This window comes from Pseudomonas sp. 18058, from assembly GCF_902706155.1.
Classification (GTDB): Bacteria; Pseudomonadota; Gammaproteobacteria; order Pseudomonadales; family Pseudomonadaceae; genus Aquipseudomonas; species Aquipseudomonas rustica.
The window spans coordinates 1-42,770 of record NZ_CACSJY010000050.1 but is presented as its reverse complement, the minus strand read 5'-3'; the positions used below and the strand labels follow the sequence as shown (position 1 = coordinate 42,770).

Sequence of the window (42,770 nt, the reverse complement as noted above, 5' to 3'; positions counted from 1 at the left end):
GGGTTATTCGGTGAAGGGAATGCTTTCGACGACTTCCAGGTCATACCCGGTTAGGCCGGCGTACTTAAGCGGCGGCCCAAGATGCCGCAGCTTACCCACCCCAAGATTCTGCAAAATCTGCGCCCCAGTCCCCACCTCGGAATAAATCCGCGACTGCGAGCGACTGAACTGCCGCGGCGGCTGGGTCAATTGCGGCACGCGCTCCAGCAGCGCCTGCGACGACTCGTGATTGGCCAACACCACCACAACCCCATGCCCCTCAGCCGCGACCCGTTGCAACGCCGCCCACAACGTCCAGTTCGCCGGCCCGCTGTATTCCGCGCCAACCAGATCCCGCAGCGGATCAATCACGTGCACACGCACCAGCGTCGGCTCTTCGCGGCGCAGATCGCCCATGACCATCGCCATGTGCACGCCGCCCTCGATGCGATCCTCAAAGGTGATCAAACGGAACGTGCCATGCACCGTCGGCAGCTCACGTTCGCCAATCCGCTCGATGGTGTGTTCGGTGCTCAGGCGATAGTGGATGAGGTCGGCGATGGTGCCGATCTTGATCCCGTGCTTGCGCGCAAACACTTCCAGATCCGGACGTCGCGCCATGGTGCCGTCGTCATTCATCACCTCGACGATCACCGATGCCGGCGTAAACCCGGCGAGGCGTGCCAAATCACACCCCGCTTCGGTATGCCCGGCGCGGGTCAGCACGCCACCTTCCTTGGCGCGCAGCGGGAAGATATGGCCCGGCTGCACCAAGTCTTCGGCGCGGGCATTCGGCGCGACAGCGGCGGCAACGGTGCAGGCGCGATCCGCTGCCGAGATACCGGTGGTCACGCCAACTGCCGCTTCAATCGACACGGTAAACGCGGTGCTGAACACGCTGCCGTTGGCCGGCACCATTTGCTCCAGTCCCAGACGCTGGCAATGCTCGTCGGTCAGCGTCAGGCAAATCAGCCCGCGTGCTTCACGGGCCATAAAGCTGATCGCTTCTGGCGTGCAACGGTCGGCGGCCAGCAACAGGTCGCCTTCGTTTTCGCGGTCTTCGTCATCGACCAGCAAAACCGTTTTGCCGAGACGATAATCTTCGATGATTTCTTCGATGCTATTGAAGGCCATGCTGGACTCTCAGGGTTCGTTGGAAATATATTGGTATACCATAATACAAAATCAACAAAGAGGTCACTATGAAGGCGTACTGGATTGCTCATGTGGACATCGCCGATGCCGATCACTACAGCCAATACACCCAGCGCGCCCCGGCGGCTTTCGCAGCGTTCGGCGCGAAATTTCTGGCGAGGGGCGGGCGCAGCGAAGCGATGGAAGGGCGCAAGACGCCACAGCGCAGCGTGGTGATTGAGTTTGAGAGCTACGAAAAAGCCGTGGCGTGCTACCACTCGGCGGCGTATCAGGAGGCGAAGAGTTATCGCGAAGAATGGGCGAAGGCGGAGATCATCATCGTCGAAGGCATCGCCCCAATTTAAGACTCACCGTGAACCCCTGTAGGAGCTGCCGAAGGCTGCGATCTTTTGATTGATCGTTCCCACGCTCCGCGTCCCTTTTAGAGCCGAACGCGGAGCGTCCGAGGAGGCGTTCCCACGCGGAGCATGGGAACAATCAATGTGATCAGCGGATAAAGTGAATCTTGCCGCTATCGTCATTGCCCATGTAAATCCCATACACCCCAGCCAGGCGCTCTTCGATATAGCGCTCAAGAATCTGCCGGATCGCCGGGTAGTAAATCTGCTCCCACGGAATGTCTTCCGGCGCGAAGAACTTGTAATCCATGGTCTCCGGTCCGAACTGCCCGGTAATCTCCAGGGCGATCGCGCGGAAGATGATGTACACCTCGCTGATCTTCGGCACGCTGAAAATCGAATACGGCGAAACGATTTCCGCGCGCACGCCGCTTTCTTCCCAGACTTCACGAATGGCCGCTTGCTCAGTGGTCTCGCCGCTTTCCATAAAACCGGCGGGCAGCGTCCAGGTGCCCGGGCGCGGCGGGATCGCCCGTTGGCACAGCAGATATTTGCCGTCCTGCTCGATGATGCAGCCGGCAATGATCTTCGGATTGACGTAGTGGATGTAGCCGCAGCCGCGACACATCAGGCGCTCGTGCGTATCGCCCGCCGGTATCTGCTGACCGAGGTCAGGGCCACCGCATTTCGGGCAATAGCTCGGGCTGAACATATCAGTGACCTATACGGGGTTCTTTCAGCGCGATAGGCAGGGTCATCGCCGGCGTGCCTTTAACGACAGAGCCGGTCTCTTCCTGTTTGCGCTTGAGATAGTCGAGCGCTACCGCAGCAGCAGCGCGAACGTGATCAACACAGGCCTGATGCGCCACCAGCGGATCGCCGCTCTTGATCGCCTCGACCATTTTTTCCATTTCCTGATTACTCGCGCCGCGCCGGTTTTCCTGCGACACCGAAGTCGCACGCAGGTAGCTGATGCGTGCCTGCAACTGCCGCAACTGAGTCGCCGCAACATGGTTGCCCGAGCCTTCGAGCAGCACGTCGTAGAAACCTTGCACCGAGTCGATCACCTGCTGCAACTCGCCGTCCTTGAGCGCCTTGCGGTTCTCGTCGAGGGCTTTTTCCAAGGCTTTGATGTCTTTGGCCTTGGCGCGCAAGGTGAACAGCTGAACGATCAAACCTTCCAGCACGCAACGCAATTCGTAGATATCGACGGCATCGGCGAGGGTGATGATCGCTACGCGCGGGCCTTTGGCATCGGCGAACTCGACCAGACCTTCGGATTCCAGGTGACGCAAGGCCTCGCGTACGGAGGTGCGGCTGACGCCAAGGCGATCGCACAGATCGCGCTCGACCAGACGATCACCGGGCATGAGCTGGAAATTCATGATCGCGCTACGCAGTTTATCCAGCACGATTTCGCGCAGGGTAACGGGGTTGCGATTGACCTTGAAGCTGTCGTCGAGTGGCTGGCGTTTCATGGGATCCGCTCTTTCGGTTGGCTGTCCATGCCAGACGGGCATCTAAACAGCCGAGGGGTTAACTGGGGCTTCGGCGTCGGCTTCGGCGAAGGCTTCACGGGCCAGCCGGAAACTGTCCACGGCTGCCGGAACGCCGCAATAAATGCCGACCTGAAGCAGAATTTCGCGTATTTGCTCACGACTCAGGCCGTTACGCAAGGCGCCACGCACATGCAGCTTGAGTTCGTGCGGACGGTTGAGCGCCGAGATCATCGCCAGGTTGATCATGCTGCGCTCCTTGAGCGACAAACCTTCACGACCCCAGACATGGCCCCAGCAGTATTCGGTGACCATTTCCTGCAGCGGGCGGGTGAAGTCGTCGGCGTTGTCTATCGAACGCTGCACGTAGGCTTCGCCCAGCACCTGAGTGCGGATCTTCAGGCCTTTTTCATACTTCTCGTTACTCATCATTCCTCCCATCACCCAATTTCCCTGTAGGAGCTGCCGAAGGCTGCGATCTTTTGATCTTGCTCTTGAAAATCAAAGTCAAAAGATCGCAGCCTTCGGCAGCTCCTACAGGGAATCGTGTGTGGCAATCAGGCCAGTGTCGGCAACGGGCCGAGCTTGCCTTTGTGGTAGATCATCGGTGTCACCGGTTGCGCGGGCAGGATCAGATTCTTCACTGCGCCAACGATGATCGCGTGATCGCCGCCGTCATATTCGCGCCACAACTCGCACTCGATGATCGCGGTGGCTTTGGCGAGAATCGGGTTACCGAGTTCGCTCAAATGCCACTCGATACCGGCCGCCTTGTCCTTGCCTTTACCGGCAAAGGCATAGGCCTCAGCCGTCTGGTCAGCCGACAGCAAATGAATCGCAAACTTCTTGCTGTCACGCAGAATCGGATAGGTGTCGGAGGCGTAGTTAGGGCAGAACAGCACCAGCGCCGGGTCAATCGACAGCGCACTAAAAGCGCTGGCGGTGATGCCGACAATGCCGCCCTCCGGGTCAACAGTGGTAACCACCGTGACGCCGGACGGAAACGAACTCATGACGTCTTTGTAAATGCCGGGTTCGATCATTTCGCAGGACTCCTAGCGCATCACAAACGGATCAGGCATTGGCGCCTGAGACAAGTTGATCCACACCGTTTTCAGTTCGGTGTAGGCCAGCACCGAATCGATGCCGCTTTCGCGTCCATAGCCACTGTTCTTGAAGCCGCCGATCGGCGCCATCGCCGACACCGCGCGGTAAGTGTTGACCCAGATAATCCCCGAGCGCACATCGCGAGCGAGGCGATGCGCCCGGCCCAAATCACGCGTCCAGATGCCGGCGGCAAGGCCGAACTGCGAGTCGTTGGCGATGGCCAGCGCCTCGGCTTCATCTTTAAAGCGAATGACCGAAGCCACCGGGCCAAAGACTTCTTCCTGCATGATCTTCATCGAATTGCGGTCGCATTCGAACAGCGTTGGCTCGTAGAACCAGCCGTCACCGAGATCGGTCGGCCGCTTGCCGCCAGTGCGCAACCGCGCGCCCTCAGCGATGGCATCAGCGACCAGACCTTCGACCACCGCCAGTTGCTGCGCGGTGGCCATCGGCCCCATTTCACTGGCGTCTTCCTGCGGGTTGCCGATGCGAATGCGCTGGGCGCGTTCGACCAGGCGATTGACGAATTCGTCGTAGATTTCATCCTGCACCAACAGCCGCGAGCCAGACACGCAACTCTGCCCGGACGCCGCATAAATCCCGGCAATCGCGCCGTTGATCGCGCTGTCGAGATCGGCGTCGGCGAAGATGATGTTCGGCGACTTGCCGCCCAGTTCCAGCGACAGCTTGGCGAAGTTCTCGGCGCTGCTACGCACCACATGCCGTGCCGTCGCTGCGCCGCCGGTGAAGGCGATTTTGCGGATCAGCGGATGGCGGGTGAGGGCGGCGCCGGTGCTCGGGCCGTAACCGGTGACGACGTTGACCACACCCGGCGGAATCCCGGCTTCGAGGGCCAGACGCGCCAGTTCCAGAATCGTCGCCGAGGCGTGCTCGGATGGTTTGATCACAATCGTGTTGCCAGCGGCGAGGGCCGGGGCGAGTTTGATCGCGGTCAGATACAGCGGGCTGTTCCACGGAATGATCGCCGCGACCACACCCATCGCTTCGTGCACGGTGTAGGCGAACAGATCGGGCTTATCCAGCGGCAGCGTGCCGCCTTCGAGCTTGTCGGCAAGACCGGCGGTGTAGTGGAAAAATTCGGGCAGATAGCTGACCTGTCCACGGGTTTCGCGGATCAGTTTGCCGTTGTCGCGGCTTTCCAGCTGCGCCAGTTGTTCTTTATTTTCGGCGATCAAGTCACCGAGACGGCGCAGCAACTTGCCCCGTGCGGTGGCGGTCAGGCCGCGCCATGCCGGGCTGTCGAAAGCAGTCTGTGCCGCTTGCACGGCGCGTTCGACGTCCGCTTCATCAGCGTCAGGCAATTCTGCCCAGGCTTGCGCGGAGGCCGGGTTGAGGCTTTCGAAAGTCTTGCCGGAGAGGGCGTCGACCCATTCCCCGCCGATGCACATCTGGAAGCGTGCGAGTGTCATGCAACGATCCCCTGTATAGGGTTTTGTCGGGAGTGTGCGAATTCGAGAAATTCCAGCAGCGTCTGATTGACCAGACGCGGCGACTCTACGGGCATCATATGCCGTTGCTCGGCCAGCACGGCAACCTTCGCACCGGGGATGCGTCGGGCCAGTTGCTCGGCCATTTCCGGGGTTGAACCCGGGTCGAGTTCGCCGGTGGCGATCAGCGTCGGCGCTTGAATACTGCCCAAGTCGTCAACGCGGTACATGTCTTGGGTGGCGAACAATTCATAAGTGGTCAGGTAGCCTTGCGGATCATTACCGGCGAGGGTCTGACGGATCGCCGCGATCTGCGCCGGGTTGGCTGCCTGATACTCGCGGCTGAACCAGCGTGACAGCGCCGCTTCGGCATTGGCGTCGGGGCCGTGCTCGGCTGCTTGCGCGGTGCGAGCAATGACGCCGGCTCGCTGTTCTTCGCTGCGGTTGAACACACTGTTCAACACCACCAGGCTTTGCAGGCGCTCCGGGTAATGCAGGGCAAAGGCCCGCGCGACCAGACCGCCCATGGAGAAGCCGATCACCGCTGCCTGCGGCAAATTCAAGTGATCGAGCAACTCCAGCAACTGGTCGGCGTAACCGAGCAGGTTGGTGCCACTGGCCGGTCGCGGGCTGGCGCCATGGCCGAGCATGTCGTAGGCGATCACCCGGTATTGGCTGGACAGGCCGACAATCTGGCCGCCCCACATTTCTTTGTTCAGGCCCACGCCGTGGATCAAAACCACGGGCTGGCCTTGGCCGGTCGCCAGGTAACTGGTGCCAGCCGGGGTGAGTTCAGCGGTGAGCCGAATCATGGAGCGCTCCTGCAATGCCTTTTTATTGTGATTACTGGGCTTTTTCGGCGGCCAGTTCTTCCAGATCGATGTAGCGGTTGCCGATGCGCGGGTGCAGGCGACCACCGTCGGCGCAACCCAGCACGACAACGATTTCGTCGGCACGCGGCGCGTCTTCGATCTGCATTTCCAGGGTGATGTAGTGCGAACGCTGACCTTCGTCGTCCTTGTGCATCATCGGGATCTGAATCGAAGTGCCCGGGCCGCCGCGCTTGTTGGTGAAGCTCAGGTAGCTTTTGGCGTTGACGGCTTCGCGGTAGTGGTTGCCGAAGCGCAGGGTGTGGATCACGGCGGAGGCGTGTTCGATCTCGCCATCAGCACCGACCACGGCGGCTTTGCCGTAGGCCTCGATTTTTTCCGCACCGCCGATGATGCCGACCAGACGCTCAACCATCAGCGCACCGAGGTCGGAGCAGTTGGCGCGGATCTGCGGTTTGAGGTCTTCGACGAAACCGTTGCCCACCCAAGGGTTTTTCATCACCACGGCGAGGCCGACCATGGTCACTGGCTTGTCAGTGGCTTTGCCGCCTTCGATGAAGGTTTCTTCGACATAGCTGACGATCTTGCGAATTTCGAAACTCATGAGCTGCTCCGTAGGAGGATTGAAAGTGTCTGTGCGTCTGATGGTATACCATAATACCGATCGTGCAAGTCCCACTCGCAAGATTCCCCTCATCCATCCGACGAATCCTCGGTCATCACAACGCGAAATCCCTGTAGGAGCTGCGGCACGCTGCGATCTTTTGATCTTTAAAGGCCAGGATCAAAAGATCGCAGCCTCGTTTCACTCGTCAGCTCCTACAGGGTTATGCGTTTATCCCGCGCGGTTAACAAAAGATAACGTGGCGCCGATTGTCAGACGTTTCTAAAGCCCGATAGGATGAGCCAGCTTCCGAAGTGGCTCTGGATTGCGGGTTTCAGGACTATGCTTCTGATCTGCCATCAGCGGAGCACACTTGCGGCGCCCTTGAAGGCCAAATGGCCTAACAATAATAAATAGGGGAAGGTCTATGAGTCGTTGCCGCCCGCCGGCGTTACGCAACACCGCGTTGCTGGCCACAGCACTCTCTCTGCTGGGCTTTGCCACGTTGTCGGCACCCGTGATTGCCGCTGAGGCCCCGGCCGACGTGGTCTATGCCACCGAATCCAGCAAAGCCGCAAAAAGCCTGATTCTTGATGTCGTCCACGCCGGTGCGCGTCTGGTCGCGGTCGGGGATCGCGGGCACATCGTCTATTCCGATGACCAGGGCAAAACCTGGAAGCAGGCCAAAGTGCCGAGCCGGCAACTGCTGACCTCAGTGTATTTTGCCGACGACAAACACGGCTGGGCGGTCGGCCACGACGCGCAAATCCTCGCCAGCGAAGACGGCGGTCTGACCTGGACCAAGCAATTCGAAGACCTCAAACGTGAATCGCCGCTGCTCGACGTCTGGTTCAAGGACGTCAACAGCGGCTTTGCCGTGGGCGCTTACGGTTCGCTGATGGAAACCACCGACGGTGGCAAACACTGGGAAGACGTCAGCGACCGCCTCGACAACGAAGACCAGTTCCACCTCAACGCCATCGCGGCGGTGAAAGACGCCGGACTGTTCATCGTCGGCGAGTCGGGCAGCATGTTCCGCTCCGCCGACTGGGGCCAGACCTGGGAAAAACTCGAAGGCCCGTACGAAGGTTCGCTGTTCGGCGTGATCGGCACGGCCCAGGCGCAAACCCTGCTGGCTTACGGCTTGCGCGGCAACCTCTACCGCTCCAGCGATTTCGGCAGCACCTGGGAACAGGTCGAACTGAAGGCCGCGCGCGGTGCGCTGGAGTTCGGTCTGTCCGGCGCGACCTTGCTGCCGGATGGCTCGATCGTCATCGTCGGTAACGGCGGCTCGGTGGTCAGCAGCAGCGACAACGGCGAAACGTTCAGCGTGTTCAACCGTCCGGATCGCATCTCGCTTTCTTCCGTCACCGCGGCCGGCGACGGCAACCTGATTCTGACCGGGCAGGGTGGCGTTCACACCACTCAGCCAAACGGCGCCGAAGTTAATAATAAGAAGGCGGGGCTATGACTTCCTTGATCACTCCTCAGCAGGAAAAGGCGACGTTCCTTGAACGCCTGATCTTCAACAACCGCCCGGCAGTGATTCTGATCTGTCTGGTGGTGAGCATTTTCCTGTTCTGGCAGGCGACGCTGATCCGGCCGTCGACCAGTTTCGAAAAAATGATCCCGCTCAAGCATCCGTTCATCGAGAAGATGATGGAGCACCGCAACGACCTGGCGAACCTCGGCAACACCGTGCGCATTTCGGTCGAAGCGACTGACGGCGACATCTTCTCCAAGGAATACATGGAGACCCTGCGCCAGATCAACGACGAGGTGTTCTACATTTCCGGCGTTGACCGTTCCGGTCTGAAGTCGCTGTGGAGCCCGAGCGTACGCTGGACCGAAGTGACCGAAGAGGGTTTTGCCGGCGGTGAAGTGATCCCGCAGAGCTACAACGGCTCGCAGGACAGCCTCGATCTGCTGCGCAACAACGTGCTCAAGTCCGGCCAGGTCGGGCGTCTGGTGTCCAACGACTTCAAGTCGAGCATCGTTGATATCCCGCTGCTCGAGTCGTACCCGGATCCGCAGGATCAGGGCAAGCTGCTCGCGCTGGACTACCGCCAGTTCTCCCATGAACTGGAAGACAAGATCCGCACCAAGTTCGAAGCACAGAACCCCAACATCAAAATCCACATCGTCGGTTTCGCCAAGAAAGTCGGTGACCTGATCGACGGTCTGGTGATGGTGGTGCTGTTCTTCGGCATCGCGTTTGTCATCACCCTGATCCTGCTGCTGTGGTTCACCAACTGCGTGCGCAGCACCATCGCGGTACTGAGTACGACGCTGGTGGCGGTGGTCTGGCAGCTTGGTTTGATGCACTTCTTTGGCTTCGGACTCGATCCGTATTCGATGCTGGTGCCGTTCCTGATCTTCGCCATCGGTATCTCCCACGGCGTGCAGAAGATCAACGGTATCGCCCTGCAATCCAGTGAGGCGGATAACGCCCTGACCGCAGCGCGGCGCACCTTCCGGCAACTGTTCCTGCCGGGAATGATCGCGATTCTCGCGGATGCGGTGGGCTTCATCACGCTGCTGATTATCGACATCGGTGTGATCCGTGAACTGGCGATCGGCGCGTCCATCGGCGTCGCGGTAATCGTGTTCACCAACCTGATCCTGCTGCCGGTCGCCATTTCCTATGTCGGCATCAGCAAGCGCGCGATTGCCAAGAGCAAGAAAGACGCGAACCGCGAACATCCGTTCTGGCGTCTGCTGTCGAACTTCGCCAACCCGAAAGTCGCACGCATCTCGGTGGTGCTGGCGCTGATCGCTTTCGGTGGCGGCCTCTGGTACAGCCAGAACCTGAAAATCGGTGACCTCGACCAGGGCGCACCGGAACTGCGTCCGGACTCGCGCTACAACAAGGACAACAATTTCATCATCAACAACTACTCGACCAGTTCCGACGTGCTGGTGGTGATGGTCAAGACCAAGGCTGAAGGCTGCTCGCGCTACGAAGCCATGGCGCCGATCGACGAACTGATGTGGAAGATGCAGAACACCGAGGGCGTGCAGTCGGCGATCTCCCTGGTGACCGTGTCCAAGCAGATGATCAAGGGCATGAACGAGGGCAACCTGAAATGGGAAACCCTGTCGCGTAACCCCGACGTGCTGAACAACTCGATTGCCCGCGCAGACGGCCTGTACAACAACAGCTGCTCGCTGGCACCGGTGCTGATCTTCCTCAACGATCACAAGGCTGAGACCCTCGATCGTGCGGTGGCTGCCGTGCAGGAATTCGCCAAGGACAACAACAAGGACGGCCTGGAATTCATCCTCGCGGCCGGTAACGCCGGGATCGAAGCAGCCACCAACGAAGTCATCAAACAGGCTGAACTGACCATCCTGATTCTGGTGTACATCTGCGTGGCGGTGATGTGCATGATCACCTTCCGTTCGTGGGCAGCGACCTTGTGCATCGTCCTGCCGCTGGTGCTGACCTCGGTACTCGGCAACGCGCTGATGGCGTTCATGGGCATCGGCGTGAAAGTCGCGACGCTGCCGGTGGTGGCGCTGGGTGTGGGGATTGGCGTCGACTACGGCATCTACATTTACAGCCGACTGGAGAGTTTCCTGCGTGCTGGCCTGCCGTTGCAGGAAGCCTATTACCAGACGCTGAAATCCACCGGTAAAGCGGTGCTGTTCACCGGTTTGTGCCTGGCGATTGGTGTGTGCACGTGGATCTTCTCGGCGATCAAGTTCCAGGCCGACATGGGCCTGATGCTGACCTTCATGCTGCTGTGGAACATGTTCGGTGCGCTGTGGCTGCTGCCGGCACTGGCGAAGTTCCTGATCAAGCCGGAGAAACTGGCGGGGCAGAAGGGTAACTCGCTGTTTGCGCATTGATCTGAAGGGCTGAAACGACAAAGCCGCAACCTTAGGGTTGCGGCTTTTTTGTTGTTTGAGATCAAGAGCCCCTCACCCTAACCCTCTCCCAGAGGGAGAGGGGACTGATTGGGGGAGATTGGAGATTTACGCCGACTTGAACGGTTTGCTGTGAATCCATAATCGACTCGGTTTTTCAGGTCGATGTATGACGAAGCACAACTCGGTCAGTCCCCTCTACCTCTGGGAGAGGGCTAGGGTGAGGGCAGAGGATCTCAAGCGTTAAGTGAGTTCAGCGCCAAGCACAACACTCAAAGCACTACGCGCATCATCCAGCTGCACCAACGTCGCATGCCGAGCCCCCAGCGCATCGCGGTTCTCAATGGCAGTCAAAATCGCCTTATGCCGCGGCAACGCCAACTCATGCAGATTCGGCCGCTGATTCGAATGCTTCAACGCCTCGGCAATCGCCACCGACAGCATATTGCACAGGTTCGCCAGCAAATCATTGTGCGTCGCATCGGCAATCCGGCTATGGAAATCCAGATCCGGCTGCAACAGCGCTTCCGGCGTCGGCGCCGCTTCCATGCGCTGATACGCTTCACCAATCGAAGCAATATCCGCCTCGGTCGCATGCTGAGCGGCGAGGGCGGCTGCCGCCGGCTCAATAATGCTGCGCACACTGGTCAGCACATTGAAGAACTCATTCTGTGGGCTGCTTTGCATCAGCCAGTGCAGCACGTCCGGGTCGAGCATGTGCCATTCGCGGCGTGCCTTGACCACCGTGCCCACACGCGGCCTGGAATACACCAGACCCTTGGCCACCAGCACTCGCGTGGCTTCACGCAACACCGGACGGCTGACCGCGTACTCTTCGCAGAGCAAGGCTTCGGCGGGCAGTTTGTCGTCGGGCTTGAAGCGTCCGGAGACGATCTGCATGCCCAGTTCCTGGACGATGCGCGAGTGCATGCTTTTGCGGTCGGAGGGTTTGCGGTAATCCATGGGGAACGGCGCGATCCTGAGCGATGGAGATGCCGCGCATCATAGCAGGCACGGCACTGTATTGAGGCAGACACAGTCGCCAAATGTGGGAGCGGGCTTGCTCGCGAAAGCGGAGTGTCAGCCCAGAATATGGCACTGACACTCCCTCTTCGCGAGCAAGCCCGCTCCCACACTGGGAATGCATTCCAAGGTAGGAGCTGCCGCAGGCTGCGATCTTTTGCTCTTAGTGGGAATGGCGCGGCACTTCAGCCCCACGGCAACCCACCAAAAAGTCAAAGTCACACCCCTGATCCGCCTGCAGCACATGGTCGATGTACAACTGGCGATAGCCGCCCACAAGCAATTGCTGCGGTGGCTGCAGATCCGCCATGCGCGCTGCCAGTTCGGTATCCGGAATATCCAGGTGCAAACGCCCGGTGGCGCAATCCAGCTCGATCCAGTCGCCTTCCTTCACCGTCGCCAAAGGCCCGCCAGCCGCCGCTTCCGGCGCCACGTGCAAAACCACCGTGCCGTACGCCGTGCCGCTCATTCGCGCATCGGAAATGCGCACCATGTCCGTCACACCCTGCGCCAACAGCTTGGCCGGCAAGCCCATGTTGCCCACTTCGGCCATGCCCGGATAACCCTTCGGCCCGCAGTTCTTCATCACCAGAATCGAATCTTTATCGACATCCAGCTCCGGATCGTTGATCCGCGCCTTGTACATATCAAAGTTCTCGAACACCACCGCACGGCCGCGATGCTGCATCAATTCCGGGGTCGCGGCAGATGGCTTGAGCACCGCACCCAGTGGCGCCAGATTGCCGCGCAAAACGCAAATCCCGCCGTCGGCGCGAATCGGGTTGTCGAGCTTGCGGATCACTTCGTCTTCGCCATAGATCGGCGCGTCCTTAGTGTTCTCGCCAATGGATTTGCCGTTGACGGTCAACGCATTCGGATGAGGAATCAGATTGGCTTCTCCGAGGCGACGCAATACCGCCGGTAAACCGCCAGCGTAATAGAACTCTTCCATCAGGAAACGCCCGGACGGTTGCAGGTCAACGATGGTCGGCATGCCGCGCCCCATGCGCGTCCAGTCATCCAGATCCAGATCGACGCCGATGCGCCCGGCGATGGCTTTCAAGTGAATCACCGCGTTGGTCGAACCGCCGATGGCCGCGTTCACCCGGATAGCGTTTTCAAAGGCTTCTTTGGTCAGAATTTTCGACAGCTTCAAATCTTCGCGAACCATCTCCACCGCGCGCATGCCGGACATGTGCGCCAACACATAACGTCGCGCATCCACCGCCGGAATCGCCGCGTTGTGCGGCAGCGAAGTGCCGAGTGCTTCTGCCATGCAGGCCATGGTCGACGCGGTGCCCATGGTGTTGCAGGTGCCCGCCGAACGCGACATGCCGCCCTCGGCCGCAAGGAAATCGTCGATGGTAATGGTGCCAGCCTTGACCTGTTCGCTGAGCTGCCAGACCACCGTGCCCGAGCCGATGTCCTTGCCCTTGTGCTTGCCGTTCAACATCGGCCCACCGGTGACGACGATGGCTGGCACGTCGCAACTGGCCGCGCCCATCAGCAGCGCTGGAGTAGTTTTGTCGCATCCGGTCAGCAGCACCACGCCGTCAATCGGGTTGCCGCGAATCGCTTCTTCAACGTCCATGCTCGCCAGGTTGCGGGTGAGCATGGCGGTGGGGCGCAGGTTCGATTCGCCGTTGGAGAACACCGGGAATTCCACCGGAAAACCACCGGCCTCGATCACCCCGCGCTTGACGTGTTCCGCGATCTGGCGGAAGTGCGCGTTGCACGGGGTCAGTTCCGACCAGGTGTTGCAGATGCCGATGATCGGCTTGCCGTGGAACTGGTGGTCGGCGATGCCCTGATTCTTCATCCAGCTGCGGTACATGAAGCCGTTCTTGTCGGCCGTGCCAAACCATTGGGCGGAGCGCAGGGTGGGTTTCTTATCAGACATGATCGATTCTCTTATTGTATGACTATAGTGTTCCAGCTACGGCCTAATCTAAGCGCAAAATCCTAGGTTTGGAAGTGTTGTTGGTGAATTAGTATTACTATATAGTCGTTTTCGACGGAGGGATGGCCCTGGCGGTTTTCCGCGAGAGGCGTCCCCCGAGGTTCTATAAAAACAACAATCGGAGACCGATCTCATGAGCCAGGAACTGCGGCTAATCCGGCGCATAACGCTGAAACTGATTCCCTTCCTGATCCTGCTGTACCTGATCGCCTATGTGGATCGCTCCGCCGTCGGCTTCGCCAAGCTGCACATGGGCGCCGACATTGGCATCGGCGATGCGGCTTACGGCCTCGGCGCCGGGCTGTTCTTCATCGGCTACTTCCTTCTCGAAATCCCCAGCAACCTGATGCTTGAACGCTTCGGCGCACGCCGCTGGTTCGCGCGAATCATGATCACCTGGGGCGCGATCACCATCGGCATGGCCTTCGTCCAGGGCCCACACAGTTTCTACGTGATGCGCTTTCTGCTCGGCGCGGCCGAGGCGGGCTTCTTCCCGGGCGTTCTCTACTACATCACCCAATGGTTCCCTGTGCGCCATCGCGGCAAGATCCTCGGGCTGTTCATCCTTTCGCAACCGATTGCAATGATGATCACCGGCCCGGTGTCCGGCGGTTTGCTCGGCATGGACGGCGTGTTGGGCCTGCACGGCTGGCAGTGGCTGTTCATCGTCATCGGCACGCCGGCGATCCTGCTGACCTGGCCGGTGTTGCGCTGGTTGCCGGACGGCCCGCAACAAGTGAAGTGGATGGATCAGGCAGAAAAAGACTGGCTGACCGGTGAACTGAAAAAGGATCTGCAGGCATACGGCCAGACCCGCCACGGCAATCCGCTGCATGCACTGAAAGACAAACGCGTGTTGCTGCTGGCGCTGTTTTACCTGCCGGTAACGCTGAGCATTTATGGCTTGGGTCTGTGGTTGCCGACGTTGATCAAACAGTTTGGCGGCAGCGATCTGGTGACTGGGTTTGTGTCGTCGGTGCCGTACATCTTCGGGATCATCGGCTTGCTGATCGTGCCGCGCAGTTCTGACCGTTTGAATGATCGCTACGGGCATCTCGCCGTGCTTTATGTGCTGGGTGCGATTGGCCTGTTCCTCAGCGCGTGGCTGACCTTGCCGGTGGCGCAACTGGCGGCGCTGTGTCTGGTGGCGTTTGCGCTGTTTTCCTGCACGGCGGTGTTCTGGACATTGCCGGGGCGATTCTTTGCCGGCGCGAGTGCGGCGGCGGGGATTGCGTTGATCAATTCGGTGGGGAATCTCGGCGGGTACATCGGGCCGTTTGTGATTGGGGCGTTGAAGGAATACACCGGCAACCTCGGTTCCGGCCTGTATTTCCTCTCGGGGGTGATGGTGTTCGGCCTGATCCTGACGGGCGTTGTCTATCGCGTACTGGAACGCAAACACGTGCTGCCGGTTGACCAGTTCGCCGCCAGCGCACGGGGCGCTACCCGCACCTGATTTTTGGGAACTACGTAAATCCCTTGTGGGAGCGAGCTTGCTCGCGAAGAGGCCATCACATTCAACATTGTGGGTGACTGACACACCGCTTTCGCGAGCAAGCTCGCTCCCACAGGGGAACGGCGATGTTTTTGAGGGAATAGGAGAAATTTCATGCATCTGGTTCAATTCGAATTAAGCAACCGCGAACGCCGTGTCGGCGTGGTCGACAACGGTGTGGTGCGCGAAGTACAGGACGCCCGCAGCGTGCGCGATCTGGCGCTCGCCGCCATCGAGGCCGGCAACACCCTCGAGCAGCAAGTGCAAACCCTCGGCCTCGGCAGCAGCCACGACTACAGCGAACTGCTGTCGCAACTGCGCATCCTGCCGCCACTTGATCACCCGGATCCAGCGCACATGTTGATCAGCGGCACCGGCCTGACCCACCTCGGCAGCGCCTCGGCCCGCGACAAAATGCACCAGCAGGCTGGCGACGAAGCGACGATGACAGACACCATGCGCATCTTCAAATGGGGCGTGGAGGGCGGCAAACCGGCGGTGGGGCAGGCCGGTGTGCAACCGGAATGGTTCTACAAAGGCGACGGCAGCATCGTCGTGCGCCCGGGCCAACCGTTCCCGGTACCGCCATTTGCCGAAGACGCCGGCGAAGAACCTGAGATGGCCGGGCTGTACATCATCAGCAACGACGGCAAGCCTTATCGCCTCGGTTTCGCGGTCGGTAACGAGTTCTCCGACCACGTCATGGAACGCAAGAATTACCTGTATCTGGCGCACTCGAAACTGCGCAGTTGCAGCTATGGCCCGGAACTTCGTACCGGTGAATTGCCTCAACATCTGGCAGGCACCAGCCGCATCCTGCGCGACGGCGAAGTGCTCTGGCAGAACGAGTTTCTCAGCGGCGAGGCGAACATGTGCCACAGCCTCGCCAACCTCGAATACCACCACTTCAAGTACAGCCAGTTCCTGCGTCCCGGCGACGTGCACATTCATTTCTTCGGCACCGCGACCCTGTCGTTTGCCGATGGGATTCGCACCCAACCGGGTGACGTCTTCGAAATCAGCCAGGCCGAATTCGGCGCGCCGTTGGTCAACGGCATCGTTCCGGTTCCAGCGGCTTTTGAACCGGACAGCATCGGCACCCTTTAAGGAGATCCCATGACTCAGATTATCGGTCACAACTACATCGGCGGTCAGCGCAGTGCCGCTGGCGACGTAAAACTGCAATCGGTCGACGCCACCACGGGCGAACAACTGCCCCACGATTTCATTCAGGCCACGCTGGAAGAAGTCGGCGCTGCGGCCAAGGCTGCCGCTGCCGCCTACCCGGCGTATCGCAGCCTTAGCGCTGAGCGCCGCGCGCAGTTTCTCGATGCGATTGCTGATGAACTGGATGCCCTCGGCGATGATTTCGTCGCCGTGGTCTGCCGCGAAACCGCATTGCCGGCCGGGCGTATTCAGGGTGAGCGCGGACGCACCAGCGGACAGATGCGTCTGTTCGCCAAAGTGCTGCGCCGTGGCGATTTCTATGGCGCACGGATTGATTTGCCGCTGCCGGATCGTCAGCCATTGCCACGCCCGGATTTGCGTCAGTACCGCATCGGTCTCGGCCCTGTAGCGGTGTTCGGTGCGAGCAATTTCCCGCTGGCATTTTCTACTGCCGGCGGCGACACGGCTTCAGCGCTCGCCGCCGGTTGCCCGGTGGTGTTCAAGGCCCACAGCGGCCACATGGCGACAGCAGAACTGGTTGCTGATGCGCTGATTCGCGCCGCAGAAAAAACTGCGATGCCGGCCGGTGTGTTCAACATGATCTACGGCGGTGGCGTCGGTGAATGGCTGGTCAAGCATCCGGCGATTCAAGCAGTTGGTTTCACTGGCTCGCTGAAGGGCGGTCGTGCGCTTTGCGACATGGCGGCGGCGCGCCCGCAACCGATCCCGGTGTTCGCCGAGATGTCGAGCATCAATCCGGTGATCGTTTTGCCGCAGGCATTGGCCGAGCGATCCGAAACCATCGCCCGCGATTTGACCGCTTCGGTGGTGCAAGGCTGCGGCCAGTTCTGCACCAATCCTGGCTTGGTGATCGGCATTCGTTCGCCAGAGTTCAGTGCGTTTGTGCAGCAGGTTGCGGGTTTGATCGGTGATCAGCCAGCACAAACCATGCTAAACGCGGGCACCCTCGGCAGCTACGGCAAAGGCTTGCAGAAGCTGCTGGCGCATCCCGGCATCGAACATCTGGCCGGCAATCCGCAGCAGGGCAATCAGGCGCAGCCGCAGCTGTTCAAGGCTGACGTCAGCCTGTTGATCGAGGGCGATGAAGTCCTGCAGGAAGAAGTGTTCGGCCCGACCACGGTAATTGTTGAAGTGGCGGACAAGGCGCAACTCAGCGCGGCGTTGCAGGGTCTGCACGGTCAACTGACGGCGACGATTATTGGTGAACTGGCGGACTACGAGCGCTTCGCTGAACTGACGCCGCTGCTGGAGCAGAAGGTCGGGCGGATCTTGCTTAACGGCTATCCAACTGGCGTTGAGGTGTGCGATTCGATGGTGCACGGCGGGCCGTATCCGGCCACCTCCGATGCACGCGGCACTTCGGTCGGCACGCTGGCGATCGACCGCTTCCTGCGCCCGGTGTGCTTCCAGAACTACCCGGACAGCTTGCTGCCCGAGCCACTGAAAAACGCCAACCCGCTGCGCATCCAGCGCCTGGTTGACGGCAAACCAAGCCGCGAAGCCCTCTGACACACCACCCCTGTAGGAGCTGCCGAAGGCTGCGATCTTTTGATCTTGATTTCAAAAAACAACATCAAAAGATCGCAGCCTTCGGCAGCTCCTACAGGGGGAGTGTGCTTCTTGAGCTATCATTGCCGGTTTCCCCCTGAAAGACTTGATTGCCATGACTGCCCAAACCCTTCTCAACGCCCTCGAACACTGCGGTATGGTCGAAATCGACGGCCTGCATGCCTTCGAATTCGCCCTCGACGAAGACGACAATCTGCACATCGAATGCATCGATGGCCGAGCGGCCAAGCATTGGGAATTTACCCCGGCTCAAGTTGCAGCGGCGACTTTTGATGACTCGCTGCAGAGCTGGCTGATCGTCGGCTATTTCAATGAAACCAAAGCGATCGGCGAACACCGCCTGGTGTGCCATGGCGATGTTGTCAGCAGCAGCGATGATGAGGATGACACTGATGAAAATGCGTAAATTCTGGCCGCTGCTGATGGCCGGCAGCGTAGGTGCCATGGGCCTGTCCACGGCATCGGCAGAAAGCTTTCAATTGCTGGTCGGTTCTTACACCGCCGGCACCAGCCAGGGCATCTATCGAATGAATTTCGACAGCGCCACTGGCCAGATCGACGCCAAGCCGCTGCAAGTGGTGAAGAGCGAAAACCCATCATGGCTGACCCTGTCCAAAGACCAGTATCGCCTGTTCGTGGTCAATGAAAACGGCCCGGGCCAGAAAGACCCGGTCGGCCGCGTCAGCAGCTATTCGATCGATCCGAAAACTCACGCCCTGACCCTGATCAATCAAGTACAGAGCCTGGGCAACGAGCCGACCCATTCGAGCCTCAGCGGCGACGCCAGCCACCTGTTCGTCAGCAACTATTCGGTGGTGGAAGATCCGGGCGGAACCTTGGCGGTGTTGCCCGTCGGTGCTGACGGCAAGCTGAAACCGGTAGTGCAAATGAGCGCGCACCCGGCGAGCCGGGTCAACCCTGAGCGTCAGGCGTCGAACCACGTGCACTCGACGATTTCCTCGCCGGACGGTCGCTACGTGTTCTCCAATGACTTGGGCGCCGACAAGGTCTTCATCTACCAATTCGACCCGAAAGCCAACCCTGATCTGCCGCTGACCCCGGCGAAAACCGCGTTCGTCGCCATGCCAGCCGGCAGTGGCCCACGTCATTTGCTGTTCAGCGCTGACGGCAAACATGCCTGGCTGACCATGGAAATGAGTGCGCAGGTCGCGGTGTTCGATTACAACGATGGCGTGCTGAAGCAAACCCAACTGGTCGATCTGGCCGCCGGTCAACCGACCTCGGACAAGGCCGGCGCGGCGCTGCACACCTCGGCGGACGGCAAGTTCCTCTATGTCAGCAACCGTGGCACCGCGAATCAGATGGTGGTGTTCAGCATCGATCCGGCGACCGCTCAGCTCAAAGAGCTGCAAAAGCGTTCGGTTGAAGGTGATCATCCGCGCGAATTCAGCCTCGATCCGAGCGGCAAGTTCCTGCTGATCGCCAACCAGAAAAGCAACCAGATTGTTGTCGTTGAACGCGACAGCAAGACCGGTCTGCTCGGCAAAACCGTGCAGAAACTGCCAATGGACGCCCCGAGCGACCTGAAGTTTATGGTGCGACAATAAGCCACAGGCCCCGGTTTACGGGGCCTGTCTCTTTGTATCAATCGCGCTGATATTCGGTAATGCTACAAAGCATTTCAAGCGAGTAACCGTCGAGCGTTAAGTTTGCTTCACAGCCCAACCGGGCAATCAAGCCAACCGAACACGAGGGTTACCGCCATGAACTTCAATCTCTTCTCTGTTATCGCCGCTTCCGCCATCTCCGCCACCGTTGTGCTGCCAGCCAGCGCCAACGTTGAAATCAACAGCAAAAAATCCCACACCCAGAGCTACACCCAAAAATACCTGCAACAGAGCGCCAACTTCTACGCTGCTCTGGATCACAAAGCCCAACACTGAAAGTCCCATTCTGCCTCCGCACCATTCGGGGGATTCACACGATCTCCTGTAGGAGCTGCCGAAGGCTGCGATCTTTTGATCTTAAACGTCAAAAGATCGCAGCCTTCGGCAGCTCCTACATGTTTGTGCGCGTGTGGTTTGATCGTTCCCACGCTCTGCGTGGGAATGCCTCTAGGGACGCTCTGCGTCCAGTGACGCGGAGCGTCACGGGCTGCATTCCCACGCAGAGCGTGGGAACGATCCGTAAAGACCGTCGCCCCCGTGTGCGTGAAGCACGGTCATAGGTTTTCTCAAACGCGCAAATAGACCGGCTAAATAATCAACGCAGCTGATGTTCACTATGGAAAACCCTGAGTGGTTGCCCGTGCTGTTTTGATCGATTCTGTGGCCATCGAAACATGCCCACGGGAGAACACCATGGCCAGCGCAATCATCACTTCAGCCAAACGCGGCGCCTACCTGGCCATCGGTCTTTACCTGGCCGTTGTACTGGTCGTCAGCATCGCCTCGCAGATGGAACACAGCTTCGACGCACCGATCGACGTCGCCCATCCCGGCATCCAGTTCGAAGTCCGCTCGCAGAGCGTGATGGTCGACCGGGCTGAACTCGCAGGAGTCGGCGGCGCATGAAAGGCTACAGACTTTGGGTCATCGCCAGTCTGGCGGTCATGACTAACGGCGCTTCGCTACTGGGTGTCGGCCAAGGCTCGGTGGGCGGGCTGGCGCGGGCCATAGAGGCCAATCACAGCATTGCGCACAACATTGAACGGGCGAATACCCTGGGGCTGATGGCGGGGAATCCGCCGGTGAAGGTTTCGGCGGATTTCCTTGGGCCTTTCGAAGTGGATTGCATGGCGCTTGGGATGTGCAATGCGCTTGCCTAGACACCACAATAAATCCCCTCACCACAGGGTTGATCGTTCCCACGCTCTGCGTGGGAATGCAGCCCCGGACGCTCTGCGTCCAATTGGAACGCGGAGCGTCCCTCGAGGCATTCCCACGCGGAGCGTGGGAATGATCAATCAGGCAGGAAGTTGAGGGTTACTTCTTCATGATCGAGGTGAAGAGGTCGGACTCGAGGAAGTTGTGCAACCAAGCCTGCAGACGCGGATAAGGCGTCTGCGCAAACCACTCGCGATCGACATGCGCGAACTGCCGAACAAACGGCAGCAGGGCGATATCCGCCAGGCTCGGATGATCAGCCAGCAAATAATCGCGATCCTGCAACAACCCCTCCAACCGCTGCAAAAACACCGCGCCCTGAGCCCGATAAACCTCCATTGGCTGTTCCGGATACCGCTCGGCGTACTTGTAGCGATTCAAATCCACCTTGAACCCCTGATCGTTCGCCTCGATCAACTCGGCAATCCGCGAATCGCCATCAAGCAACCAGTTCAGCGGATCATTCTGCGCCAGCGCCCAGCGCATGATTTCCAGGCTCTCATCAATCACCCGACCATCCGCATCCAGCACCGGCACCGTGCCCTTCGGCGAGATCGCCAGCATCTCCGCCGGTTTGGCTTTAAGGCTGACCTCGACAATCTCCACCGGCACGCTCGAATAACGCAACGCCATCCGCGCCCGCATCGCGTACGGACAGCGGCGGAACGAGTACAGCGTATTCATTTCACCTCCAGGGTGCTCAAACCATTGCCCTGACGCTGCACCTGAATCTGCACCGGAATCCGTTCGTGCATTTCCTGCACATGGGAAATCACCGCGACCTTACGGCCCTGCGCCTGCAAACCATCCAGCGCATCCATCGCCAGTTGCAGCGACTCCGGATCGAGGCTGCCAAAACCTTCGTCGATAAACAGCGATTCGATTTTCAGCGTACTCGACGCCATCGAGGCCAGCCCCAGCGCCAACGCCAGCGATACCAGGAACGTCTCGCCGCCAGACAACGAATGCACCGAGCGCAGTTCATCGCCCATTTCGGTGTCCATCACCAACAAGCCAAGCATGCTGCCGCCGCGTTTCAGGCGATAGCGTTTGACCAATTGGCGCAGCTGCACGTTGGCGTGATGCACCAGCAAATCGAGGTTGTAGGCCTGGGCGATCTTGCGGAACGTATCGCCGGTGGCCGAGCCAATCAGCGCACTGAGCCGCGCCCAACGCTGATACTCGGCGTAGGCATCAGCAATCTGCTGCGCCAAGGCCTGATTAGCATTCTGCCGGCGCTGATCTTCGACCTGTTCTGCACGCAGTTCAGCGCATTGCTGCTCGCTGACGTTGAACTGGTTCTGCAAATCAGTCAGGGCCGTGGCGAGTTGCTCGGCATCAAGATTGCCGTTGTGCTGGGCTTGATGCGCGGCTAAGCGCTCGTCACGTTCCTGCAACAGCACTTTGGCTTGCTCGATGGCTTTTTCGTTTTGCTGCAAGCGTTGGCGCAGTTCAGCGAGTTGCGCGTCGTCAACCCGCAACAGATCTTCGAGGCCACCGTCATCCAGCTCCGGATGACGAGCGCGCCAGTCGGCAATCTTGCTGGCCAGATTCTTGTCTTCGCTTTCCAGAGCCTGCAAACGTTGTTGCTGCGCTTTAAGTTCGGCGGCGATTTGCACAAGCTGCGTGCGCACACTTTGCAGTTCTTGCGCGGTACTGGTTTCGGCGGCGCGCGCCTGTTCCACAGCGTTTTCCAGTTGCTGCTGCCACTGTTCGGCGCTGCTGTGTTCGCCGAGCAATTGCGCCCGTTTCTGCTGGCACAGTTGCTGTTGCTCGGCCAGCGCATTGAACTGCTGTTCAGCGGTTTGTGCCTGCTGTGCACGGGTCTGCTGACGATCCTGTTCTTTATCCAGCATCTGCTGCCGTTGCTGCTGTTCGCTCAGTTCTTCCTTTTGCTGATCGAGTTGCGTCAGACGCTCGGCGATCTGCCGGTCAAGCTGCATAAACGTCGCTGCCGGCTCCAGGCGCAGGGCTTCAAGGGTCTCGGCCGGCAGCAGAGGGCCGAACGCCGTCAGCTCTTCGTCAAGACGCTGACGGTCGCTGCTCAGTTCGCGCTGTTGATTGCTCAGGTGCTGCGCGGCTTGCTGATGCGCGGTTTCGGCCTGACGCAATTGTTGAGTCAACCGCGCCGCATCCTGTTGCAGGGTGAGCAGGGCGCTCTGGCGCTGTTCGTCCTGAGTGATGCTCTGGTTCAACTGCTCGTTCTGGCGGATGAGCCAGGCGTCGCGTTTGTCGGCGTCCTGATTGAGCAACTGAGCAGACAGCGGGTGCGCATCGAGGCTCGGCGCGAGGGCCTGTTGCTGATTCGCCAGTTGCTCCTGTTGTTGCAGCAGTTCTTTCTGCTGAGCAATGACAGCGCCGACGTCGGCGCGCAGTTCACTGAGTTTTTCCTTGAGCTGATCGACGACTAGCTGAGCGTTGGCCTGTTCGCTTTCATCGTGGCGACCGAGGCTTTGCAGCAGCGCTTCCGGCTGGTGATACGGGTGCTCATTGCTGCCACACACCGGGCACGGTTGATCGTCCTGCAACTGCGCGCGCAACTCTTCGACACTGGCACTGCGCGCCAGACGCTGGCGTTCAAGCAGTTCGCGGGTGATGTTGAGGGTCTGCTCGGCGACGGTCAGTTCGGCTTTGGTTTTGACGCCGTCCTGGGTCAGGCGCTCACGCTCCTGCTGCGCATTGAGCTGGCGTTGTTGCAACTCGGCGCCGCGCTTGTCCAGATCCTGTTGAGTGGCCCACAGCCGCGACAGGTCTTCGAAAGCGCGCAGTTGTTTGCGGTTGTCCTGCAACAGCGTACCGAGAATGCCGATTTGCTCGGCGACGGCATCCGGTTCGGCGCCGGCCTCTTTGAACAGTACTTCGAGTTGTTGCTTCTGGCTGGCGAGCTCTTCAGCGCTGCGCGTGGCGTTTTGTTCGAGGTTGGCCAGTTCGGCCTGACCTTTGTTCAGGCGATTGCCGATCAGCATCAACTGCTGGAGACGATCGCGATAGGCATTCCACGCATCGCTCAATGGCGCCAGATGAGCGCTTTGTTCCAGCTCAGCGGCGATGCGTTGCAAGCGTTCGGCGACCTGGCCCTGCTTTTCCTGCAAGGCTTGAATGGCGCTCTGGCCGTCGGTGCAGGCCTGTTGCGCAGTGGCTTTGGCCTCAGCGCTCGCGGCCACATCTTTGGCCAGACGGGCGAGGGTGCTTTGCTCTTCGAAGGCCTGACGCAACAGCGGCGCATTTTCAGATTGGCGTTGCTGCGCCTCGGTCAGTGCGACTTTGGCTGTCTCAAGATTCTGCTCGAGTTGCGTCTGACGTTCAGTCAGTTCGGCGTGCTGGCGGGCGTGCTCGGCAATCTGCGCGGCCAACGGCGTCAACAACGCATCGAGTTCGGTTTTGCGGGCGAACTGGTGCCGTTGCGGGCCGAGTTGTTCCAGTCGCGTCAACTTGATGCGTTCGCCGGCCAGACCTTCCGATTGCTGCTGGGCGTTGTGCAGTTGCTCGGCGGCGGCTTGCTGCGCCTCCTGCAACAGACGCAAATCCTTGAGCCAACTGTGTTGCTGCTCTAGTTGCTTCAATTGCGCCTGCTGCAACTTGAGTTGCTGCTGTGCAGCGTTGAAACGCTCATCCAGTTCGGCGCGCGCTTCGGGGGCGAGGGGAGTGACGCCAGTGGCCTGATCCTGCAACAGCTTGTGCGCTTCGCGGGCCTCTTTGGTCTTGTCGAATGCACGACGGCCGAGGCGGGTGTACAGCGCGGTGTCGGTGAGTTTTTCCAGCAGTTCGCTGCGGTCGTTGTCGTCCGCTTTGAGGAACGCGCTGAACTCGCTCTGCGCCAGCAGCACGGCGCGGGTGAACTGTTCGAAGTTCAGGCCCAGTGCGGCTTCCAGTTGGGTTTTGTATTCACCTTTCTGGCTGGCGAGCAGTTGATCCTGATCGATGTCGCGCAAGCTCTGACGACTGGCCTGCAACTTGCCGCCAGCCTTCTCGCGGGCGCGGTTGGCTTCCCAGCGCGCCCGATAGCGACGGCCATCAACTCCGACGAAATCCACCTCGGCATAGCCTTCGCCGGTGCCGCGACGCAGCAAAGTGCGCGGGTCACCCGTGGCGATCTCGCCATCAGCATCGGGCACTTTGGCGTCGCGGCCGGTGTTGTTCAGGCGCGGAACAGCGCCGAACAGCGCCAGGCACAAGGCGTCGAGCAGGGTACTTTTACCGGCGCCGGTCGGCCCGGTGATCGCGAACAAACCGGCACTGGCCAGCGGTTCAGCGGTGAAATCGATCTCGAACGGCCCGGCCAGCGATGCGAGGTTTTTCAAACGAATGGCGAGAATTTTCATGGCTGCTCGCCCTCCAGTTGCACGTCTTGCAGCAGTTCGGCGAAGTCCTTCAGCGTCTGTTCATCGACCTCGCTGCCGTAGTTGTCGAGCCAGGCGCGGCTGAACAATTCCTGCGGGGTGAGTTGATCGAGTTCGATCAGCGCGGTGCCATCCTCCTCGCCGTCAGCGCCACGCTTGCCGGCGTATTCAGCGGCGATGCGCACCAGGCGCACCGCTTTGCCTTGCAGGGCGTTTTCCACTTGATGGCGCAGATCCGGCTGGGGCTCGTCGAGGGTCACGCGCACTTCCAGCCATGGCTGGCGCTGGGTTTCAGCGAGCAGGTCGATGTTCGGCAGGTCGGCCAGTTGCAGCAGAATCTCGGCCAGCGGTGCCGGGCCGATGCGTTGCAGGTTGACCGAGCGCGGGATCAGTTTTGGCTCGACGCTGACCAGGGTTTCGCCGTCGAGGGTGACGTCGAGGATCTGGTGCTGATAACCGATCTCCGAGAACGACAACGGGATCGGCGAACCGCTGTAGCGAATGCGCTCCTCACCGTTGACCTTCTGCGGCTTGTGCAAATGGCCGAGGGCGACGTAGCTGATGCTCGGCCCGAACAGGCTGGCGGGCAGGGCTTCGGCGTTGCCGATGATCAGGCTGCGCTCGGAGTCCTCCGAGACCGAGCCACCGGCCATGTGCGCGTGGCTGATGGCGATCAGCGCCTGACCCGGTTTGCGTTTGGCGTTGGCGGCTTCGATCAGCCATTCATGCACCTGACCGATGCCGCGCAAATAGTTGTCGCCCAGGTGTGCACCGGTGACTTCGGCCGGGCGCAGAAACGGCAGCGCCAGGCACCACGCGGCGATGTCGCCTTTGGCGTTCGGCAATGGCAGCAGCAGACGTTCGGAATCGAGCTGGCCGTCATCCAGCCACAGCACGCGACCCAGCGCGTGGGTGCGCAAGCGGCGCATCAACGGCGCAGGCAGTTCGATGCGCGAGCCGGAGTCGTGGTTGCCGGCGATCATCACGATGGTCAGCAAGGGCTGCTGCTCGTGGGCGTTGACGATGAAATCGTAGAGGCATTCCTGGGCTTTGACCGGCGGATTGACCGTGTCGAAGATATCCCCGGCAATCAGCAGCACATCCGGCTGCGCCAGTTTCAATTGGCGCAGCAGCCATTCGAGAAAACAGGCGTGCTCGAAATCGCGCTCCTGACCATGCAGGTTTTGCCCAAGATGCCAGTCGGAGGTGTGAAACAGACGCAAGGCGGACTCCGCAACAAAAAGAGGTGATGGCCGCGCGGGAATGAAGAGGCGGCGAAAGAGGGGGAGAGTTTACTGGCAAAACCACACCCTGTGGTCGAAGTCAGTCTGTTGGAATGGAGATGCAGGTTAGCAAGGGAACCCTGTGGCGAGGGGATTTATCCCCGCTGGGCTGCGAAGCGGCCCCAAATCCTGCAACTCAATATGCCTGACACACCGCATGGTCTGATTTTGCGGCTGCTGCGCAGCCGAACGGGGATAAATCCCCTCGCCACAGGGGGGGCTCCTACATTCTCGAGAGTGGTTATTTGGGGTAGAGCGGTGGCAACCCGCTGTCACCCACCGGGTCGTGTACGCGCTCGGCGGTGGGAATCGTGCGGATTGCCCGCCACAAATCCTCGCCTTGCCAATGCTGCCCCGTTTCGCTGTAGAGCGCGCCATTGAGCCCATCCAGCGCATCCGACAACGGCACAAACCGCGCCGCCATGTCCGCCAGTGTTTCCGGCTGCTGACGCGCCCACGCATCCAGCGCCTGCCGCGTTGCCTGCGGGTCATTGGCCTGGCTCGCGCGTTTGATGTCGTCGAGCAAGGTGCGCGGGCTCGGGCCGGTTTGTGCGGCGCGCAGGATCGCCGGCTGCCAGCGCGCTCGCCACCACAGACCAAAGCCGAGCAGGGTGGTGCAAGCCAGTATCAGCGTGCTGAGTTTCCACCACCACAGCGTGTCGTTATCGACAATCCCCGGTTGCAGATTGCCCGTCGGCGTGTCGACTTGCAGGCTCGGGTTATTGGCGACTTGCAGGGTGCGCGCCGGCAGGCTGCTGTGTTCCAAATGATCTTCGAAGGTGTTCCACCACACCACGTCCACCGTCGGCAGATCAATCGAGCCGCTGCGGCTCGGCACCAGCGCTTCGCGTTCTTCACGGCTACCGATCAGGCCACGGTCGCTGCTTTGATTGCTCAGCACCGGTTGATCGGGGTAGCGGCGCAGGCCATTGACGTCGGTGGCGGGCAGTGCGGGCAATTGCGAAGCGGCCAGACCTTCGACTTTCAGGGTCAGGCTGCGGGTCAGCGAATCACCGATTTGCGTGTGTTCCGGCTCCGGGTTCCAGCTCTCGCTCAAGCTCAGGCTGCGCGCCGGCAGCCACGGTGCATCAGCAGGATACGTCAGCGGTTTGGGCTTGACCGTCAGCGGAATTTCCGAAGAGGTGACGCGCATCAGTTTGCCCGGCTTCGGCCCTTGTGGGCTGGTGTCCTGGGCCGGTTGCGTGTCGACCAGCGTGGCGCTGAAGGTCTGCGGGGTGATCGTCAGCAAACCGCTGTGCTGCGGATAGATCGCGTAGCGCATTTCGATGACGCCGTGGCGCACACCGTTGATGTCTTTCTCGTAGGTGCGCGTGTCGCCGAGCTGCTCAACCCGCGCATCGACGATTTGCAGCGGTGACAGGCTGCTGTCGTCGTACAGCGAAACCGAGTGATAGACGCGCACAGTCAGGATCGCCTGCGCCTGCACATACACGCTGGACTGATCGAGACTCGCTTCGATAAACACCGGATCAAGGCTGTTTTTGTCTTCGCGGGTGTCGCTTTCGACCACTTGCACGGTGATCGGCTGGCTCTGCACCTCGCCCATTTGCAGCGAGGGAATCACCACGCTGCCGTTCTCTTTCGGCAGCAACGTGATGATCCAGCGTGTGGTCGCGCGGTTGTCGCCGTTGAGGGTATTGAGCTGGTTGACCTGCCGCGTGCCGCGCACTTCGAACAGCGGCTCCAGCGGGGTCAGGTCGGGTTTGCCGAACTGGGTGACGTCGCTGATTTCGAGGGTGAGCTCGACCGTCTCGCCGGAATTCAGGCGACTGCGATCCACACTGGCGATCAGCTCGGCCGCGTTGGCGGTCGTGCAGAGCAGCAGGGGCAGCAAGAGAGCGGTGAAGCGGGTCATCGAGTGTTTTCCTGATCCTGATGTTGTTGCTGTTCGTACCAGAATTTGCGTCGCAGCAGTTCGCCCGGATCGTCCGGGATTTTGCCCAGCCATTGTTCCAGTGCCTGACGTTGCTCGCCTTCAAGGTTGTCCTCGGTCGGGCGCAGCGTTGGCACGGTGTTGGTTTCCTCTTCCTCATCGTTGCTGCCCGGCACCTCATTCGGACCTGGCTGCGGCGGTGTGGTCGGCGGCGGTTCACTGGCAGACTCGCCGAATTGCGCCTCACTCTGGGCTTCGCTTTTCACCGCTGGTGGCGGCGCGGTGGGTGGCGGAGGTTCACCGCCCGGCAGATTCTGTTCGGGCTGCTGGCTTTCCGGTTCGACCGGTGGCGGGGTGTTTTTCTGCTTCAGCAGATTTTCCACCAGCGCCTTGTTGGTTTGTGCCGGACGCAGATCCGGTTGCAGCTCCAGCGCCTGTTCATAGGCGTCGATCGCCGCGTCCAGCTCACCGCTTTTCGCCAAAGCGTTGCCACGATTGTAGTGGGCGCGGGCATCGCTGCCTTCGGCAAAGCGCTGGGCGGCGCCACTGTAGTCGCCGGCCTCGTACAACGCCACCCCTTGCCACTGGTGATCGTCAAAATGTTCTGCGGCTTCGGCGGGGCGTTTCTGTTTGAGTAAGTGCAGGCCTTGCTGGTCGGGGCGCAGCCACAAGTCTTCGAAGTCGAAAGCGTAGCTCGGCTGCGGCAGGCAGAACAGCAGCGGCAGGCAAAACAGCCAGCCACGCCGCCCGGCACAGGCCGCGAGCAGCAGCAGTGGCAGCAGCAACCAATAACCCTGATCAGCCCAAGTGTCGAGGCGCACGGTCTGGCCATCGCTGCGCAAACTGCGCGGGCCGTTGAGCAGTCCGAGTGCGCCGAGATCGGCTTCATCCAGACGCGCCGCGTGGTAGTCACCGCCGACGCTATTAATGAACGCCGCCAGGCCCGGGCTGTCGAGTTGCGGCACACGGATCGCGCCTTGTTCGTCTTTGAGGAAACTGCCGTCCTCCTGCGCAATCGGCGCGCCTTCGGCGGTGCCGATACCGAGCATCAACAGCTGCGCAGATCGCCCGTTGAGCGCCCGGCGAATGCCTTGCCGTTCATCTTCGCTCAGTGACGAACCAACCAGCAGAATCCGCCCTTGGCCGAGTGCACCTTGTTTGAGTAAGTCCAGCGCTTTGGCGACGGCGAGATCGGCGCGATGGCCGCTTTCCGGCATCAGCGACGGCTTGAGTGCATCAAGCAGATTGCGACTGGTCGCCAGATCATCCGACAGCGGCACCAGCGTGTGGGCGCTGCCGGCGTAAACGACGATCGCGGTCTGCGCATCGCTGCGCGCCTGCAACAGGTCGAACACCTTGCGCCGCGCTTGTTCCAGTCGCGTCGGTGGTGAGTCGGTGGCGAGCATTTCCGGGGTCAGTTCCAGCACGATCACCAACGGATCGGCGGGTTTTTGGCTGGTCTGTTCGACGCGCTCCCAGCTCGGCCCGAGCAACGCGAGAATCGTCAGCAGCCACGCCACGCCAAGGGCCACCCACGGCAGTTTGCTGTCGCGGCCGCTGCCGCCACTGAGCAGGGTGGCGTGGAACGCCGGCGGCAGGATCATCTGCCAGCGTCCGGCGCGTTTTTGCCGGTGCCAGAGTTGCCAGATCAGCCAGCCGAGCAGCGGCAACAGCAGCAACCACCACGGACGGAACCAGTGCGGCCAGAGGGCAATCATCGACGCCTCCGCAGACGCAGGCGTTTGAGACGCTCGCGCCAGTCAGGCAGCGGACTTTGCAGATTAAGCTCCTTGTTGAACAGGCGTTGCAGCGGGTTGTCCGGCCACAATTCGCGGGCGACCAGCAACAGGCTCAACCACAGCGCCAACGCCAGCGGCCAGTGATACAAGGCTTGCGCAGGACGTGCCTGGGTCGGTTGTTGGGTCACCGGTTCGAGCTGGTCGAGGGTGTCCTTGATCGCTTGCAGTTCCTGGCCATCATGCGCGCGGAAGTATTGCCCGCCGGTGACTTCGGCGATTTCCTTGAGCGCCGGCTCATCGAGATCCAGGCTTGGATTGACGCCGAGCAGGCCGGTCGATCCGCTGTCCTCAGGATTGGCGCCGATGCCGATCGGGTAAATCTTCACGCCTTCACTGGCCGCCAGTTTTGCCGCCGTCAACGGATCGATTTCGCCGCCATTGTTGGCGCCGTCGGTGACCAGAATCAGCACACGGCTTTGCGCCGGACGCATGCGCAGGCGTTTCAGACCCAGACCGATGGCGTCGCCGATGGCGGTGTTTTTGCCGGCGATACCGATGCGCGCTTCATCGAGCCAGACGCGCACGGTGTGGCGGTCAAAGGTCAGCGGTGCTTGCAGGTAGGCCTGACTGCCGAAGAGGATCAGGCCGACCCGGTCGCCGTCACGGCTTTCCAGGAAGTCACCGAGCAGATGCTGCACCAAGGACAGGCGACTGACTTCTTCGTCCTGCCACTGCATGTCGGGGAAATCCATCGAACCGGACACGTCCACCGCCACCAACAAGTCTCGGCCACTGGCGGCAATTGGCAACGGTTCGCCCAGCCATTGCGGGCGCGCAGCGGCAGTCAGCAGTAGCAACCACAACAACATGAACGGCGCTTGCTGGCGCCACGCAGGCAAATTGGCGCGGGCACGACGGCGGGCGAGGCCTTCGAGGTCGGACAGAAAGCTGACTTTCAGCGCCGGTTCGCCGCTGTCGGCCACCGGCAGCACTAGGCGCATCAGCCACGGCAGCGGCACCAGCAGAAAAATCCACGGCCAGGCGAACTCAAACATGTTTGCGAATCCACGTGTCGACGGCTTGCGTCAGGCCGGCAATGGCTTTGTCGTCGAGTTTGCATTCCGGTTTGTACGCGCCTTCGACCAGCACCATCCAGCGCGTCAGGCCAGCGGCGGGGCAACGGTTGTCGAGGAACGCCAGCCACTTTCGGCCATTAAGGGTGTGGCTCTGGCTGTAGGGATAATGGTTGCGACACAGGCGTTTGAGCAGGCCATTGACCTGTTGCAGCCACGCGCCGGCCGGGGCGCCGTCGTAGGGTTTGGGCATCTGCGCCAGTTCTGCGAGGGCAGCGACGCGCACCGGATCGAGTGGCTGTTCAGCGCGCACGATCGGGCGTTTCTTCATGGGAATGAAACGGCGCAGGCGCCATACGGCGTAACCGAGCAGCGGCAATAACAGCAGTAATAACCACCAGCCCGGCGCCGGAGGCCAAAAAGCAATCGGCGGCGGCGAGATCAGCGGTTGCAATTGGTCGAGTTCGTTCATCGACCTTTCCCCGGACGCTGCGGGTTGAGGAATTCGCGCATCTGCTCGACCATTTCACTCTGCGTGCTCAACGGCATCAGCAGCACCCGCAGCTTCTGTGCGAGCAATTCCCAGCGAGCGATGCGCGCTTCGGCCTGCGCGCGATAGGTTTGGCGCAGATCGAAATTCAGCGTGTCGAGCTCAAGTTGGGCGCCACGTTCGGCGAATCGTAGAAGGCCGGCGGCGGGGAGGGCGTGATCGAGTGGATCGGATATCGGCAGCATCAGCAAATCGCAATGGCGCGCCAACAAGCTCAGTTGTTGCTCGGCGCTGTCGGACAGCGCGCGCTCATCGCAAATCACAATGGCCAGACTGCCGGGGCGCAGCACTTCGCGGGCGCGGCGCAGGGCCACGCCGAAGGCATCGCGATCCGGCTCACGTTCGCTGTGCAGCGATTGATTGACCTTGACCAAACGGTTGAGCAATTGCAGCAGGCTCTGCTTGCTGCGCCGTGGTTTGATTTCGTAGTGCTCGTTGTCGCCGAACACCAGCCCACCGACCCGGTCGTTGTGGCCGAGCGCGGCCCAGCCGATCAGCGCCGCGACTTGTGCGGCCAACACCGATTTGAACATCAGCCCCGAGCCGAAAAACAACCGCGTGCTTTGCTCGACCATAATGAAAATCGGTCGTTCGCGTTCTTCATGGAACAGCTTGGTGTGCGGCTCTTGTGTGCGAGCGGTGACGCGCCAGTCGATGGTGCGCACGTCGTCGCCGGCCTGATACACGCGCACCTGGTCGAAGTCGACACCGCGACCACGGAATTTGGAGTGATGCAGGCCGATCAGCGGGCTGCGCTGGCTCGGCGTGGAAAACAGCTGCACTTCGCGCACCCGGTGACGCATCTCGATCAGCTCGGCGAGGCTGACGCGGATGCCCGGTTGGGAAGGCTGGGGGGCATTCATGGGGGTCAAGCGACGGCTACGACGTCGAGAATCCGCTGCACCACCCGATCCTGATCGATGCCGGCGGCTTCGGCTTCAAACGACAAAATAATGCGGTGACGCAACACGTCGAACAGCACCGCTTGAATGTCTTCCGGGCTGACGAAGTCGCGACCGGCCAGCCAGGCGTGGGCGCGGGCGCAGCGGTCGAGGGCGATCGAGCCACGCGGGCTGGCGCCATAGGCAATCCACTCGGCCATTTCCGGATCGAACTTGGCCGGCGTACGGGTGGCCATGACCAGTTGCACCAGGTATTCCTCCACGGCGTCGGCCATGTACAGACCGAGGATTTCCTTGCGCGCGGCGAAGATCGCCTGCTGGCTGACCCGGCGCTCAGGCTTGGTTTCGCCGTTCAGTGCTTCACCACGAGCCTGCTGGAGGATGCGGCGTTCGACGGCGGCATCCGGGAAGCCGATTTTTACGTGCATCAGGAAGCGGTCGAGCTGGGCTTCCGGCAGCGGATAGGTGCCTTCCTGCTCGATCGGGTTCTGCGTGGCCATCACCAGAAACAGCGGCGACAGCTCGTAGGTGCTGCGGCCGACGCTGACCTGACGCTCAGCCATGGCTTCGAGCAGCGCCGATTGCACCTTGGCCGGCGCGCGGTTGATTTCGTCCGCCAGCACCAGGTTGTGGAAGATTGGCCCTTGCTGGAACACGAAACTGCCGGTTTCCGGGCGATAGATCTCGGTGCCGGTGATGTCGGCGGGCAGCAGGTCAGGGGTGAACTGGATGCGATGGAACTGGGCTTCGATGCCCTCGGCGAGTTCTTTGATCGCTTTGGTCTTGGCCAGACCCGGGGCGCCCTCGACCAGCATATGGCCGTCGGCGAGCAGGGCGATGAGCAAACGCTCGATGAGTTTTTCCTGGCCGAGAATCTGCGTTGAAAGAAAGGTTCGCAGCGCCAGCAGCGCTTCACGATGTTCCATCGGTGACTGTTCCTGGAAAGGGGTGGCCACGGGCGTTCGGATAACGCCGGGGCTGGGGGCGTTACTTTAATCCATCGCGGGGGGTGGCGACTAACGGCATTTTTCGCAAAGTGCGGGAAATGACTGGGGGAATGGTTGGATTTTTGTAGCAGGGGAGTGATTGGTTGCCTGTGCTGGCCCTATCGCGAGCAGGCTCACTCCTACAATGGATCGTCGTATACCGACCTGTAGGAGTGAGCCTGCTCGCGATGGGGCCAGTCCGGATACCATCACACCTCGTTAATAAACGTGCCCGTCCCATCCAGAATATTCGTCAACGTCTCCACCACCTCATCCAGATCAACCATATCCGGGTTAAAGCTGATCTCCAGCACATCATCCCCATTCAACGCATCAGCATCCGCCGCGCCGATTTCAATCTTCAGCAGCGTTGAGCTCAACGTGACCTTCACGCCGTCCAGCGTCGATGGCTCGCCGTCCAGGGTGATTTCCAGCTCATCCTCGTCCGGATAGCGGCTCATCAGGAACATGTCGCCCTTGTCGCTGTGGCAGCAGAGCATGGCCATGTTGTCTTCTTCGTCGTCGCATGGGTTGACGATCAATAGGGCGGTGGTCATTTGCATGGGGAATTCCTGGGGGGCTAACGCGGTAGACAGTGCGCAAAAAGTGCGATTTTGCCAGCCTGAGGGAAATTCTGCTGAAACATCGTCGAATGCAGGGCTGTTCTTAAAGACCATTCCCAGAGTCGAGTAAGAAAAATCCGCTGGCCTCGTAGGTTTTTTGAGAAGAACAAAAATAGCGTGAATTACAAGCCTTTTCGCTTGTTTTGGCGGATGTTTGCCGTCAGATTTTGCTGTTCGAACGCAACGGAGTGCGATGGCCAACATGCAAAAAAGGATGTCTTTTGATGAAGCGATATTTCCAATGGGCGCAAGAAATCAGTCATCTGTCCGAGGAGCAGGTGGAACAGCTTTACCAGCGCTACCTCAACGGCGAAAAAACCGCCGACCTGATCGCCGAGTACAAACTGCCGGATACCGTACGCAGTGTGTTGAAAGTGCTGCCGCCGATCGTCAGTGCTGACCTGACATGCCCGTACTGTGAATTGCCGATGTGGATGCACCGACCCTCCCGCGGCACCCCGGTTTCCCTGCGCAGTGCTTACAAATGTGTGAAGTGCGAGCATCAATACTTCACCGCCGGTGCGGGCTCGCGGCGCAGCGTGTGTGGTTGTGATGCCTGTGTCCGGCTGCGCAAACAGCAACTCGCCGATCAGGCCGAACGTGACCGCAGTGATCTGGCCGCGCGCTACGGCACGCCAAGCCCACCGGTGCCCTTTGCCAGTCTTGGATTCCAGCAAAAAGTTGCTCTGCTGGCGTTACTGGATGACGGCGGTCAAGGCGCAGGCGAACGCATTGCCGCGCTTGATGCTGAACTCAGAGGGGAAAAGCTCACGTCCACCGACGCATTCAGTGAAGAACTGGTGAAAGGTCTGCACGAGGCGGGCGCGTTGCTGGTCGATACGGCATCGGACATTCGAGCGTTCAATCGGGCCGACGAGTTCAGTATCAGCACGTATTCGGCCGTTTACTGGCGGGCCAACATCGCCCTGAACGAAGGCGTGCGCTGCACGCGCGATATGCTCTATCTGGCCCTGTACGAAGAGTTGTCCGGGCCTGTACTGCCAGGGTGGAAACGTGAGTTGTACGCATTGATCTTCAGGCTCGCGCGGGAGGAATCCATTCAATACGTTCACCTGCAGGCCAATATGGTCGGTATGGCGTTCACCGCCGAAGCCCGCGCCGACTCGGTGATCGGCACGTTGCTGCAGAACTTCTCGGTCAGCCAGATCTACTACTTCGCCAGAGTCGCGGTGAAAAGCGCTGCGCATTTCTATGCCACCGGCAACTCCAAGGGTCGCACTCACGCCTCCAACACCATTCCGCGCAACATGCAGAGCACCGCGCAGCTCGCCTTGGCGGAGAACTGGCGCAAGGACAGCTACGGCGATACACGCGTGCCGCAGCCGGCCATGACCCGCCTGCTTTACGACGTCGTGCTCAAGGACAGTGGTGCCGGTTTTTCCAAGTCGCCGGGGCTGTTCTGGCGAGACGAGTTTGTGCCTCGGTTTCTCACCGGTTCGCCGGTCGCCGCGCCACAGGTCGACTATCCGCAGTTGTTCTGCCGCGAGTGCGACTCCAGCAATGTCGACGCCAGCATGGACAAATTGACCCTGCAGATGCAGTGCTACGACTGCGCCACCGTGAGCAAATTCCGGGCCTATGAAGAGTTGCCGGACTGATCCGTGTCAAAAGCCAGTGCTGAACCGGATGCCACGCTCAGGGTCGATAGAACGGCCCTGATGGTTTTCGTTTCTGGATATGTAGCTGCCACGGGGCAGCGATTGGCACGAATGTCCCGTAAAACCGGGCATTCCCCCCGTCGTTTTCCGCCACGGCTGCTAGTGTTTACCGGTGCGAAAGCCTTCATCTACCTGCCTATGAACGAATATGTCGCAGCACCGCAAGCAGACACATTGTCGCAGCCATTAAGCTGCGCAACGGATGAGCACCCGTAAAGGCATTGTCGGCAAGCCTGGCAGTCGCTTTTGCAGATGCCCATTCAATGGAAGGTGAATGTGACCTGAGTGTCTCGTCCAGCTTCACCCACCTGTCCCCCTGTTTCCTCTGCCCGAGAATCAGGAACAGGGCGACACAAGCCCCGAAAGGGGTGTTGCACGCGACGCTTTCCATCAATAACAAGCTTAAGCGGAGTACCACAGATGGCGTTCTTCACCGCAGCCAGCAAAGCCGACTTCCAGCACCAACTGCAAGCGGCACTGGCGCAGCACATCAGTGAACAGGCACTGCCACAAGTGGCGCTGTTCGCTGAACAATTCTTCGGCATCATTTCTCTGGACGAGCTGACTCAACGTCGCCTCTCCGACCTCGCTGGCTGTACTCTCTCTGCGTGGCGCCTGCTTGAGCGCTTCGATCACGCGCAACCGCAAGTGCGCGTTTACAACCCCGATTACGAGCGTCATGGCTGGCAGTCGACCCACACTGCGGTCGAAGTCCTGCACCACGACCTGCCATTCCTCGTCGACTCGGTTCGTACCGAACTGAACCGTCGCGGCTACAGCATCCACACCCTGCAAACCACCGTGCTCAGCGTGCGTCGTGGCAGCAAGGGCGAGTTGCTGGAAATCCTGCCGAAAGGCACCCAGGGCGACGGCATTCTGCAAGAGTCGTTGATGTACCTGGAAATCGACCGCTGCGCCAACGCGGCCGAACTGAATGTGCTGAGCAAAGAACTGGAACAGGTTCTCGGTGAAGTCCGCGTTGCGGTCGCCGATTTTGAGCCGATGAAAGCCAAGGTGCAGGAAATCCTCACCAAACTCGACAACAGCGCGTTCGCCGTCGATGCCGAAGAAAAGAACGAAATCAAAAGCTTCCTGGAATGGCTGGTGGGCAACCACTTCACCTTCCTTGGCTACGAAGAGTTCGTGGTCACCGATCAAGCCGATGGCGGCCACATCGAGTACGACCAGAGCTCCTTCCTTGGCCTGACCAAACTGCTGCGCACCGGCCTGACCTACGACGACCTGCGCATCGAAGACTACGCGGTGAACTACCTGCGCGAACCGACCCTGCTGTCGTTCGCCAAGGCTGCGCACCCGAGCCGTGTGCACCGTCCGGCCTACCCGGATTACGTGTCGATTCGTGAAATCGACGCCGACGGCAAAGTCATCAAAGAACACCGTTTCATGGGCCTGTACACCTCGTCGGTGTATGGCGAGAGCGTGCGGGTCATCCCGTTCATCCGCCGCAAGGTCGCCGAAATCGAACACCGCTCCGGCTTCCAGTCCAAGGCTCACTTGGGCAAGGAACTGGCGCAGGTACTCGAAGTGCTGCCGCGTGATGACCTGTTCCAGACCCCGGTCGACGAGCTGTTCAGCACCGTGATGTCGATCGTGCAGATCCAGGAACGCAACAAGATCCGCGTGTTCCTGCGCAAAGACCCGTACGGTCGTTTCTGCTACTGCCTGGCCTACGTGCCGCGCGACATTTATTCCACTGAAGTTCGCCAGAAGATCCAGCAAGTGCTGATGGAGCGCCTGAAGGCGTCCGACTGCGAATTCTGGACGTTCTTCTCCGAGTCCGTGCTGGCTCGCGTGCAACTGATCCTGCGTGTCGACCCGAAAAACCGTCTCGACATCGATCCGCTGCTGCTGGAAAAAGAAGTCGTGCAAGCCTGCCGCAGCTGGCAGGACGACTACGCCGCACTGACCGTCGAAAGCTTCGGCGAAGCCCACGGCACCAACGTGCTGGCGGACTTCCCGAAAGGCTTCCCGGCTGGCTACCGCGAGCGTTTCGCTGCGCATTCGGCCGTGGTCGACATGCAGCACCTGCTGAGCCTCAACGAAAAAAATCCGCTGGTGATGAGCTTCTATCAGCCGCTGGGCCAGGTCTCCGGCCAACGCGAGCTGCATTGCAAGCTGTATCACGCCGACACGCCGCTGGCGCTGTCCGACGTGCTGCCGATTCTGGAAAACCTCGGCCTGCGCGTGCTGGGTGAATTCCCGTACCGTCTGCGTCACACCAATGGCCGCGAGTTCTGGATTCACGACTTCGCCTTCACTGCCGCTGAAGGTCTGGATCTCGACATCCAGCAACTCAACGACACCCTGCAGGACGCCTTTGTCCACATCGTCCGTGGCGATGCCGAGAACGATGCGTTCAACCGTCTGGTGCTGACCGCCGGCCTGCCTTGGCGCGACGTCGCACTGCTGCGCGCTTACGCCCGTTACCTGAAGCAGATTCGTCTGGGCTTCGATCTGGGTTACATCGCCAGCACCCTGAACAACCACACCGACATCGCTCGCGAGCTGACCCGGTTGTTCAAGACCCGCTTCTATCTGGCGCGCAAGCTCAGCGACGACGACCTGGAAGACAAGCAACAGCGTCTGGAACAAGCGATTCTGACGGCACTGGACGACGTTCAGGTGCTCAACGAAGACCGCATCCTGCGTCGTTACCTCGACCTGATCAAAGCGACCCTGCGTACCAACTTCTATCAGACTGATGCCAACGGCCAGAACAAGTCGTACTTCAGCTTCAAGTTCAACCCGCACGCGATCCCTGAACTGCCGAAGCCAGTGCCGAAGTTCGAAATCTTCGTCTACTCGCCACGCGTTGAAGGCGTGCACCTGCGCTTCGGTAACGTCGCTCGTGGTGGCCTGCGCTGGTCCGACCGTGAAGAAGACTTCCGCACCGAAGTTCTTGGCTTGGTAAAAGCTCAACAAGTGAAGAACTCGGTCATCGTGCCAGTGGGCGCGAAGGGCGGCTTCCTGCCGCGTCGCCTGCCTCTGGGCGGCAGCCGTGACGAGATCGCGGCCGAGGGCATCGCCTGCTACCGCATCTTCATTTCCGGTCTGTTGGACATCACCGACAACCTGAAAGACGGCGCGCTGGTGCCGCCATTGAACGTGGTGCGCCACGACGATGACGACCCGTATCTGGTAGTGGCGGCGGACAAGGGCACTGCGACCTTCTCCGACATCGCCAACGGCATCGCCATCGACTACGGCTTCTGGCTGGGTGACGCGTTTGCGTCCGGTGGTTCGGCCGGTTACGACCACAAGAAAATGGGCATTACCGCCAAAGGCGCGTGGGTCGGCGTACAACGTCACTTCCGCGAGCGCGGCATCAATGTTCAGGAAGACAGCATCACTGTTGTCGGCGTCGGCGACATGGCCGGTGACGTATTCGGTAACGGCCTGTTGATGTCCGACAAGCTGCAACTGGTCGCTGCCTTCAACCACCTGCACATCTTCATTGACCCAAACCCGAACCCGGCGACCAGCTTCGTCGAGCGTCAGCGCATGTTCGACCTGCCGCGTTCGGCGTGGACCGACTACGACACCAGCATCATGTCCGAAGGCGGCGGTATCTTCTCGCGCAGCGCGAAGAGCATCGCAATCTCCCCGCAGATGCAGGAACGCTTCGATATCAAGGCTGACAAGCTGACCCCGACCGAACTGCTGAATGCCTTGCTCAAGGCGCCAGTGGATCTGCTGTGGAACGGCGGTATCGGCACTTACGTCAAGGCCAGCACTGAAAGCCACGCCGATGTCGGCGACAAGGCCAACGATGCTCTGCGCGTGAACGGCAACGAGCTGCGCTGCAAAGTCGTGGGCGAGGGCGGTAACCTCGGCATGACCCAACTGGGTCGTGTCGAATTCGGTCTGAATGGCGGCGGTTCCAACACCGACTTCATCGACAACGCCGGTGGTGTGGACTGCTCCGACCACGAAGTGAACATCAAGATCCTGCTGAACGAAGTGGTTCAGGCCGGTGACATGACCGACAAGCAACGCAACCAGTTGCTGGCAAGCATGACCGACGAAGTCGGCAATCTGGTGCTGGGCAACAACTACAAGCAGACTCAGGCGCTGTCGCTGGCGGCGCGTCGTGCTTATGCGCGCATCGCTGAGTACAAGCGTCTGATGGGCGATCTGGAAGGCCGTGGCAAGCTGGATCGTGCCATCGAGTTCCTGCCGACCGAAGAGCAGCTGGCCGAGCGCATTGCTGAAGGCCACGGTCTGACCCGTCCTGAGCTGTCGGTGCTGATCTCGTACAGCAAAATCGATCTCAAGGAGCAGCTGTTGGGCTCCTTGGTGCCGGACGACGATTACCTGACCCGCGACATGGAAACGGCGTTCCCGCCGACCCTGGTCAGCAAGTTCTCCGAAGCCATGCGTCGCCACCGTCTGAAGCGCGAGATCGTCAGCACCCAGATCGCCAACGACCTGGTCAACCACATGGGCATCACCTTCGTTCAACGACTCAAAGAGTCGACCGGCATGAGTCCGGCGAACGTCGCTGGCGCTTATGTGATCGTGCGCGACATCTTCCACCTCCCGCACTGGTTCCGTCAGATCGAAGCGCTGGACTATCAGGTTGCCGCTGACGTTCAGCTGGAGCTGATGGACGAGCTGATGCGTCTGGGTCGCCGCGCTACACGCTGGTTCCTGCGTGCCCGTCGCAACGAGCAGAACGCTGCCCGTGACGTCGCGCATTTCGGTCCGCACCTGAAAGAGCTGGGCCTGAAACTCGACGAACTGCTGAGCGGCGAAATCCGTGAAAACTGGCAGGCGCGTTATCAGGCGTACGTCGAAGCCGGTGTGCCGGAATTGCTGGCGCGTATGGTTGCGGGCACCTCGCACCTGTACACCTTGCTGCCGATCATCGAAGCCTCCGACGTGACTGGCCAGAACCCTGCAGAAGTGGCGAAAGCCTACTTCGCCGTGGGCAGTGCGCTGGACATCACGTGGTACCTGCAACAGATCAGCGCGCTGCCGGTTGAAAACAACTGGCAAGCCCTGGCCCGTGAAGCGTTCCGTGATGATGTCGACTGGCAGCAACGCGCGATCACCATCTCCGTCCTGCAACAGGGCGACGGCACCCTGGACGTGGAAGCACGTCTGGCGCTGTGGATGGAACAGCACGAAAGCATGATCTCGCGCTGGCGCGCCATGCTGGTGGAAATCCGCGCTGCGAGCGGCACGGACTACGCCATGTACGCGGTGGCCAACCGTGAACTGCTGGATCTGGCGTTGAGCGGGCAAGCGGTAGTGCCTGCGGCGACTGCGAATGCCGAGCTTGAAACGGCATAAGTAAGCGCTGAATGAAAACGCCCCGGTATCGTGAGATGCCGGGGCTTTTTTTTGTCTGCGGGTTGTGTGGTGTCTATTGCGGCCCTTTCGCGAGCAAGCCCGCTCCCACAGGAGGTACGCATTTCAAATGTGGGAGCGGGCTTGCTCGCGAAGAGGCCCTTACATTTAGTACAACTTCTGAGCCGGTTTAGTATCAAGCATCGACACTTTATCCGCAGGTCGTACGACTAAATTGTTGAGCGATTGGTCAAACTTTTGCAGCGCCCGAACTTGCACATCCTGCTGCTGATTAATATCGGCGACAATCTCTTCCGAGCGTTTGAAGTCCGCCCACACCGGTGTCAGTTCTTTCGCTTCTGAACCTTTCGCCGTGCCGATGTAGTTCAATCCTGCATCATAAAAATCGGCACTGACGTCAGCCTTGATGTCGGAGCTGCGTGAGGTGATTAACTGGCTGTGGGTGTCGACGATTGCGGTGACATCCGGTTTGGCTGCACGCAAGCTTTGCATGTCCGGATACACCGTCACTGAACCAAACTGGCGTTGCAGGGAGGCGTTGACCCATTCCACCGCCATGTCCGGTTTCGAGCTGGCGACGTAGGCGTCGTGGATCGGCTGTACCAGCAGGCTCTGGCCGAAACCGGTGCCGGCGTTGGCTTGATAGTCGCGCAGGTATTCGCGGTTGCTCTGGGTGCTTGGGCTGTAGACCACGCCGAGCGATACGCCGGGACCGCTTTTTACCTGAGTGGCGCTACTGCGACCGGTTGGATGCGGCAGCAGGGTATCGAGAGACGAGACTGCTTTTGGCGCCGTCGGCACTGAACAGGCGGAGAGGGCTAAAACCAATATCGCCAACATACTGGTGAACGCAAGTTTCATGGTGTTTCTCCCGTGAAACAACATCAGTCGGAAAGTTTAAAGTTGCCGTCAATGACGGCAGTTAATTCAGACTACCCCCGTCGCACGGCAAATAAGCTGACAATTTGCTGTCTGGTTTTGTATTGAATAGTTTTATTTGCTGTAACCCGATCCGGTTAATTGCATCGGGATATAAAAAGGCGCAAATCGGCAATTTGCACCTTTTTATTTATGGCTGGCTAAACAACCATCAGTTTTTCAGCGGAATCAGCACTTGCTCATCCGGGGACAGCACCATGAACACCAGCAACTTGGCTGGCTTGGTTTGGCTGGCGTTTTTCGAGACCAAATGCTCGGAACCGGCGGGCTCGTACCAGAACTGACCTTTCTTGTAGGTGATCGCCTGTTCGCCCTTCACCTGAGAGATCACTTCGCCTTCGAGCACGTAGGCCATCGCGGTGCCGTCGTGTTTGTGAGCGATGGAAGACTGGCCGGGTTTGTAGTCGACTTCGATCATCATGGCTTTTTTGCCGGGGGCGTTTTTCAGCATCTGGTCTTGCAGTACGGTGACTTTTTCCGAGGGGTCGTGGGCGAAGGCCGAGGTCGAGAGGGCCAGGGC

Annotated in this window: 35 protein-coding genes; 13 read left to right on the top strand and 22 right to left on the bottom strand. The window is 60.2% G+C overall.

The window, feature by feature from the left end; genetic code table 11:
• Positions 1-3: 3 nt before the first annotated feature.
• Positions 4-1,113 (bottom strand): bifunctional 3,4-dihydroxy-2-butanone-4-phosphate synthase/GTP cyclohydrolase II, encoded by a 1,110-nt coding sequence (gene ribBA / locus GVL50_RS22490; RefSeq protein WP_159815101.1) that lies wholly within the window; start codon positions 1,111-1,113, stop codon positions 4-6.
• Positions 1,114-1,181: 68 nt separating this feature from the next.
• Between ribBA and GVL50_RS22485 the strand changes: the two genes are divergently transcribed.
• Entirely contained in the window at positions 1,182-1,478 is a 297-nt protein-coding gene (locus GVL50_RS22485; RefSeq protein WP_053121186.1) for a DUF1330 domain-containing protein, read from the top strand.
• A gap of 142 nt (positions 1,479-1,620) precedes the next feature.
• Here the strand turns inward: GVL50_RS22485 and GVL50_RS22480 are convergent, their stop codons facing one another.
• The 7 genes from GVL50_RS22480 to GVL50_RS22450 form a co-directional block, all read right to left on the bottom strand.
• The gene (locus GVL50_RS22480; protein ID WP_159815100.1) at positions 1,621-2,184 is read right to left on the bottom strand and encodes an NUDIX hydrolase; all 564 of its coding nucleotides are present in this window, start codon (positions 2,182-2,184) and stop codon (positions 1,621-1,623) included.
• A 1-nt stretch (position 2,185) separates the two neighbouring features.
• Complete coding sequence (locus GVL50_RS22475; protein ID WP_053121182.1) at positions 2,186-2,950, bottom strand: GntR family transcriptional regulator; 765 nt, start codon at positions 2,948-2,950, stop codon at positions 2,186-2,188.
• A gap of 42 nt (positions 2,951-2,992) precedes the next feature.
• Positions 2,993-3,397, bottom strand: coding sequence for a carboxymuconolactone decarboxylase family protein (locus GVL50_RS22470; RefSeq protein ID WP_053121180.1), 405 nt, complete (start codon positions 3,395-3,397; stop codon positions 2,993-2,995).
• 128 nt (positions 3,398-3,525) lie between these two features.
• Positions 3,526-4,011: a flavin reductase family protein gene (locus GVL50_RS22465; protein ID WP_053121178.1), complete on the bottom strand. Its 486-nt coding sequence runs from the start codon at positions 4,009-4,011 to the stop codon at positions 3,526-3,528.
• A 12-nt stretch (positions 4,012-4,023) separates the two neighbouring features.
• Entirely contained in the window at positions 4,024-5,505 is a 1,482-nt protein-coding gene (locus tag GVL50_RS22460) for an aldehyde dehydrogenase (RefSeq protein ID WP_053121176.1), read from the bottom strand.
• Positions 5,502-6,335 (bottom strand): alpha/beta fold hydrolase, encoded by an 834-nt coding sequence (locus GVL50_RS22455; protein ID WP_159815099.1) that lies wholly within the window; start codon positions 6,333-6,335, stop codon positions 5,502-5,504. The genes GVL50_RS22460 and GVL50_RS22455 overlap by 4 nt, the downstream gene beginning before the upstream one ends.
• A gap of 31 nt (positions 6,336-6,366) precedes the next feature.
• A complete protein-coding gene (locus tag GVL50_RS22450; protein WP_007917992.1) occupies positions 6,367-6,957 on the bottom strand; it encodes an amino acid synthesis family protein in 591 nt (196 codons plus the stop codon).
• A 427-nt stretch (positions 6,958-7,384) separates the two neighbouring features.
• Between GVL50_RS22450 and GVL50_RS22445 the strand changes: the two genes are divergently transcribed.
• Both GVL50_RS22445 and GVL50_RS22440 read left to right on the top strand, forming a co-directional pair.
• A complete protein-coding gene (locus GVL50_RS22445; RefSeq protein WP_159815098.1) occupies positions 7,385-8,428 on the top strand; it encodes a YCF48-related protein in 1,044 nt (347 codons plus the stop codon).
• A complete protein-coding gene (locus GVL50_RS22440) occupies positions 8,425-10,809 on the top strand; it encodes an RND family transporter (RefSeq protein WP_053121170.1) in 2,385 nt (794 codons plus the stop codon). The genes GVL50_RS22445 and GVL50_RS22440 overlap by 4 nt, the downstream gene beginning before the upstream one ends.
• A gap of 261 nt (positions 10,810-11,070) precedes the next feature.
• Here the strand turns inward: GVL50_RS22440 and GVL50_RS22435 are convergent, their stop codons facing one another.
• A complete protein-coding gene (locus tag GVL50_RS22435; RefSeq protein ID WP_053121168.1) occupies positions 11,071-11,790 on the bottom strand; it encodes a FadR/GntR family transcriptional regulator in 720 nt (239 codons plus the stop codon).
• Between the two features lie 223 nt (positions 11,791-12,013).
• Complete coding sequence (locus tag GVL50_RS22430) at positions 12,014-13,750, bottom strand: IlvD/Edd family dehydratase (protein WP_159815097.1); 1,737 nt, start codon at positions 13,748-13,750, stop codon at positions 12,014-12,016.
• Positions 13,751-13,943: 193 nt separating this feature from the next.
• On the opposite strand from GVL50_RS22430, the gene GVL50_RS22425 reads away from it, so the two are divergent.
• From GVL50_RS22425 to GVL50_RS22390, 8 genes are all read left to right on the top strand, one after another.
• The gene (locus GVL50_RS22425; protein WP_159815096.1) at positions 13,944-15,266 is read left to right on the top strand and encodes an MFS transporter; all 1,323 of its coding nucleotides are present in this window, start codon (positions 13,944-13,946) and stop codon (positions 15,264-15,266) included.
• Positions 15,267-15,419: 153 nt separating this feature from the next.
• Positions 15,420-16,412 (top strand): AraD1 family protein, encoded by a 993-nt coding sequence (gene araD1 / locus GVL50_RS22420; protein WP_159815095.1) that lies wholly within the window; start codon positions 15,420-15,422, stop codon positions 16,410-16,412.
• Positions 16,413-16,421: 9 nt separating this feature from the next.
• A complete protein-coding gene (locus GVL50_RS22415; RefSeq protein ID WP_159815094.1) occupies positions 16,422-18,002 on the top strand; it encodes an aldehyde dehydrogenase (NADP(+)) in 1,581 nt (526 codons plus the stop codon).
• Positions 18,003-18,156: 154 nt separating this feature from the next.
• Entirely contained in the window at positions 18,157-18,468 is a 312-nt protein-coding gene (locus GVL50_RS22410; RefSeq protein WP_008088034.1) for a DUF5629 family protein, read from the top strand.
• Positions 18,455-19,630, top strand: a complete 1,176-nt coding sequence (locus GVL50_RS22405) for a lactonase family protein (RefSeq protein WP_159815093.1) — start codon at positions 18,455-18,457, stop codon at positions 19,628-19,630. The genes GVL50_RS22410 and GVL50_RS22405 overlap by 14 nt, the downstream gene beginning before the upstream one ends.
• Positions 19,631-19,786: 156 nt before the next feature.
• A complete protein-coding gene (locus GVL50_RS22400; protein WP_007917967.1) occupies positions 19,787-19,966 on the top strand; it encodes a hypothetical protein in 180 nt (59 codons plus the stop codon).
• A 417-nt stretch (positions 19,967-20,383) separates the two neighbouring features.
• Positions 20,384-20,596: a hypothetical protein gene (locus tag GVL50_RS22395; RefSeq protein WP_053121154.1), complete on the top strand. Its 213-nt coding sequence runs from the start codon at positions 20,384-20,386 to the stop codon at positions 20,594-20,596.
• Complete coding sequence (locus GVL50_RS22390; protein WP_053121152.1) at positions 20,593-20,850, top strand: hypothetical protein; 258 nt, start codon at positions 20,593-20,595, stop codon at positions 20,848-20,850. The genes GVL50_RS22395 and GVL50_RS22390 overlap by 4 nt, the downstream gene beginning before the upstream one ends.
• 157 nt (positions 20,851-21,007) lie before the next feature.
• Here the strand turns inward: GVL50_RS22390 and GVL50_RS22385 are convergent, their stop codons facing one another.
• The 10 genes from GVL50_RS22385 to GVL50_RS22340 form a co-directional block, all read right to left on the bottom strand.
• Entirely contained in the window at positions 21,008-21,592 is a 585-nt protein-coding gene (locus tag GVL50_RS22385; protein ID WP_159815092.1) for a glutathione S-transferase, read from the bottom strand.
• Positions 21,589-25,230, bottom strand: coding sequence for an SbcC/MukB-like Walker B domain-containing protein (locus GVL50_RS22380; protein WP_159815091.1), 3,642 nt, complete (start codon positions 25,228-25,230; stop codon positions 21,589-21,591). Before GVL50_RS22380 ends, GVL50_RS22385 begins: the two co-directional genes overlap by 4 nt.
• A complete protein-coding gene (locus tag GVL50_RS22375) occupies positions 25,227-26,471 on the bottom strand; it encodes an exonuclease SbcCD subunit D C-terminal domain-containing protein (RefSeq protein ID WP_159815090.1) in 1,245 nt (414 codons plus the stop codon). The genes GVL50_RS22380 and GVL50_RS22375 overlap by 4 nt, the downstream gene beginning before the upstream one ends.
• A 301-nt stretch (positions 26,472-26,772) precedes the next feature.
• Positions 26,773-28,407: a BatD family protein gene (locus GVL50_RS22370; RefSeq protein ID WP_159815089.1), complete on the bottom strand. Its 1,635-nt coding sequence runs from the start codon at positions 28,405-28,407 to the stop codon at positions 26,773-26,775.
• The gene (locus GVL50_RS22365; RefSeq protein ID WP_159815088.1) at positions 28,404-30,143 is read right to left on the bottom strand and encodes a tetratricopeptide repeat protein; all 1,740 of its coding nucleotides are present in this window, start codon (positions 30,141-30,143) and stop codon (positions 28,404-28,406) included. Before GVL50_RS22365 ends, GVL50_RS22370 begins: the two co-directional genes overlap by 4 nt.
• A complete protein-coding gene (locus GVL50_RS22360) occupies positions 30,140-31,219 on the bottom strand; it encodes a VWA domain-containing protein (protein WP_159815087.1) in 1,080 nt (359 codons plus the stop codon). Before GVL50_RS22360 ends, GVL50_RS22365 begins: the two co-directional genes overlap by 4 nt.
• The gene (locus GVL50_RS22355; RefSeq protein WP_159815086.1) at positions 31,212-31,709 is read right to left on the bottom strand and encodes a DUF4381 domain-containing protein; all 498 of its coding nucleotides are present in this window, start codon (positions 31,707-31,709) and stop codon (positions 31,212-31,214) included. The genes GVL50_RS22360 and GVL50_RS22355 overlap by 8 nt, the downstream gene beginning before the upstream one ends.
• On the bottom strand, positions 31,706-32,650 hold the full coding sequence (locus GVL50_RS22350; protein WP_053121134.1) for a DUF58 domain-containing protein: 945 nt from the start codon (positions 32,648-32,650) through the stop codon (positions 31,706-31,708). Before GVL50_RS22350 ends, GVL50_RS22355 begins: the two co-directional genes overlap by 4 nt.
• Before the next feature lie 5 nt (positions 32,651-32,655).
• Complete coding sequence (locus tag GVL50_RS22345) at positions 32,656-33,615, bottom strand: MoxR family ATPase (RefSeq protein WP_003218556.1); 960 nt, start codon at positions 33,613-33,615, stop codon at positions 32,656-32,658.
• 269 nt (positions 33,616-33,884) lie between these two features.
• Positions 33,885-34,238, bottom strand: a complete 354-nt coding sequence (locus tag GVL50_RS22340; RefSeq protein ID WP_053121132.1) for a hypothetical protein — start codon at positions 34,236-34,238, stop codon at positions 33,885-33,887.
• A gap of 284 nt (positions 34,239-34,522) precedes the next feature.
• Here GVL50_RS22340 and GVL50_RS22335 point away from each other — a divergent pair, with 284 nt between their 5' ends.
• Positions 34,523-35,917: a hypothetical protein gene (locus tag GVL50_RS22335; protein ID WP_159815085.1), complete on the top strand. Its 1,395-nt coding sequence runs from the start codon at positions 34,523-34,525 to the stop codon at positions 35,915-35,917.
• A 480-nt stretch (positions 35,918-36,397) separates the two neighbouring features.
• Positions 36,398-41,293 (top strand): NAD-glutamate dehydrogenase, encoded by a 4,896-nt coding sequence (locus tag GVL50_RS22330; protein WP_159815084.1) that lies wholly within the window; start codon positions 36,398-36,400, stop codon positions 41,291-41,293.
• Positions 41,294-41,458: 165 nt separating this feature from the next.
• Here GVL50_RS22330 and GVL50_RS22325 read toward each other — a convergent pair whose 3' ends face one another.
• Both GVL50_RS22325 and GVL50_RS22320 read right to left on the bottom strand, forming a co-directional pair.
• The gene (locus tag GVL50_RS22325; RefSeq protein ID WP_159815083.1) at positions 41,459-42,172 is read right to left on the bottom strand and encodes an ATPase; all 714 of its coding nucleotides are present in this window, start codon (positions 42,170-42,172) and stop codon (positions 41,459-41,461) included.
• A 229-nt stretch (positions 42,173-42,401) separates the two neighbouring features.
• On the bottom strand, positions 42,402-42,770 hold a 369-nt coding region (locus GVL50_RS22320), incomplete at its 5' end, for a cupin domain-containing protein (protein WP_256671932.1).

Coding starts and splice junctions, on each gene's coding strand:
- GVL50_RS22400 (WP_007917967.1), top strand. CDS start 19,787: ATGAACTTCAATCTCTTCTCTGTTATCGCCGCTTCCGCCATCTCCGCC.
- GVL50_RS22450 (WP_007917992.1), bottom strand. CDS start 6,957: ATGAGTTTCGAAATTCGCAAGATCGTCAGCTATGTCGAAGAAACCTTC.
- GVL50_RS22470 (WP_053121180.1), bottom strand. CDS start 3,397: ATGAGTAACGAGAAGTATGAAAAAGGCCTGAAGATCCGCACTCAGGTG.
- GVL50_RS22460 (WP_053121176.1), bottom strand. CDS start 5,505: ATGACACTCGCACGCTTCCAGATGTGCATCGGCGGGGAATGGGTCGAC.
- GVL50_RS22395 (WP_053121154.1), top strand. CDS start 20,384: ATGGCCAGCGCAATCATCACTTCAGCCAAACGCGGCGCCTACCTGGCC.
- GVL50_RS22415 (WP_159815094.1), top strand. CDS start 16,422: ATGACTCAGATTATCGGTCACAACTACATCGGCGGTCAGCGCAGTGCC.
- GVL50_RS22480 (WP_159815100.1), bottom strand. CDS start 2,184: ATGTTCAGCCCGAGCTATTGCCCGAAATGCGGTGGCCCTGACCTCGGT.
- GVL50_RS22445 (WP_159815098.1), top strand. CDS start 7,385: ATGAGTCGTTGCCGCCCGCCGGCGTTACGCAACACCGCGTTGCTGGCC.
- GVL50_RS22435 (WP_053121168.1), bottom strand. CDS start 11,790: ATGGATTACCGCAAACCCTCCGACCGCAAAAGCATGCACTCGCGCATC.
- GVL50_RS22370 (WP_159815089.1), bottom strand. CDS start 28,407: ATGACCCGCTTCACCGCTCTCTTGCTGCCCCTGCTGCTCTGCACGACC.
- GVL50_RS22330 (WP_159815084.1), top strand. CDS start 36,398: ATGGCGTTCTTCACCGCAGCCAGCAAAGCCGACTTCCAGCACCAACTG.
- GVL50_RS22345 (WP_003218556.1), bottom strand. CDS start 33,615: ATGGAACATCGTGAAGCGCTGCTGGCGCTGCGAACCTTTCTTTCAACG.
- GVL50_RS22390 (WP_053121152.1), top strand. CDS start 20,593: ATGAAAGGCTACAGACTTTGGGTCATCGCCAGTCTGGCGGTCATGACT.
- araD1 (WP_159815095.1), top strand. CDS start 15,420: ATGCATCTGGTTCAATTCGAATTAAGCAACCGCGAACGCCGTGTCGGC.
- GVL50_RS22380 (WP_159815091.1), bottom strand. CDS start 25,230: ATGAAAATTCTCGCCATTCGTTTGAAAAACCTCGCATCGCTGGCCGGG.
- GVL50_RS22430 (WP_159815097.1), bottom strand. CDS start 13,750: ATGTCTGATAAGAAACCCACCCTGCGCTCCGCCCAATGGTTTGGCACG.
- ribBA (WP_159815101.1), bottom strand. CDS start 1,113: ATGGCCTTCAATAGCATCGAAGAAATCATCGAAGATTATCGTCTCGGC.
- GVL50_RS22405 (WP_159815093.1), top strand. CDS start 18,455: ATGAAAATGCGTAAATTCTGGCCGCTGCTGATGGCCGGCAGCGTAGGT.
- GVL50_RS22455 (WP_159815099.1), bottom strand. CDS start 6,335: ATGATTCGGCTCACCGCTGAACTCACCCCGGCTGGCACCAGTTACCTG.
- GVL50_RS22365 (WP_159815088.1), bottom strand. CDS start 30,143: ATGATTGCCCTCTGGCCGCACTGGTTCCGTCCGTGGTGGTTGCTGCTG.
- GVL50_RS22410 (WP_008088034.1), top strand. CDS start 18,157: ATGACTGCCCAAACCCTTCTCAACGCCCTCGAACACTGCGGTATGGTC.
- GVL50_RS22335 (WP_159815085.1), top strand. CDS start 34,523: ATGAAGCGATATTTCCAATGGGCGCAAGAAATCAGTCATCTGTCCGAG.
- GVL50_RS22440 (WP_053121170.1), top strand. CDS start 8,425: ATGACTTCCTTGATCACTCCTCAGCAGGAAAAGGCGACGTTCCTTGAA.
- GVL50_RS22485 (WP_053121186.1), top strand. CDS start 1,182: ATGAAGGCGTACTGGATTGCTCATGTGGACATCGCCGATGCCGATCAC.
- GVL50_RS22360 (WP_159815087.1), bottom strand. CDS start 31,219: ATGTTTGAGTTCGCCTGGCCGTGGATTTTTCTGCTGGTGCCGCTGCCG.
- GVL50_RS22465 (WP_053121178.1), bottom strand. CDS start 4,011: ATGATCGAACCCGGCATTTACAAAGACGTCATGAGTTCGTTTCCGTCC.
- GVL50_RS22385 (WP_159815092.1), bottom strand. CDS start 21,592: ATGAATACGCTGTACTCGTTCCGCCGCTGTCCGTACGCGATGCGGGCG.
- GVL50_RS22475 (WP_053121182.1), bottom strand. CDS start 2,950: ATGAAACGCCAGCCACTCGACGACAGCTTCAAGGTCAATCGCAACCCC.
- GVL50_RS22355 (WP_159815086.1), bottom strand. CDS start 31,709: ATGAACGAACTCGACCAATTGCAACCGCTGATCTCGCCGCCGCCGATT.
- GVL50_RS22325 (WP_159815083.1), bottom strand. CDS start 42,172: ATGAAACTTGCGTTCACCAGTATGTTGGCGATATTGGTTTTAGCCCTC.
- GVL50_RS22350 (WP_053121134.1), bottom strand. CDS start 32,650: ATGAATGCCCCCCAGCCTTCCCAACCGGGCATCCGCGTCAGCCTCGCC.
- GVL50_RS22340 (WP_053121132.1), bottom strand. CDS start 34,238: ATGCAAATGACCACCGCCCTATTGATCGTCAACCCATGCGACGACGAA.
- GVL50_RS22425 (WP_159815096.1), top strand. CDS start 13,944: ATGAGCCAGGAACTGCGGCTAATCCGGCGCATAACGCTGAAACTGATT.